This window comes from Amycolatopsis samaneae (assembly GCF_039541975.1).
Lineage (GTDB): Bacteria > Actinomycetota > Actinomycetes > Mycobacteriales > Pseudonocardiaceae > Amycolatopsis > Amycolatopsis samaneae.
The window spans coordinates 56,047-111,640 of record NZ_BAABHG010000024.1 but is presented as its reverse complement, the minus strand read 5'-3'; the positions used below and the strand labels follow the sequence as shown (position 1 = coordinate 111,640).

Sequence of the window (55,594 nt, the reverse complement as noted above, 5' to 3'; positions counted from 1 at the left end):
GCAGGGCGTCGTCGACGCGATGGCGGTGCTCGGCGCGATGGACGGGCTGTCCCCCGAACACCGCGAAGTTCTCGTCGAGCTCTACTACCGGGGCCGGACGGTGGCCGAAGCGGCGAAGGTCCTCGGGATCGCCCCCGGTACGGTCAAGTCCAGGTCCTACTACGCGTTGCGCGCCCTCCGCGCGGCGATGTCGGGCGGGGGAAGGGAGGCAGCGCGATGAACAACGCGATGGACCAGGACCACGCGCTGCTCGGCGCCTATTCCCTCGGTGTGCTGGAACCTGCCGAGGCGGCCGAGTTCGAACGGCGTCATCTGACGGTCTGCGCGCAGTGCCGTCACGAGCTCGACGAGCTGGCCGCGCTGCGCCATGACCTCGACGAGGTGCCACCCGAAGCCTTTCTCGACGGCCCGCCCGAGGGCGGTGATTTGCTGCTGCGGCGTGCTTTGCACCGGGTCCGGGACGAGGAAACCGAGGCCGTGCCGCGATTCCGGCCGCGACGGAAGCCGCGGGCCCTGGTCGCCGCCGCGGTCGTGCTGCTCGCCGTGGTCACGCTCGGCGCGGGCTGGGTGATCGGCAGGCAGACCGCGCCGACGGCTCCGGCCGCCGCCCCGACCTCCACACCGGCACCCCGTCAGCTGCCCCCGGCCACCGACCCGGCGACGGGCGCGAGCCTCGACGCGAAGGTGCTCCCGTTCGCGGGCTGGGTCAAGGTCCAGGTGCGGGTCGGCGGGATCCCCGAGGGCGAGCAGTGCCAGCTGCAGGTGGTGTCGAAGAAGGGCGCGCGGGTCGGCGCCGGGAGCTGGCGGGTGTCGGCGAAGTGGGAGCGCGAGGGCTTCACCCTCGACGGCGCCGCGCTGGTCTCGCCGGAGGACGTGGTTTCGGTCGACATCGTGACGATGGACGGGCGCAAGCTGGTGTCGGCCCCGGCGACGGCGTGACCGATGTCCGCCCGCTACCGGTTCCGCAGCACGTGGTTCTTCCCGGACGTGCCGCCGGAGCGGGTGTTCGGCGCGGTGGTCGACCTGGAGTCCTACCCGCTGTGGTGGGCCGACGTCCGCACGGTCCGGCAGGTCGACGCGGACACCGCCGAGCTGGTCTGCCGGTCCCGGCTGCCGTTCCGGCTCGTCGTCCGGATGCACCGCGATGAGCAGGACGAGCTGACCGGCCGGGTGCGCGTACTGCTCAGCGGTGATCTCGAAGGCGTCCTCGCCGGAGCCATCGGATCCGCCCGAGCGGGCGCCCGGCTCGAAATCACCCAGGACGTCCTGGCGCGGAAACCGTTGCTGCGCAAGCTGAACGCGGTGGCCCGGCCGGTTTTCCGCGTGAACCACGCGATGATGATGCGACGGGGCCACCGCGGCCTGCTGGGCTACCTGGCCTCACCCGCGGTGCACAGCTCGGGCTGAGCCGCGACCGGCCGGGGCTTCCGCGCCGCCAGGACCAGCACCGCGGCGGCGAGGAACCCGGCGCTCAGCCCGTAGGCGAGCCGGTACCCGCCCGCCAGCGCCGCGCGGACCTGCTCGCCCGCCGTGGTCAGCGTGCCGGTGCGGGCCGCGGCCGCGGTGGCCAGTACCGCCGTGCCGATGGCGGCCCCGACCTGCTGGGTCGTGTTGATCAGCCCGGAGGCGACGCCGGAATCCTCCGGCCCCACACCGGACATCGCGAGCCCCATCAGCGCTGGGATCGCCACACCGCCGCCGGTGCCCATCAGGACCAGCGCGGGCAGCACGTCGAGCACGTAGTGGCCGTCGGCGGGCACCCTGGCCAGCAGGAGCATCGCCACGATGATCACGCCGATCCCGGTGACGAGCATCGCGCGGGGGCCGAACCGGGCACTGAGCCGGTCGGCGAAGCCGAGCGAACCGATCGCGATCATCACCGGCGCGGGCAGGAACGCGAGCCCGGTGCCGAGCGCGGAGAGCCCGAGCACCTTCTGCAGGTACAGCGCGGTGATGAACTGGAACCCGAGCAGACCGGACACCATCAGCACCATCACCAGGTTGGCGCCCGTGACGGCACGGACGCGGAACAGCCGCAGCGGCAGCAGCGGAGTCGCGGCCTTCGCCTGCCGTAGCACGAATCCGGCCAGCAGGAGTGCCGCCGCGGCGAACGAACCGGAGGTGAGGACGTCGCCGGGGCCGCGTTCCCCGGCCTGGATGATCGCGAACACCAGCAGCATCACCCCGCCGGTCACCAGCACCGCGCCGAGCGCGTCGATCCCGGCGCGCAGCCCGGTGCCGCGGTCCGGTTCGATCACCCACACCGCGAGCACCAGCGCGGCGATCCCGATGGGCAGGTTGACGTAGAACGTCCAGTGCCAGTTCAGCGCCTGGGTCAGCGCGCCGCCCGCGATGAGCCCGATCGACGCCCCGGCCGCCTGCGTGAAGCTGTAGACCCCGATCGCCCTCGCCCGTTCCCGGGGTTCGGGGAACATCGTGACGATCATGCCGAGGACGACCGCCGACGCGAGTGCCCCGCCCACGCCCTGCGCGAACCGGGCGACCACGAGCACGGCCGCGTCGTCCGCGACACCCGCGGCCAGCGAGGCCACGGTGAACAGGATGAGCCCGCCGAGGAACACCCGGCGGCGGCCGACGAGGTCGCCGAGCCTGCCCGACAACAGGAGCAGGCCGCCGAAGGCGACGAGGTAGGCGTTGACCACCCAGGCCAGCCCGGCCGGGCCGAAACCCAGTTCGGCCTGGATCGCCGGGAGGGCCACCGCGACGATGCTGCTGTCGAGCACCACCATCAGCGACGCGGCGCTCAGCACGGCGAGCGCGAGCCCCCGAGAGCGGTTGGCTTCGGACATTTCTGGTCCCTCCAGTGCGTCTTCCCTGGTTGTCGCCAGGGCACTTCTTGTTACGGTGCACATCATGTGTGACCATGAGGCGTCGCGTAAGGAGGCACTTTGCCCGAGAAGTGAGGGACACATCCCTGAATCAGGAATGTCATGTTGGCGGAGCGTAGGCTGATCGACACGCCAGCGCCAATTCCTGTGAACGAGGTCTCAGTCGAAGGCTGGTGTTCCTCCGGTCGGTAGGCAGGTCACCGCCTTTGCGGGGGCGCGGGGGTGCGGTTCGCCGGTGAGCGCGGCCAGAGTTGCTGCGACTTCCTCGAGTGTGGCGCCGACGTAGGTCATTGTGTTGCCTGTCCATGCGTTGTTTTTCGCGTGGCCGGCGAAGGCTGCGGCGGTGGCGTAGCCGAAATGGCGTTCCACCCAGGTGAGGGTGGTGTAGCGGATCCAGTGCGTGGTGACGCCGAGGGTGGAGACCCATGGAAGCTGGCGGCCTATGCGAGTCCATAGCGTGGTGTAGTGCGTGCTGGTGATCGGCCTGCCGTCGTGGTGGCGCAGCAGCTGTTCGTGGGGGTGGTTGTGTGGGCTGCGTTGTTCGGTGTGCGCGATGAGCGCGGCCATGAGGGTGGGGGAGACTGGTTGGTAGCGGGTGCGGCCTTTTTCGCGTAGGCGGGCGAGGCAGTTGGTGCGGTCGAGGTCGTTGGAGCGGAGGGCCACTGCTCCGGAGATTCGGCAGGCGGTTTCGGTGTGCAGTCTGAGGATCAGGGTGTCGAGGGCGGGGTCCCTGCCGGTGGTCGCGGCGGTCTCGTTGATTTCCGCGAGTTCTCGGTCTGCTAATGCGCGGCGGGCGTTGGCGATTCTGTGGTTCTTGAGGTGTGCGGCTGGGTTGGCGAAGGCCGGGATTTTTCTGTCGAGCACGGCGTGGCGATAGAAGTGTTTCGCGGTGTCGACGAAGTTGGATTTTGCGCCGTGCCCGCCACGGGAGTTGGGGCGTGTTTGGGAGCGTTCTTGGACCTGGTTTGCGAGGGCTTCGAGTTCGGAGAGGGTGGGCTCGTTGATCCTTCGGTTGCCCCATTCCTGGGCGAGGAGTTGCCAGTGCGGCTCCCGTGTTTTTGTGGACGCGGTCGTGCTGGCTGCGCGTACGGCTGGCAGGTACTCCGCGATCGTGGGCATAGGTGTGCGACCTGTATGGGCGGCGAGGAGGTCGGCTACTGGAATCCCCAGCTGTTCGAGGAGCAGGCGGGCGGCCGCGACCACAGGATCGATGGTCTCGCTGTCCTGGAGCGTGGCTGTCTGGTGTGTCGCGGTGGTGGTCATCGCCGCCAGTTTTCTGCGAAGGCTTCGTGTTCGGGGGTCATGGTGCGGTCGAGGAGCGCCATGGGGTAGACGATCAGCGTGTTGAGGTGGGGATTGGCGGCGAGAAGGACGCTGTCGTCGTCGGCAAGTCCGCAGCGTCGGCGGAGTGGGGCGGGCAGGTGTAGCAGTGATTTGAGCGGTGCTGGGTTGACCCCGTCGGGGTCGTGACGGACGACTATGGCGTTCGGGTATGAGCGCTGCGTCAGCAGGTCGCCGGGTATCCAGCCGAGCGACCGCAGGACCGATCGGTTTTCCACGCGTCCGGAGTCGAGTCTGCTGGTCGTATACATCCACGTCGGAGCGGGTGGTGGTATCAGGGGCTGGGCCAGCGGCAGCGGCGGGTGTTCGCTGATCCTGTGGGTGGCCGCATGCTGGGTGCGCAAGCGCGGCTGACTGCCGGTGGCTGGGGATTGCGGGGAAAGGGGGAGATTGCTGGCCGGGTCGGTGAGCATGCGCAGCAGGTTGTGCGCGGCCGCTTTCTCTGCGGCAGCGGTGGATCGTGCCTCGCCCATCGCGTGAAAGAGGTGATCGTCGGTTGCCCGGCGGGCGGTGATGATGCACTGGACGGTGAGTCGCTGGCGTGCGCCGGTCACGGAGAAGTCCCAGCTCAGGTCGCGGAGGAGCCCTCGACGCTGCCATTCGCCGATCACATTGACCGGCGATCGGTCGGTTGAGCGGGAGGTCGGGGCATCCATGAGCGGTCCGCCGCGGGGTACTCGCCGCCGGTCGGATTGTGCAGGGGCGGTGACCGGGACGCTCGCGGACTCGAGCCCCGCTGTAAGCCGCGCTGCGCCAGCGGTGCCGTCGCTGAGCTGGGCAGGCGGGACGCCGGGGACAGCGCCATCGCTCATTGTTACACTCCGTCATGGAATACTACGCTTCGTACTCTACGGCTCTTCGATCCGCGAGGGTGGGGCGGGTATGAAACACGCTCTCGACCTGGTGATGCATTGACAGGACCCGCTGCGGGGTGATCTGTAGACTGGGCCCGTGGGTAGCGAGCAGCCGAAACGCGATGAGCCGACGGTGGTGACCGGTCGGACACATACTGCGATCGGCCTGCGTAAGCCGCAGCGGGTGACGTCTCGGTCGAAGGCTGTGCAACCCGTGCCTACGACGGTTCGCCGGGTGCTGAAGGCTGCGCAGGCTGGGCGGCTGGGGGTCCGCAAGCCCGTTGCAGGGCCGTCCTCGAGGGAAGCTGAGGCCGCTAAGCCCTACCCGCCGCCATCGTTCCTGGGCATGTTCGACCTGCCGGCGGACGCCGCTGGGCGGGTCAAGGACGTCGTCCGCGGCCGTGACGACGACTGAGTTCCTCGCCGAGGTCAACGAACGTCAATGGCGCGCCCGATCGTTGTCGACACCGGCCCGCTGGTGGCTATGGTCAATGCGAAAGACGACCATCACCAGGCGGTTTCGTCGTGGCTGGCCTCAGCAGCCATGCGGGACCTGCTGGTCCCGTCGCTGGTGCTGACGGAGGTGTGCCAGTACATCGGTAAACATCTCGGCGGAGTCGCCGAAGCGGCGTTCGTCGAGCAGTTGATGCAGTCTCCGCAGTTCCGGCTGTATCACCCGCTGGACGACGACTTCCGGCGCATGGCCGTCTTGATGCGCCAGTACTCGGACTGGCCATTGGGTATCGCGGACGCCGTCGTCGTCTCGACCGCGGAGCGACTGAAGACTACCGAGATCGCCACAGTGGACAGACGGCACTTCGAACACATCAAACCCGTGCACGTCTCACACTTCACGATCTATCCGGGCTACACCTAGCCTCGCAGCTGTCCACGAAGGGCAATAGCCGTGGCGGAAGAATCGTCGATGTAGCCCGGCTGTCACCTACGTGGTGTTCGGCCATAGTCCCGCATCACGGCGCCTCTGGCCTCGTCCCGGATCTGCACGGCGGCCGCGATGAGTGGTCTGTCGGCGGTGCCGATGCTGGTGTACGACTCGGTCACGATGTCCCGCTCGGGGAACAGAGAAGCAGCTCGCAGGAGGACCTGTCCGTGCCCGATCACGTACAGGTCGATCGGTCCGTCGACGCGCGGATCCTCGGGAGTGTTGAACGGGCGTTTGTAGAGGAAATGGCCGAATGGCGCGTAGCCGGGCCCGACTTCGGTTTTGACCGGGCTCGCCGCTGGTGTGGATGACGCGCTCTCGGTTACCGTCGGTGCGGATTGAACAGGCAACGCGGTAGTGGAAGGCTGGCAAGCGGCAGTAACGGCGCACAGGACGAGCAACGCTGAAGCCCTGCCCAGGCCAGTCCTGCGGCCGATTGGATCGATCTGTTGTCGCCTCTCTGCTCCCTTGATCCACATCGATCCCAGTCATCTTGCGGACTGGCCCGGCAAACTGGTGCGTCAAGAGGTCGTCAGAGCGAGCGATAGGGTTACAGCGAGGGCGAGTCTGACGAGAACGTTGCCGATTTGGACTTGAAGAACTGATCGATTCGATGTTCGTAGGCAAAGGGACGAGCCAAAAGGAGGCGACGAGCCTGTTACCGCGGTGCCGGTTCTACGGCACTCGCCGCGACGATCGAGGTGCTCCTTGATGACATCACTGCTCCTGGACATCGACACGAACTGGGAACTGCGGTCCGCAGCTCATCGCCATGCATGACATGATCGATGCGGTTGGCCCCCGGCACCGAGCACAGCGCACAGGTGAGCCCCTCCCCGACTATACGGCGCTCGTCGCAGATCAAGGTGGTCGTCAAGATGTTTCTCACCACCATACGTGTGGATCATGTTCTCCCTAGTGACACGAGAGCGCAACGCTCGGACCCGACTTCGAGCCTCTGGCGATCGTCACGCCTGCGGAGAATGGCAGCCGAAGCTTTTGCTGGACTCAGTTCCGAGCAGAGGCGTGCAGTTCGTCGAAAGTTGTTTACCCCGTACGGCACGGATAGTCTGTCCCGGCGCTGAGTGACACTGGTGGTGATGACCGCCACATCTGATGCTCCCGGCAGCTGTGCGGACCCCGGGACGCGTAGTCCCACCATGCCATTGCCTTCGAGAGGCGTCAGGCTGAGCGCATCGCATCCATGTCCGGAGGCTCCTGCGCAATGGGCGGGGCTGATCGTCTCCAGGGTGGTGTCGCACTGAGCGGTGGCGGTCCCACCCAGTCGCCGGTCACCTTGTCTCTCGGGGCGGTCGCGAGTAGGGCCCGGAAGCCGGTTTCGGTGGCGCACTCGCGCGATAGCTTAGCGATGTAGGCCTCGGTGTAGCCGTAGTCGTTGTGTGGCTCGTCGTAGAGGCAGTACTTTTCGTCTGTCCTCTCGGGATGTGGATCTCCGACCCTCGGCCGCACGCGGAGTTTCTTCCAGGCCATGGTGAATAGGCTTGTGTTGAATATGAACGGTATGTGGTCTTGAACTGCTCGCGCGGCCTGTGTTGGCCGGAGCAACCCATGGCCGACGACGGGTCGTTTGTGTTCGCGCACGACGACGTAGCCTTTTCTGCCGATCGCTTCGACGGTGGCCCGTTGTTCGTCGGTGAGGTCGTCGTAGCGGGTGAACTGGACCGCGAGCGCGTCCGGGTCTTTGGGGGCGAGTTCCTGGAGTACGCGTAGCCGGAAGTCGTACCGCGGGTCTCGGGCGACGGAAACGTCGAGGCCGGCGTCGTAGTCGGCGATGAAGGTCCTCAGTGGCGCGGGTAGCTGCGAGCGCAGCCGTCGCAGGGTGCGTTCTCCCTCGTCGGTGAAGCTTCCAACGAAGACCGGAAACCGCAGGCGGCTCGCGAGGGACGAGCCCGGTCCGAATTGATCAGTGAGCTCCTGCTCGTAGTTAAGCAGGAGCGCCTGGCTCTGGCCGCCCACGGAGACGGAGAGTGCTTGCTGGTCGCGGGCGTACCGGTGCTCGATCTTGTTGCGGAGCGCGACGAAGAATTCGAGGTTGGCCCGCACTGGGGCCGCCTTGTCGGGCCAGCGATGCCGCACACAGGTAGCCAGGTCCCAGCGTTTCGGTTCACCGTCGACCCGTTCCAGCCGCTTCGCTCGTCCCTGAGTGCGCCAGTAGCGGAAGTCGATGCTGTCCCGGGTGAGTTCGGCATGCAGGAGGTAGAGCCAGGCAAGGTGCATGTGCACGGCGAAGCCCTCGAAGGAACGGATCTCCGACGAGTCGTTGTACAAGCGCACGGCGAGCTGAGCTTCATCGCGAGAAGCGTCGACCATGTGCATGAATCGTGGTCGCGGTGCCATAAGATGAAGGTCGGGATTGCGTCACCGACTGTTACTGGCCTGCCCAGTTCGTGGCGGATTCCGAAGGTAGGTCGACACCACGAGCTCAAAGCGACATCTGGGCGGGACGACCGCGGCTGGGACGTTCGAGCAGCTCAAGCTGAGCGCCTACCGCATGAGCGTCCTGCTGAGACACCGGCATCAGGCGATCTGGCGTCCGTCAGGTCGGTTGAGCTTCCAGTCGTCGGGGTCGTGGTTGACCCAGACCGTGGTGTCCGGTCGGCTGGCGAGCAGCTTCAGTTTGCGCAGGCCGTTCTCCTTGTCGGGGTTGGAGACGTCCAGTGGCATGCCGGTGGTCTGGTCGATGTTGCTGCGCAGGTGGGCGGCGTCGCTGGTGAGGACGATGTGGTTCCCGTCGGGCAAGCGCACCTGGAGTCCGAGGGTGCCGAGGGTGTGGCCGGGCAGGGACAGGATCGTCACGCTGCCGTCGCCGAAGACGTCGTGGTCGTAGCCGCGGGGGACCTCGAGCCAGTCGATCCGGCTCGCCGCGTCGAGGTCGTGCTCCCGGAACATGGCGGCGTCGAGTGCGCGTGGGGTGCGGGCGTAGCGCAGTTCGTCGGCTCCGATGAAGCCTTGTGCGCCGGGGAACAGGTCGAGGCCGCCGGTGTGGTCGAAGTGCAGGTGCGAGATGACGATCTGCCGGACGTCCTTGGTGGTGAAGCCGATCGACTCCAGTTGGGTGTCCAGCCGGTGCTCCTCCGGGAACTGGATGTCGAAGGCTTCGGCGAGGGGGCCGTAGGCGCGGGCGGGGTCGCCGGCGGCGTTGCTGTCGAGTCCGGAGTCGAACATGAGCAGGCCGAGGCCGTGCTCGATCAGGAACGTCGGGATCGGCACGGCGAGTTGGGTTCCGCCGGTGCCGAGCTGAAACAGGCCGCAGTCGGCGGCGATGGTGGGGGCGTCAAATGCCCAGAGGTGCTTGATGGTGCCGGACACGGAGGTCTCCTTCGGGCGAGGGTCAGGCGACGACGACGGCGCGGGCGCCTTGTTCCGCGGCGCAGTAGGCGACGGCTTTGGCGATGTCGGCGAAGGCGAAGGTCTCGGTGACCAGCTGGTCGAGGTGCAGGGTGCCGCTTCGGTACAGCTCGACCAGTCGCGGGATGTCGCGTTTGACGTGTGCTGATCCGTACAGGCAGCCCTTCACCGTCTTGCCTGCCATGACGACGTTGCCGAAGACCTCGTCGATGCCGACTCCCGGTCCGGCGCCGACGAGGACCGTCGTGCCGCCGCGGCGTGACATGGCGATCGCCTGCTGCACGGTTTCGTGGCGTCCGGCCACCTCGATCACGACGTCCGCGCCACGACGTCCGGTGAGTGCCTGGACCTGCTTGACGACGTCGGATCCCGCGGTCAGGGTGTGGGTCGCGCCTAGTTCGGTGGCCAGCGCCAGGCGGTCGGCGTGTACGTCGATCGCGATGATGGTGGTGGCTCCGGCGATCCGGGCGCCTTGCACGGCGTTGAGCCCGACGCCGCCGCAGCCGACGACGACGACGGTGTCGCCCACGCGCACGTCACCGGTGTGCACGGCGGCACCGAATCCGGTGAGGACACCGCAGCCGAGCAAGGCGGCGGAGGCGATCGGGATGTCGTCGGGGATCTTGATCGCAGCTCCGGCGGGAACGACGGTCCGCTGCGAGAAGCTGCCCAGCCCGCAGAACTGGCGGACGGGGGCGCCGTCCAGGCTCATCCGGGTGCTTCCGTCGACCATGGTGTGCGCGCCGAGCATGGTCCGCGGGCGGCCGCACAGGTGCTGTTCGGCTCGCTGGCAGTAGAAACAGCTGCCGCAGCTGGCCAGCCAGGACAGCACCACCTGATCACCGGATTTCAGGTCCTCGACGCCGTCGCCGACCTCGACGACCACGCCCGCGCCCTCGTGGCCGAGGACCAGCGGCACCGGCGCGGGGAGCTTTCCGGTGAAGACGCCGACGTCGGATTGGCACACGCCGGTGGCGCGTACTTCGACGACGACCTCTCCCGGGCCGGGGTCGGCCAGCGTGATCTCGGTGATCCGGAGGGCGGAGCCCGCCTTTTCGAGCAGCGCGGCTTCAGTCATTTCGCTTGCCTCCATAGGTTTTGCGGAGAACGCTCTTGAGAACCTTCCCGCTGGCGTTACGCGGGAGGTCGCTCACGAAGTGGAAGTGTTTGGGGACCTTGTATTTGGCGAGCCGTTCCGTCAGCCATCGGCGCACTTGTTCGGGGTCGACGGTGTGGCCTTCGGCGGGCACGATGATCGCGGCGCCGGTCTCGACGTATTTGGGGTCGGGGACGCCGATCACCGCCGCGTCGGCGACGTCGTCGTGTCCTGTCAGGACCATCTCGACTTCGGCCGGATACACGTTTTCGCCGCCGCTGCGGTACATGTCCTTGGCCCGCCCGGCGATCGTCAGGAAACCGTCTTCGTCGACGCTGCCCAGGTCGCCGGAGTGACACCATCCGTCGACGAAGGTCGCCTTGGTGGCGTCGGGCAGGTTCCAGTAGCCGATGCTCATCCCGCCGCTGCGGACGCAGATCTCACCGACTTCTCCGGCGCCGGTGGGTGTTCCGTCCGGCCTGATCACCTTTACTTCGGTCATGGCCTGCGGGCGACCGATGCTGCTTTCGCGGCCGCGCGCCATCGCGAATTCCAGGCTGGTGCTGACGGCGCCGCCTTCGGTGAGGCTGTAGGACTGCACGAGTTCGACGCCGGGGAGCCGTCGTTCCAGCTCGTCGTAGATCCACGGCATGACGACGTCGCCGCCGGTGACGATCCGGCGGAGTGTGGCGGGGACGAGAGTCTCGACGGCGTCCCTTTGCAGCAGGTCGGCGAGCATGAACGGGTAGAGCAGCATGGACGTCGTGCCGTTGTGGCGCGCGACTTCGAGGAACCGTTCGCAGGTGAAGTTGCCGGAGGGGAAGGTGACCGCCGTGCCGTGTGCGAGAAGAGCGGGCAGCAGCAACACTTCGAAGCCGCCCGCGTGGAAAAGCGGCCCGCTGGTCTGGGCGACGGTGCGCTCGTCGATGCGCCACCGCTGCGCCTGGACGGCGCCGATCCACAACGCGTTGCCGTGGGAGAACAGCACGCCTTTCGGCCGTCCGGTCGTGCCGGAGGAGTACATCAGCGACACCGGGTCGTCGGCGCTCACCTCGGGGAAGCCCGTGGCGTCGGATTCCTGCGCGGCGAACACCGGCAGGGGAGTGGCCCAGTCCGGGGCCGCGCCGGTCGAGGGGCGCGAAACGTAGGTGGTGACCGCGATGCGGTCGCGGATGCCTTCGATCGTCACCGCGAACTCGGCGTCGAACAGCAGCAGGCTCGCGCCCGAGTCGCTGAGGGCGAACTGGAGTTCCGGGCCGGTCAGTCGCCAGTTGAGGCGAACGGCGATGCCGCCCACTCTGCCGACTGCCAGGTACAGCGCGACGTAGTCGACGCAGTTGCGCAGCAGGATTCCGACCCGGTCGCCTTTCCGTATGCCCGCTCGTTGCAGGGCACGCGCGTAGCGCAGTTCCCGCGCCCGCAGTTCCGTCCAGGACACCGCGGGTTCGCCGCCCAGCACGACGGCCGGGAGACTGGGGTCCACGACCGGCATCTGCCCGGCGATCGCATCGGTGACGTAGTTGAGGCTCATCCTCATTGATGACTCCCGTGTTTCAGACGATCGCTCCGGAGGCACGCAAAGCGGCCACCTCACGGTCGGACAGACCCCAGTCGGGCAGTGCGGTGGCGGTGTCGGCACCGGCCGGGACCGCCGGACCTTGGACGGCGCCGGGAGTCCGGCTGAACCGTGGCGCCGGAGCGGGCTGCAGCACGCCGTCGACGGGAACGAAGCTCGCCCTGGCCGCCGCGTGTTCGTGACGCAGTGCCTCATCGAGGTCGAGGACCGGTGTCGTGCACGCTTCCCGGCCGTCGAACAGGGCTTCCCAAGCGGCACGCGAGCGGGTGCGGAAGGTGCCGGCGATCTTCGCGTGCAGCGACGGCCACTCGGCGCGGTTCCATTGGAGCGCGGTGAGTTCCGGCGCCAGCCCGAGGACGTCGAGCAGCTCGGCGAAGAACTTTGCCTCGATCGCGGCGACGGCCATCCAGCCACCGTCGGAGGTCTCGTAAACGGTGTAGAACGGTGCGCCGCCGTCGAGGGTGTTGCTGCCTCGCCCGGGCCGGAGCATCCCGGCTTGGTGCTGTCCGTAGAAGACGCCGCCGAGCAGGGCGATTCCGTCGAGCATCGACGCGTCGACGACCTGGCCGGGTCCGCCGTTCCGGGCTTCCCACAAAGCCGCCACCAGGCCCATGGCGAGCATCAGCCCGCCACCGGCGTAGTCGCCGAGCAGGTTGAGCGGGATCGCCGGTGCCCCGCCCGCGGGCCCCATCGTCGCGAGCAGGCCGGACGTGGCGAGGTAGTTGAGGTCGTGTCCGGCGGTCTGGCTCAGGGGGCCGTCCTGGCCCCAGCCCGTGGCCCGCCCGTAGACCAGGCTGGGGTTGCGCGCGAAGCAATCTTCCGGACCCACTCCGAGCCGCTCGGCGACTCCCGGGCGATTGCCCTCGATGAGGACGTCGGCCTGTTCGACCAGCCGCAGCACCAGATCGACGCCTTCGGGGTGCTTCAGGTCGACCGCGATCGAACGCCGCCCCCGGTCGTTGACGAAAGCCGGTTGCCGCCCGTTGGTGGCACCGAGATCGGTGCGCATCGTGCCCACAGCCGATGGCCGGTCCACACGCAGCACGTCGGCGCCGAGGTCGCTGAGCAGCATGCCGCACCACGGTCCCGGCCCGATCCCGGCGAGTTCGATGACCTTCAGTCCCGCCAGCGGTCCCGCGTTCATGCGGCACCGACGAGGATCTGCTTGAGTTCGGTGAAACCGAGAATCCCTTCCGGTCCGGACTCGCGGCCCCAGCCCGACGCCCCGATCCCGCCGAAGGGTGCGCTCATCGCCGGGCCGAACGAGTTGACCGCCACCGCACCGGCGCGGATCCGGCCCGCCACCTCGATCCCCGCCTCGATGTCGGCGGTGTACACCGCGCCCGACAACCCGAACTCGGTGGCGTTGGCCAAGCGGACGGCGTCGTCGATGTCGCGGTACACCTGCACGGCGGTCACCGGTCCGAACACCTCGTGCTGGACCAGTTCGGCGTTCTCGGCGACGTCGGTGAACACCGTGGGCTGGTGGAACCACCCGGTCTCCAGCCCGATGGGCCGCCCGCCGCCGGTGACGAGCCGGGCGCCGTCATGGCGTGCACGGGCGACGAAACCTTCGGTGCGGCGCAGGGCCGTCTCGTTGATCAGCGGGCCGATGTGCGTCGCGCGATTGAGCGGATCGCCGATGACGAGGCGTTCCCAGGCGGACTTCAGCCGCTCGACGACCTCGTCGTGCCGGCGTTCGGAGACCAGGATCCGGGACAGCAGCGCGCACACCTGGCCCGCCCCGTTGGTGGCGCCGGGCACGAGCGCCCGCAGCACCTTGTCCAGCGGCGCGTCGTCCAGGATCACCGCCGGCGACTTTCCACCGAGCTCCAGCTGGGTGCGCGCGTACCGGCCGTGCGTGGCCGCGAGGACGTCTTGCGCAGCCGAGTGCCCGCCGGTCAACGAGACCAGATCCACCCGGGAATCCCGGGTCAGCGCCTGCCCGACGGCGGCCGGTCCCGACACGAAATTCACCACTCCGGCGGGGAAACCGGCCTGCCGGGCGCAGTCCGCCACCAACGCCATCGTCAGTGAGGATTCCGGCGCCGCCTTGACGATCACGGGGCACCCGGCGAGCAACGCCGGGACGACCTTGGACGCCACCGTCACCACCGGACCGTTGTAGGGCAACATCGCCGCCACGACACCGGCCGGCTCCCGGCGCAGGAGGACATCGCCGAGTTCCGAGGACCGGCGTCGTTCCCGCAACATCTCCTCTGCGCCGTCGAGCGCCGAGCGCCACGCGGCGAGAGTGCCGAACCGGTGCAGTGCCCTGCCGTGCCGCACCGGCATTCCCGCCTCGACGGCCCACACCACGTCCAGATCGGCCGCGAGCCGGTCCACGTTGTCCAGCCAGCGGGCGCAGGTCGCGGCCCGGTCGGCCAGGGGAGTGGCGGCCCACGCTCCACGGGCGGAGAAGGCGGCGTCGACCGCCGCGGTGGCGTCCGCCTCGGAGGCCTGCCGTGCCGTGCCGACCGGCTTCTCGTCCGAGGGGGACACGATGGTGTGCACGTCTCCCGTCGCCTGCCGCCACTCGCCACCGATGAAGACGTCGTCGGTGTGCGGTACCCGTACGCCTGCCGCTTCCACGATTCTCCCGACCGCTAGATTCCCTACGAATGAATAGATAATATATTGTGCGTTCAAATCGGGCAAGTGAGGAGGCCAGATGGAGAGCGCGAGCGGCATCGAGACACGCGCGACGCGCAAGCGTGCCGAGAGGATCCGGCTCATCGAGCACACCGCCGCCCGGCTCTTCGCCGAGCGCGGCTACGAGGCGACGAACTTCGAGGACATCGGCGCAGCCTTGGATCTGCGCGGTCCCAGCCTCTATCACTACTTCTCGTCGAAGGAAGAGCTGTTTCTCAGGTGCATGGAGCACGCGGCCGCGGAGGTGTTCCCCCGGCTCGTCACGATCGCGGAGTCGGAACACCCGCCACGGGAAAGGCTACGGCTGATGTTCCGCGAGGAAGCCGTGATCGCCCTTCGCGAGTATCCCGAGTTCATCCCGCTGTTCCTCAAGGTGCGGATCCCGGTCGCGGCGCTGGAAGCCCGTCGCGACGAACTCCGTCGCGAGCAGACCATGATCTTCCGTGCCGTGGTGGACGAGCTGGCCGAGGACCTGCACCTGACCTTGAATCTGGCGTTGGGAGGGCTGGCGCTCATCGGCGAATGGTTCGACCCGAGGGACCGACTCGGCGTGGACGAGTTCGCCGAGTCGGTCTCCCACATTCTCGTCGGGCTGTTCAGGAACTGAGGGTGCGGCGGGTGAGGTGCTCGTAGGCGGCCCATCCGTCGAGGCGGTCCTGGTAGTGACGGCGCACGTCGTCCAGCCCATGACCCACGTACAGCCGCAAGGGCGCGTCGGGCTGTCCGGCGATCGCGACGATGGCCTCGGCGGCGCCCTGGAGATCACCGGGAGTCCAGTCGTACAGGCCCGGCAACTGCTCAGCGGCCGGGGCATAGGCGTCGAGCGGCCGTGCGGGCTGAACCGCGGAATCACCGAGGCGAGTCGCGAAGACACCCGGTTCGACGATGGACACCTTCAGGCCGAGATGCGCGACATCACGGGACAGCGCTTCACTCAGACCCTCGACGGCGAACTTCGACGCGACGTAGGCGTCGAGCCGCGGCACACCGATGAGACCTCCACCGGAGGAGAAGTTGACGATGTGGCCGCTGCCGCGCTGCCGCATTCCCGGCAGGAGAGCTTTCGCCACGGCCACGAGACCGACGACATTGGTCTCGAGCTGCGCCCGGACTTGCTCGAGCGAGAGCTCTTCGAGCGTGCCCTGGACGACGTTGCCGGCGACGTTGAGCAGCACGTCGATCGGGCCGAAGTGCGACTCGACGGCGATGACGGCCTCGTTGATCGACGCCTCGTCGGTGACGTCGAGGGGCCGTACGAGAACGTTCGGCAGGTCGCTGAAACCGGCGGGAGCCTTGCCGGGGTCGCGCATCGTGGCCGCGACGTTCCAGCCGGACTTCGCGAACTCGGTGACGAGGGCTTCGCCGAAACCAGACGACGCTCCGGTGACGAGTACGTTCTTCGCCATGACGTCAGGCATCCTGTCCCAGGTGCTTGCGGTAGAACGGGATCAGCGCGTCGAGCGCGATCTTGACCGGTTCGGGCCGGTCGTAGAGGTCGTAGTGCGAGTAGCCCTCGGCCACGACCAGCTGCCGGTCCTTCGAAGACGCGATGCGACCGTAGAGCTCCATCCCGTCGCGGTACGAGCCGAAAGCGCCCGGCTGGTCGCCGACGACGATCAGGGCGGGCTGGGTCAGCATCGTCTCGGCGCGCAGGAACGCGTCCCAGTTCAGCGCCTGGTTCAGGGTGCCGAAGTTCATCCGGGCGACGCCGTTCGGTTTGCCGCCCCGGTCGGTCTTGTAGTACTCGGTGGCCTCGACGACGTCCCTGTCCGTGGCGCCTGCTTCCTGCGCCGCGGCCGGGGACGGCGGCAGCAGTTCGTTGACCTGGACGTCGCCGCCGCGGGCCTCCTTGGTGCGCTGCTCGGCGACCTGCTCCAGCAGGGCGATGGCGTCGTACTGGCTGAAGCCCTCCTGCATGAGGCGGCCGTAGTTCACCGGCACGACCGCGCCGAGCGCCTTGAACCGGCGTTCGAGCATCGTCGCGTTGGTCGCGTAGCCGCCGCCACCGCAGATGCCGAGGACACCGATCCGGTCGGCGTCGACGTAGCCCAGTGTCACGAGGTGGTCGACGACGTAGGAGAAGTCGGCCACCCGCCGCGCCGGGTCTTCGGTCCAGCGCGGCTCGCCGCCGCTCTCGCCCTGGAAGCTCGCGTCGAACGCGATGACGACGAAGCCTTCTTTCGCCAGCGCGGGGCCGTAGACGTTCCCGGCGGTCTGTTCCTTGCAGCTGCCGATCGGGTGGGCGCTGACGACGGCCGGGTAGGTCTTGCTGTCGTCGAAGTCCGGCGGCAGCAGCAGATTCGCCGCGATGTCCCAGTACGGGGTCTTGACCGTGACCGGCTTGATCGTGATGTCGCTCATGGAGCTTTCTCCTGGCGTCGTAAGTGTTCGTGCTCGGGAACGCGGTTCCGCTTCCCTCAGCACCGACGCTGCCAGTGCTCGCCGGGGCCGCCCAGATGCCCTTGAGAGGGGGTACTGGTGGCCCCCCTTTAAAGCAGATCGCCGTTGTGCTGGCCGACCGACGGCGCCGCGAGGGGAGCGAGACGGCCGCCGTCGACGAGGATCGGCGATTTCGGGGCAAGGTGAGGGCCGACACCGGGCTGGTCGATCTCGTCGAACAGGTCCAGGTCACGCAGGGCGTCGCGGCCGAGGTCGTCGAAACTCCGGTAGCGCTGCCAGAGGATGCGGTGGCGGTCGAGCGCGGTGGCGACGTCGGTGAACGTGGTAGCCCTGAACCAGCGGGCCAGGAGCGTCGAGATCACGTCACGGTGTTCGTAGCGGGCGGATTCCTGGGTGAAGTCGATGCCCAGCGACTCGCTCAGCGCGGTGAACGCGCCGGTGAGGCCGGTGGCGGCCAGCAGTTTCGTCCAGTGGCGTTCGGTCAGCACCACGAGCATGACGCGAACTCCGTCGGCAGTGAGGAAGTCGCGGCCGTAGGTGCCGTAGACGTCGTTGCCGGATTTGGCGCGGTCGTGGTCGGTGACCTGTGCTTCCGCCAGGTAGCCGAGATTGCCCGCGGTGGCCAGGGCGACGTCTTCGAGGGCGACGCGGATCGCGCGACCCCGTCCGGTCTCCTGACGATGGCGTTCGGCGGCGAGCAGGCCGATCGCCAGATATAGGCCGGCGGCGATGTCCCAGGCGGGCAGCACGTGATTGACCGGCGCGGGGGCCTCCGCGGTGCCGGTGATCAGAGGGAAGCCGGTGCCCGCCTGCACCGTGTAGTCCACCGCGGCGCCGCCGCCAGGGCGTCCTTCGAGAAGCACGTGGATCACGTCGGGACGGCGAGCGGACAGCTCCGTGTAACCGAGGTCGGCATGCCGTTCGGTGTTGCTGACGACGACGCACGGTCCACCGTGGACGATCAGGTCCACGACTCGCTTCCGGTCCACTTCGGACTCCAGGTCCACGGAGACCGCGCGTTTCCCTTTGTTCAGACCAGACCAGTAGAGGCTGGTGCCGGAGTCGGCCAGTGGCCATCGTGTCCGGTCCGCGGCCCCGCCGAGCGGTTCGACGCGGACGACGTCGGCGCCGAGCTGGGCCAGGGTGAGCCCGCACAATGGGGTGGCGACGTAGCTCGAGATCTCGACCACTCGCAAACCCGTGAGCAGCGCCGGGTTCGGGTCAGGCATCGCCGTCCTCCCGCCGTCGGGTGAAGTCGGGCTTGCGGCGTTCGCGATGAGATGCGAGACCTTCCCGGACCTCCGGCCCGCCGAAGCCGTAGAACTCCAACGCGAGCGAGGAATCGAAGATGGCGCCCGCGACCTGCCGATACCACGCGTTCAGGCTCTGCTTGGTCCACCGGATGGCGTTCGGAGCGCCGAGGGCCAACTCGCGCGCGACTTCTCGCGCGGTCGGCAGCAGTTCGGCGTCCTCGTCGACACAGAGGGAGACCAGGCCGATCCGTTCGGCCTCTTCGCCGGTCAGCGGGCGGCAGGTCATCAGGTAGTACTTCGCCTTGGCCATGCCGCACAGCAGCGGCCAGCACACGGCGGCGTGGTCACCGGCCGCGACGCCGAGGCGCGTGTGGCCGTCGATGATCTTCGCGGTCTTCGTGACCACCGAGACATCGGCCAGCACACCGGCGACGAGTCCGGCACCGACCGCGGGACCGTGGATCGCCGACACGATCGGCTTCGAGCAGTCGATGACGTTGTAGACCAGGTCCCTGGCCTCCCGCATCGTGCGGGTGCGGGTGTCGTAGTCGTTCGAGAGCTTCTCGATCAGGTCGAACGAGCCGCCCGCGGAGAATCCCTTGCCCTCGCCGCGCAACAGGATCGCCATGACGGCGGGATCGCGGTCGAACTCGCGCCAGATGTCGGCGAGATCGGCGTGCGCGGCCTCGCTGACCGCGTTGAGGTTCGGCGCGTCCAGGACGAGTTCGACGACGCCCGCGTCGTCCGGGCCGTCCACCCGGAGGTTCTCGAAACGTGCGTAGCGGCTCATGCGCTTCCCTTCTTGCTCTGACCGAGGAACAGGCCCTCTCGGTCGTACTTCCGGAGCCGGGCAAGGTCGTCGGCGCTCACCTCGGGCAGTTCCCTCAGATCGTCCGCCACCGCGAGCTCCCAGCCACAGCGCGAACGGGCGTACTCCACCCGATCGGCGAGCGGCCCGGGGCCGGGGGCGACATGAGTGAGCACCAGTTCCTCGTCGTGCCGGGTCAGGATCCCGACGTCGGTCACCACGGCTCGCACGCGCGCACCCGGACTGGTCACGTAGTCGCAGTGTTCGACGAACCGGCGCGGGCTCATCGTCCCGACGACCAGCGTCTCGTCCGCGTTGGTGACCACGTCATTCGCGCCACCCGAACCGACGAGGTGGGGGCCGCCGGTGATCCGGGTCGTGTTGATGTTGCCCCGGCGGTCGATCTCCGCCGCGCCGACACAGGCGATCGACCGCGTGAACGGCCCGTTGACCACGGTGCCGAGCACCTGTTCGGTGTCGAGCAGCATCGACGACGTCGGGAAATTCGCGAAGCTGAAGATGAACGGGTCACCCGGTGTCGGCGTGTAGTCCCAGAGCCCCAGCTCGGCCGCGAGCGCGACGCGGTGTCCCTCGGCCTTGGCTGTCTCGACACCCACCCACGCCGCGAGGTTCGCCAGGCCCGCGCCGGCGAGGACGGCGTCGGCGCCGGTCTCCGCGATCCGCGTCCGGACCAGGCCAGCCAGCCATGTGGCCGCACGTTCGGCCGGCGTCGCGGGGCCGCTGTGCGCACCCCGGCCGGTAGGCGGCGTCGGCTCACCGCTGGAGCGCACGAGCGCGTCGAGCCGAGTCTTGCCGAGTTTGGCCAGGTAGGCGTCGTGATCGGCAGGATCGAGGACCCAATCGCGGATCCAGTCGTCGAACTCCGGCGATCGGCTCGCCTCCCGTGCGGCGATCCAGAACGCGACGTCCTCCGCGTACCCCTCCACCGGCAATCGGGTGCCTTCCGGACCGGCGAAGACCCCGCCGGGATGCGCACCGAAAGGCGCTTCCACGACGGCGAGCACACGGTGCGCGGGGACGCGGACCAGCGACGACCACGGGCTGAGGTCGTCGACGACTTTCTCCACGGTCGCGAGCACACCGCGACGGGCGGCGAAAGCGCCGATCGAGCCTTCGAACATCGGGGGAGCGATCGCGAGGTTGCCCTGCCGGTCGGCGACCGCGGCGTGTACCAGCGCGACGTCCGGCACCAGAGGCGAGACCAGCCCCACCCGGCCGAACCGGGTGTCGACCTCCTCGTAGCCCTCGTTCCCGGCCATCGACGAATCCCGCACCGAGCCGGTCACGATCGCGGGGACCCCGGTCGCTGCGGCGCGCAGGCGCTGGATGTAGCTGAGGAACGACCAGTTCTCGACCTCGGCCGAGCCGTCGGCATAAGCCTTCTGGAAGACCGGATTCGGGGTGAACACCGGGAACGAGTCGCCCGAGTAGACGGTGACGACCTTCTCGACGCAGCCCGACCGGAACAGGACCGCGCCCAGCGACGAGAGGCTCGCCATGATCAGCGTGAACTTCGACGGCTTCCCCCAGTGCTGCCGTGCCAGTTCGCGGACCAGCGCGCTCCAGCGGCTGTGCCCCATCATGACGTGGACGGCGTCGCCCGGCCGGACGTACCGATCGATGGCCTCGTCGAGACGGCAGAAGTCGCTCATGCGGTCACCCTCTCGACGAGGTCGACCTTGACGTGGTCGGGACGTTTCAAGGTGCCCTCGGGCACGAAAGCGACCACCGTCTTGACGTTGAGCGCGGAGCGGACCCGGTGTTCGATGGTCGTCTTGAGCGTGGCCCGCCGGTCGTCGGCGACGCCGGTGTCCTCCACCACGACAGGCAGCGGACGCTGCGTCGAATGCCCCTCGAAGTCAGGACGGATCCGCATCTCGCCGGACGTGAGCTCCGCGACGAGCTGGCGGATCGCCGAGGGGAAGACGTTGATACCGCGGACGATCAGCATGTCGTCGGTCCTGCCGACGCACCGGATCCGGTACCCGGTCCGGCCGCAGGAACAGTCCGTGCCCGTGACGACCACGTGGTCACGCGTCCGGAAACGCAGCAGGGGAGAGGCCTCGCGCCTCAACGCGGTGTACACGAGTTCCCCACTCGCGCCTTCGACCGGCGCGACCTGCTCACCGGTGACCGGATCGACGAGCTCGGCGATCATCAGATCGGGGGAGAGGAAGTGCATACCGTCGGCGGCCTCGCATTCGCCCCAGTACGTGCACGCGATGTCCGTTCCGCCCAGCATCTCCCGCGACGTCGCACCCCAGAGCGATTCGAGCTTGTCGCGCACGGCGGGCAGGCCGCCACCGGGCTCACCACCGACACTGATCGCGCGGACTCCGAGGTCTTTCGCCTGCCGGCCCACGATTCCCGGCGCATGTTCGGCGAGGTGCGCGAGGAAGTACGGCGTACCGATCAGTGCGTCGGGGCGCTGATCTGCCTGGACTCGCAGGAGCCTTTCCGCGCCGGCCTCGGCGCCGACCGGGATGTCGACGATCCCCATGTACTGCAGGATCTGCACGATCGGCAGCCCGCCCACGAAGCCCTTGCTCATGCCGAAGGCGTGCAGCAGCCGGTCACCCGGCCGGAAACCGTTGGCGTACAACGCCCGCGCACCGAGTTCGCACCAGGTCGCGATGTCCTTCGCCGTCAGGCCGACGTAGGACGGGCTGCCCGTGGTGCCCGACGAGGCCTGGACCTGCACGACGTCGTCCGCGGCGACGTGCCGCCCCAACGGCGGAGCGGCCGCGAGACTGTCGCGCAATTCCTGCTTCTCGGTGAACGGGAGCCCGGCCAGATCCTCGACCGTCCGGATCGTCGTGAGATCGTCACCGATCTTCGCCTGATAGAACTCGCTGCGCGCGGCCAGGTAGGCGACCTGCTCGCGCAGACGCTCGTTCTGCACTTCGCGGGCAACTACGGGGGAGAGGGTTTCGACCGCGCTCCAGTGCCGCGTGGAAAACGGGGTGACCGCCATTTCAGTTCACCACCACGAGGGTCTCAGCGACGCAGGCGGGTTTGGCCGCGCCGTCGAGTTCGACGACGTAGCGGGTCGTCACCGTCACTCCGGCCGTTCCGGGCTTGAGTTCGGTGAAGCTCGCGGACGCGCGGAGCCGGGAGCCGACGGGAACCGGGGCGGGAAAGCGGACTTTGCTTAGGCCGTAGTTGATCCGTGCCGTGCCGAAGTCCAGCCGGTACAGCTCTTTCGCGAATCGCGGGATGAGCGACAGGGTCAGGAATCCGTGGGCGATGGTCGTGCCGAACGGGCCGGTCGCGGCGCGTTCCGGGTCGGTGTGGATCCATTGGTGGTCACCGGTGGCTTCGGCGAACGCGTCGATTCGTGCCTGGTCGACGGTGAGCCAGGCGGTCGGGCCGAACTCCTCGCCGAGGACGGCCCGCACGTCGTCCGCCGAGGCGAAGACCCGGGTCACGAGGTCACCTTTTCGAAGACGGCGGCGAGTCCTTGGCCGCCGCCGATGCACATGGTCTCCAGTGCGTAGCGGGCGTCCCGGCGGTGAAGTTCGCGGGCCAGCGTGGCGAGGATGCGGGTGCCGGTGGCGCCGACGGGGTGGCCGAGTGAGATTCCGGAGCCGTGGACGTTGAGCCGGTCGAAGTCGGACTCGCCGAAGCCCCATTCGCGGGTGCAGGCCAGGACTTGGGCGGCGAAGGCTTCGTTGAGTTCGATGAGGTCGAGGTCCGCGATCTTGAGCCTGGCTTTGGCGAGGGCCGCCGCGGTGGCGGGGACGGGGCCGATGCCCATGATCTTCGGGGCGACCCCGGCGACGCCGTGGGAGACGAGCCGGACCAGCGGGCGGAGGCCGAGTTCGGCGGCGCGGTCGGGGTGGGTGACGATACAGACGGCGGCCGCGTCGTTCTGACCGCTGGCGTTGCCAGCGGTAACGGTCGCTTCGGGGTCTTGTTTGCCTAGGACGGGGCGCAGTGTGGCGAGGGTTTCGGGGGTGGTGTCGGCGCGGGGGTGTTCGTCGGTGTCGACGACGACGGTGCCCTTCTTCGTCTCGACTGGGACGGGAATGATCTCTTCGGCGAACACCCCGGATTTCTGGGCGGCGACCGCGCGCTGGTGCGAGGTGAAGGCGAGCTGGTCTTGTTCCTCGCGGGTGATTCCGTAGTCGCGGCGGAGGTTTTCGGCGGTCTCCAGCATGCCTCCCGCGACTGGGTGGTGCTTGCCGCCGGGGGTGGCGCGGCCGCGGTTGAGGGCGTCGTGCAGCATCACGCCGCTGTTCTTGGCGCCCCAGCGCAGGTCGGTGGCGTAGAAGATCACGTTGCTCATGCTCTCGGCGCCGCCCGCGATGATCACGTCGCTGTCCCCGGCCTGCACCTGAAGCGCGGCCTGGACCACGGACTGAAGGCCGGAACCGCAGCGGCGGTCGACCTGCATGCCCGGCACGGTCACGGGCAGACCGGCGTCGAGTGCGGCCACGCGGCCGATCGCGGGTGCTTCGGCGCTGGGGTAGCAGTGGCCGAGGATCACGTCGTCGATGGCTTCGGGGTCGAGTCCGGTGCGTTCGAGGAGGCCGGTGACGGCGATGGTGGCGAGGTCGGCGGCCGGGACGCTCTTGAGCGAGCCGCCGAAGCGGCCGATCGGGGTCCGGACGGGCTCACAGATGACGGCGTCACGCATGGACAGTGCCTTCCTCGTGCAGATCGACTTCCAAGCTGGTTCGTGGCGTTCCACCGGGCCCGAGCAACTCCAGCACTGAGCCGTCCGCGCGCAGGAGCGCGGGCTCGCCGCAGAACAGCGGTGCCTTGTTGCGATGACTCAACCGCTTCACCTGAGCGCTGGGGCGGTTGAGGCGGAGGGTTTCGGCGAGCGCGAGGGACATCAACGGGCCGTGCACGACCAGACCGGGGTAACCCTCCGTGCGGGTGGCGTACGGCCAGTCGTAATGGATGCGGTGCGGGTTCGCCGTCGCCGCGGAGAACCGCATCAGCAGCGTCGGATCGGTGGCGAAATCCCAGGTTCCCGCCTCGGCGCGGCGGAACGGCGCACCGACAGGGGTGAATTCGGCAGGTTTGGGCTCGGCGGGGGCGCCGCGGTCGCGGTAGATCAGGTCCTGCCGTTCCTCCAGACACAACCTTCCGTCCTCGGTGGACAGACGGGTGCGCACGACGACGATCACCATTTTCCCGGACCGGCCGGACTTCTCCGTCACTGAGTCCACTGTGGACTCACGGACGATGGTGTCACCGATCTTCAGTGGGACGTGGAAGGCGACCTCGCCGCCCGCGAACATCCGCCGAGGCAGGTCCACCGCCGGCAGGAAGGTGCCGCGAGCCGGATGCCCGTCGGTGCCGAGCTCCGAGGAGACAGGCCAACGGGGGAGAGCGACCCAGTGCCACAACGGCGGCAATTCGTCACCGGGTTGCGGGGCAGGGAGTCCGTCGTCGAACAACGCGGCAAGGGCGGCTACCGGCGCCGGGTCAACCAGCTCCCGAGTGGTCACGTGGGTCATCACATGAACCTTCCGCCGGTCACTTCCAGCACGGTGCCGGTCATGTAGGACGACAGGTCCGAGGCCAGGAACAGGGCCACCGAGGCGATTTCGCCGACTTCTCCGGCGCGGCGCATCGGGATCTCGGCCATCTTCTGGTCCCACACCTTGGCGGGCATGGCCTCGGTCATAGCGGTGCGGATCAGGCCGGGCTGGATGGCGTTGACGCGGACGCCGTGGTGGGCGAGTTCCTTGGCTGCGGCCTTGGTGAGCCCGACGATGCCGGCCTTGGCGGCGGAGTAGTTGGTCTGCCCGACCATGCCGACCTTGCCCGAAAGCGACGAGATGTTCACGATCGAGCCGCGGCTGCGTTCACGCATGATCGCCGCCGCGGTGCGGACACCGTTCCAGCTGCCCTTGAGATGCACGTTGATCACCTGGTCGAACTGGTCCTCGGTCATCGTGCGCAGCGTCGCGTCGCGGGTGATCCCGGCGTTGTTGACCAGGACGTCCACGGGAGAGAACGTGTCCTCGGCCGCCGCGAGCAGCGCGTCCACATCGGACGCTTTCGTGACGTCGCAGCGGACGCCGATTCCGCCCAGCTTCTCGGCGGCCCGTGCGGCGGCGTCGCCGTCGAGGTCGCCGAGGACGACGTGGGCGCCTTCGGCGGCGAACAGTTCGGCGATGGCGTAGCCGATGCCCTGGGCGCCGCCGGTGACGACCGCGGTTCGATCGGTCAGCAAAGACATGTGGGGTTCCTCAGATCTTGTGGCGGGCGATGAGCTGGGCGGCGATGACGTTGCGCTGGATCTCGTTGGTGCCCTCACCGACGATCATCAGCGGCGCGTCCCGGAAGTAGCGTTCGACGTCGTATTCCTTGGAATAGCCGTAACCGCCGTGCACACGGATCGCGTCCAGGGCGACCTGCATCGCCGACTCCGACGCGAACAGCTTCGCCATCCCAGCCTCCATATCGGCGCGTTCACCGGCGTCGAGCTTCTCGGCCGCGTCCAGGGTGAGCAGGCGCGCGGCACGCATCTTGGTGGCCATGTCGGCCAGCAGATTCCCGACCGACTGGTGCTTCCAGATCGGCTTGCCGAACGACTCCCGCTCCTGCGCATACCGGACGGCGGCGTTCAACGCGGCCTGCCCGACACCCAGCGCCCGCGACGCGACCTGCACACGGCCCATCTCCAGACCGCGCATCATCTGGCCCCAGCCCTGATTCGGTGTCCCGCCGAGCACCGCGTCCGCGCCGACCCGGCGTCCGTCGAACACGATCTCGCAGGCCTCGACACCGCGATACCCCAGCTTCGGCAGCTTCTTCGAGATCGTCAGCCCGTCGCCTGGCTCTACCAGCAGGACGCTCATGCCGCGATGGCTGGGGGAGGCGTCACGATCGGTGATGCACAGCAGCCCGATGAGCCCGGAATGGGCGGCGTTGGAGATCCAGGTCTTGGAACCGGTGATCGAGTACCCGTCGCCGTCGGGCGCGGCGAAGGTGCGCATCGCCTGCAGGTCGCTGCCGCCCGCGGGCTCGGTCAGCGCCATCGTCGCCCGGATGGTGCCTTCGGCCATGGCGGGCAGGTACTTCTCCCGCTGCTCCGGGGTGCCGAACGTCTTGATCAGATACGTGATGACCGAATGACCGCCGATCGCCCCCGCCAGGCTCATCCAGCCACGGGCGAGTTCCTCGGTGACCCGCGCGAAACACGCCGTGCTGACGTCCACACCGCCGTACTCGGCCGGAGCCAACAGGCCGAAGAACCCGAGATTCTTCATCTCGTCGATGAACTCGGCCGGATAAACATCGTCCTCTTCGAACTCACGGACACGCGGACGGACCCGCTCGTCCACGAACTCCGCCACCAAAGCGACCATCTGCTTCTCGTCATCGGACAGCGTCATCGCCGCAACCCTTCCCTTTCCTGCCGCAGGACGCGGCGCGCACGCTCCAGCACCGGCTTGTCGACCAACTGCCCCTCCACCGCGACCGCGCCGTCCCCGGCCGCGGCGGCCACCGAATGCGCCCAGCGGATCTCTTCCCGGGACGGGCGCAGCGCCGCCGCGGCCGCCGAAACCTGCAGGGGATGGACACACAACTTCCCCGTGAACCCCAGCTGACGCGCATAGCGGACGTCACCGGTTAGCCGCTCGGTGTTGCGCAGGTCGCCGGTCACACCGTCCACCGGACCGGGAAGACCACCCGCCGCCGACGCGAGCACGAGCGCCCCGCGCGCCGGGGCAAGCGCGTCGATGTCCGTGGGGTCGATCCCTAGCTCCGCGGCCAGGTCGAACGTGCCCAGCGCCAGCCGGTGCACGTTCGGCACCGACGCGATCTCCCGCGCGTCGAGTACCCCGCGTGCGGTTTCGATCAAGGCGATCAGGGCGGGCAGCACACCCAGCTCGCCGGCCGCCGCACGGGCGCTGACTGGATCGGCTTTCGGCAGCATGACCACGCACCGGAACCGGGCCAGGGCGGCGAGGTCTTCGTCGTGCCACGGGGTCCCCGCCGCGTTGACCCGCACCGCGCAGTTCGGATGCTCGCCCAGCCAGGCGACGACCTGCTCGCGCGCGTGAACCTTGCGCTCGGGTGCGACGGCGTCTTCGAGATCCAGCACGACGAGATCGGCTTCGGCGCTCTCCGCCTTGGCGAACCGCTCCGGACGGTCGCCGGGAACGAACAGCAGTGTGGCCGCGTCCCGCACCCGGTTCACCAGGCATTCGGCCCGCGTGGTCATCGCCGCGCTCCGCGCACCAGACCGCCGCCGATGATCAGCCGCTGGATCTCGCTGGTGCCCTCGTAAAGCCGCAGCAACCGGACGTCGCGATAGATCCTTTCGACGGGCATCTCGCGCATGTACCCGCTGCCGCCGTGGATCTGCACGGCCAGGTCGGCGATCCTGCCCGCCATTTCCGTGCAGTACAGCTTCGCCGCCGACGGTCCGATCCGCCGGTCCTCCCCGGACACGTACCGCTTCGCCGTCTCGCGCACCAGCGCCCGCCCTGCCAGCACGCCCGTCTGCTGATCGGCGAGCATCGCCTGCACCAGCTGGAAATCACCGATCGGGGTGCCGCCTTGGGTGGCCGTCGTGGCGTGGGCGATCGACTCGTCCAGCGCGCGCTGCGCGGTGCCGACCGCCAGCGCGGCGATGTGGACCCGGCCGCGGGCCAGCGACGTCATCGCGGCGCGGTAACCGGTGTCCTCGTCACCCCCGACCAGGCTCGACGACGGCACCCGGACTTCGGTGAACGAGACGTTCGCCGTCCAGGCACCTTCCTGGCCCATCTTCTTGTCCTTGGCGGCGACTTCGACCCCGGGCGTGTCCGCCGGGACGAGGAAGACCGCGATGCCCGTGCCGGACGCGTCGGCGGGTCGGGTGCGGGCGAACACCACGAACAGACCGGCGATGGGCGCGTTGGTGATGAAGCACTTCTCGCCGTCGATCACCCAGTCGTCGCCGTCGCGGACCGCCTTGGTGCGCAGCCCGGCAGGGTTCGAACCGGCGCCCGGTTCGGTCAGCGCGAAGGAGGCGATCACCTCGCCGGACGCGATGCGCTCCAGCCACGCGGCCTTCTGTTCGTCGGTGCCGAAGTTCACCAGCACCTGCCCGGCGATGCCGTTGTTGGTGCCGAACATCGACCGTAGCGCCAGCGCGGTGTAGCCGAATTCCATGGCCAGCTCGACGTCTTGGGTCAGGTCGAGGCCGAGTCCGCCCCATTCTTCGGGGATCGCGTAGCCGAACAGGCCCATCTCGGCCGCTTGCCCGCGCAGGTCGTCGGGGATGGCGTCGGTGTCCATGATCTCCCGCTCACGCGGCACGACCTTCGCGCGGACGAAGTCGCGCACGAGGGACAGGATCGGCTGGAAGTCCTCGGGGGTCACGGCTGACATGCCTCACACTATGCCTCATCCTGACAACGAGTACAAAATATATTTTATCAAGTTCTGGTGTCGAGGGGTGCTCGCGAGCTATGTTCGCAGCGTGAGCCGAGGCAACCTGAACGCCCTCGCCGCCCAGGAGATCAGGCGGCGGATCTTCGCCGGGGAATTGCGTCCTGGCGCCAAAATCGACCAGGATGAGCTCGCCGAAGCTCTGGGAATCAGCAAGCTCCCGGTCCGCGAGGCGCTGATCGTGCTCGGCCACGAAGGCATCGTCGAGCACGTCGCCCGGCGCGGCGCGTTCGTCGCCGAGCTGACCCGTGACGACGTCCGGGACCAGTACCGTGTCTTCGGGCTCGTGTCCGGCTTGGCGGCGGAGCGGGCCGCGGTGAATCTCCCTCCGGAGAGCCTTCGGTCGCTGGCGGACCTCGTCGAGCGAGCCGGGGCGGGTGCTGATCCGGTCGAGCAGGAGCGGCTCAATTTCGAGTTCCATCGGCTGATCAACCATGGTTCGGGCTCGCGCAGGCTCACTTCGATACTTGGCCTCCTGGTCAGGACTGTCTCGCACGGGTTCTACGAGGCTCATGAGGACTGGCCGGGAAAGGCTGGGGAGGATCACCGTCGCATCCTCGATGCCTTGGCCGCGCGCTCGGGGCCGCAGGCGCGGGCGGCGGTGGAAGACCACTTCGCCGATGGCGCCGAGAGAGCTGTCGCCTTGCTGGAAGCGCAGGGATTCTGGGACCGCGTTTAGTCCTCTGCTTGCGAGCCGTGGGCGAGGCGATGACCGGACGGGCCTTGCGTCCCCCGACTAAGCATTTTATATTTTGCTGCCTTCTGGCCGCCGAGATCACCCGAGTCCGGGATGAGGAAGACATGAGCGTACAAGGACGTACCGCGCCCGCCGAAGTCAAGACGAAACGACGAGGCAAGGTGCTCACCGCCGCCATCGCGGCGCAATCGATCGAGTACTACGACTTCTTGATCTACGGCACCGCCGCCTCGCTGGTGTTCAACCGGGAGTTCTTCCCGTCGACGACTCCTGCTGCGGGGGTGCTGGCCGCGTTCGCCACGTTCGCCGTCGGGTTCGCAGGCCGCCCGGTGGGCGCGGCACTCTTCGGGCACATCGGGGACCGGTTCGGGCGTAAACCCGCGCTTCTCGGGTCGACCGTGGCGATGGCCGTGGCCACCACGCTGGTCGGGTTGCTGCCCACCTTCGCGTCGATCGGCGTGATCGCGCCGGTGCTGCTGGTACTTCTCCGTGTCGTCCAGGGGATCGCGGTGGGTGGCGTCTGGGGCGGCGCCACACTCCTTGCCGTGGAGCACGCCCCTGCGAACCGGCGAGGACTGCATGGCGCGCTTCCCCAGTTGGGCATCTTCACCGGGATGGTGCTGGGCAGCCTGGTCTACGTGGTGCTCACCGGGGTGCTGACGCACGACGAGTTCATCGCCTGGGGCTGGCGGGTGCCCTTCCTGCTCGGGGTCTTCACCTTCCCGGTCGTGCTGTTCATCCACCGCTACATCGAGGATTCCCCGGATTTCCGTTCGGTGGAGGAGAAGCTGGCGGCCAAGCCCAGGAGGTCTTCGGTGGTGGAGGTGCTGCGCCGGCCGAAGCGGCTGGTGCTCGTGGTCATCGTCTTCCTGCCCGCGACCATCATGTTCTAGGCGACCGCGACCGGCTTGCTCGACTACGGGGTGCGGGACCTCGGGATTGCCAAGGGGACGATGCTCACCGCGGTGATGTTCTCGATGATCGCGACGGGTGTGAGCACCGTCCTGTGCGGACGGCTGTCCGACGCCGTCGGCAGGCGTCCGGTCTACGCGGGCGGCGTGATTCTCGCGGGAGTCTGGTCGTTCGCGCTCTTCCCTTTGGCGGACACGAACAACTTCTGGTTCATCCTGCTGGCCATCGTGATCGGGCAGATCTCCGTGGGCGCCATGTTCGGCCCGGGGGTCACGATGTTCGCCGAGATGTTCCCGTCGGCTGTCCGGTTCTCCGGCGCGTCGCTGGGTGTCCAGTTCGCGAACATCCTGGGCGGGGGACTGGCCCCGTTCATCATGGTCGCGTTGATCGAGTCGACCGGGGCGACCGTGTCCGTTTCGCTGTACGTGCTGGCGGCCTGCCTGCTCAGCCTGGTCTCGCTGACCCGGCTCTCCTTGACCGTGAAGCAAGACCATGCATAATATAAAATATTAATTAGCTGTCACGGGAGGCCGCCATGACTCCGGATCACGAACCGAGCTTCCGCGAGCTGGCGATCCTCCGAGCCGTCGCCGCCGGGAGGGTGGAGATCACTTGCAGCAGCGAGCCGGATCTGTTCATCGACGGATTGCCGTGCTGTGACCAGTACACCGCGCACGCGCTCGCCCGTCGGGCGCTGGTCGTCCAGGCGAGGCCGGGGTCGATCGGACAGCGAGTCCCGGCCCGCTTGACCGGCGCGGGTGGCCTTGCCGCCGGGATCGCGGGCGAAGCGGCGTGAACGCCGGGGAAGACGGCGAGCGGGGCGGCGGCCGGATAGGTCGTCGTCCCGCTCGTGACCAGCGAGAGTTACTCCTCGTCGGACCAGAGGCCCCGGTCCTCGAGCATCTTGATGACGCTGTCGGCGCCCTCGAGGATGTGCTGCTCGGCGATGGTCCTTGCCTTGCGGGCGTGGCGGCCGCGCAGCGCTTGGACGAGTTCCGCGTGGTCGTTGCGAGTCGCGGTGACGTGCTCTTCGATCGAGGCGTAGAAGCGGTTCGGCAGGTGCTTGACCACAGAGCTGAGCAGCAGGGTGAGCCGGTGCGAGTCCGCCGCGAGGTTGATCTGCCGGTGGAAGTCGTGACCGAGATGGGCGACGGTCTCCTGGTCTCCGGCCTCGACGGCCTTCTCGAAGTCTTCGTTGATCGCTTCCAGCCGGGCGATCTGCTCGGGAGTGATCTTCTTCGCCGCGCGGGCGGCCAGTTCCGAAGAGAACTGAGCCTGTGCCCAGAAGAGATCCCGGATGTCCTGGCGCGAGACCGGTGCGACGACGAAACCGCGGCGCGGCACCAGATCGACGAAGCCCTCGCTGCGCAGGGAGAGCAGGCCTTCGCGGACGGGCGTGTTGCTGACGCCCACGGCCTCGGCGATCGGCTCCGTACGCAGGAATTCGCCGGGCTTCACCTGGCCCGACATGATGAGCTCGCGCACGTAGGTGGCGACTTCTTCGGGCAGCTGCTGCCGTGCTTCGCCGCCTCGCAGCCTGATCGAGTGGTCGGCCACCCGGCACCTCCCCAAATCGGTTGCGAACATCATATACAACGTTCTGTCGATTATGGCACGGCATCGGCGCCTGATCGCGCAGGATCAAACATAATATGTCAAGGGAGTGCGATGACGACCGAGGTGAACGGACCGTTGAGCGGGGTGCGGGTGGTCGCGCTCGCCGGAATGGGACCGACGCCGTTCGCGAGCATGCTGCTGGCGGACATGGGGGCCGAGGTCGTGCGAGTGGCGCGTCCGGCGAATCGCCAGGGACGCGCACTCGGGCAGACCGAAGGAATGGCGCCCGAACACGACCTCGCCAACCGTGGTGTCGGAACGGTCGAGGCCGACCTCAAGAGCGCCGCCGGTGTCGAATCGGTGCTGCGCCTGGTCGAGTCCGCTGACGTCTTCGTCGAGGGGTACCGGCCGGGAGTGGCCGAGCGTCTCGGCCTCGGACCGGAGGAGCTTCTCCGGTGCAATCCGGCGCTTGTGTACGCCCGCCTGACCGGATATGGCCAAACCGGCCCGCTGGCGCAGCAGGCCGGCCACGACATCAACTATGTTGCGCAGTCCGGCGCCCTGCACGCGATGGCCAGGGCGGGTGAGGCCCCGCGGCCACCGATCAACTTGCTCGGCGACTACGCGGGTGGTGCGCTGGCGGCGGCCTTCGGCGTCGTGTGCGCCGTTCTGGAAGCCCGGTGTTCGGGCCGTGGCCAGGTGATCGACGCGGCGATGCTCGACGGTGTCGCGTTGCTGACGGCCAAGTTGCAGGGGCTGCGGGCCGCGGGCCGCTACGACGACGAACCCGGCACCAATTACCTGGACTCCGGCGCGCCCTTCTACGACACTTACGAATGCGCCGACGGGCGCTACGTGGCGGTGGGTGCCTTGGAGCCCGACTTCTACCGCGAGTTCGTCACGCGGCTCGGCACCGACCTGACGGAATGGCCCGAGCAGGACGACCGGACCGAGTGGCCGCGCCTGCGAAAGCTGATCGCCGAGGCGTTCGCGGCGAAGGACCGTGACGAGTGGGCGCGGATCTATGAAGGTACCGATGCCTGTGTCACACCGGTGCTCACGTTCGACGAAGCCGCGGAGCATCCGCACAACGCCGAGCGTGAGGTCTTCCGCCGTGTCGGCGGCGTGTTGCATCCGAGCCCCGCACCCCGGATGGGGCGGACACCCGCCCGCGAGCCGCAGGCGCCGGTGCCGGACCTTCTCGACGTCGACCAGGTGATCAGCGCCTGGTCAGGCGCGCCGTCTCCGAGGGAAGCATCCCGAACCGCTCGCGGTACTGGTGAGCGAACCGTCCAGGATGGAAGAAACCCCAGCGTGCCGCGATCTCGGTGACCGACCAGCGCGTGTCCGAGACCAGTTCGAGGTGGACCCGGTCGAGCCGGACGCCGCGCAGGTACGCCGTGGGGGACATGCCCACCACCTCCTGGAACCCCGCTTGGAGGGCGCGTGCGCCGATCCCGGCCCTGGCCGCGAGATCGGCGGTCGTGAGCTCTTCCTCGGGGTGGCCGTCGATGTGGTCGATGATCTCCCGGATCTTGGAGTGCTTGCTGTGCGCCGGCTTGCTGTGCAGATCGGCGCTCAGCTGACTGGGCACCGTCATGAGCAGCTGGCTCATCAGCGCCGACTCCAGTTCGTGGCAGGCGGCCGGAATCGTGGCGACCCCGCCTTCCCTGCTCAGTTCGGTGTACAGGAAACCGACGGTGGCGAGCAGTGCCTGTGCCGAGCTGGACTTCAAGGGAAACGTCAGGTCGAAGGCGATTTCCTCGTCGACCGGCCGTCCGATCAGCTTGGCGGCGTGTGCCTCCAGGAGGTCCTTGGGCAGTTTGACGTGGTACTGCCAGGAGTCTGCGCTCCACTGCACCATGACCGGGGCTTCGGGAACGAACGCGACACCGGCCTCGCCCGCCGCGAACCTGCGGCCCACGCCGTTCTGCTCGACCGTGCTGTGCCCGGTGACCGGCAGGTTGACGTGATAGCAGAGCCGCATCGCCGGACCGTGGATGGTCGTGTCCGCGCCGTAGGACATCCGGGCGATCGTCAGCCGCAACGACGGGGCCAGATCGAGCCGGAATTTCAGATCGCGGCTTTCGGCCACGTGTACCTCGTGGCTGGCGAAGGTCTTCGTGACCTGCTCGTGGGCGACGTCGAGGTCGCCGGTACGGAAGTTGAGCGGGCGCATGACGGCCTCCTCACGCTTCATTGCGATCCCTAAAATATATCATATTTATGTGCGCGGGCCCCGGACCTGCGAAAAGTGGATGGCCGCACTTCGCTCACGGGATGGTGACCGCCGCCACTCGGGCATACGTTCTCCACACCCGACGCACCGAGCGCACCAGTGGAGTTGTGCGACATGAGTGAACAGAGCAAGACGCCGGTCCTCGAACGGACCCCAGTGGACGGCCCCTGCCCCCGTTGCGGGGCTGCCGAACTCCGCCGCTACCCCGTGGTTTCCGAGGGTGGCTGGTTCCAAGTCGTCAAATGCCAGAACTGCCTGCTGTCGGTCGAACGCACGCCGTGGTCACGGCTCGGCCCGATCCAGCTCCTGTCCGACCTGCTGTAGCGGAGGAATCAACGATGATCGCAGTCGATGTCGGCGGCACGTTCACCGATGTGGTGGCACTGCAGGACGGTGAGATCCGCACCGCGAAGGTGTCCACGTCCTACACCGAGGTCTACGGACCGGTCCTGGAAGGAGCCGCTACCCTCGGCGTCGAGAACGCCGAGGTGTTCAACCACGCCAGCACGCACGGCCTCAACGCCGTGATCACCCGGCGGCTGCCCAAGATCGGGTTCCTGACCACCGAGGGGCACCGCGACATCCTCGACATGGGACGGGTCTGGCGGCCCGCGTCGGCCATTCTGGACCCGCGCTGGCGGCGCAGTTTCGGCGACGCGGCCCGCCCGCTGGTCGAGCGCTACCTCCGCCGGGGTATCGGCGAACGGATCACGGCCGACGGTGGCGTGCTGTTCGAACTGGACGAAGCGCAGGCGCGAGCCGAACTGGAAGTACTCCGCCGCTGCGGGGTCACCGGGGTCGCGATCTGCCTGATCAACGCCTACGTCAACCCCGTGCACGAGGTACGGCTGCGTGAGCTGGTCCGCGAGGTCCTCGGTGATGTCCCCTGTTCGATCTCCAGCGAGGTCTCCCCGCTGGCCAAGGAGTACGCGCGGGCGTCCACCACGGTGGTCGACACCTTGATGAAGATCATCTATTCGGACTACACCGCGAAGCTGGAGAAGGGGCTCGCCGACCTGGGCTTCACCGGGCAGCTCAACTTCGCCGACTGCGCGGCCACCCTCGTCCCGTCCGACCGGGCGATGGAGCAGCCGTTCCGCATCGTGTTCTCCGGCCCGGCCGCCGGCACGGTCGCCTGTGCCCACTTCGGCGCGCTGATCGAGGAGCGGGATCTGCTGTGCGCCGACGTCGGCGGCACCTCGTGCGACATCAGCGTCGTCACGGCGGGCGAACCGTTCGTCAACACGACCTTCGAGCTGGAACACGATCTCGTCGTCAACGCGCTGGCCAACGACATCTCCAGTATCGGCGCGGGCGGCGGCAGTATCGTCGCGATCGGTTCCGCGGGCGAGGTCAAGGTGGGCCCGGACAGTGCGGGCGCGGACCCCGGACCTGCCTGCTACGGCCGGGGCGGCACACAGCCGACCACCACCGATACCTGCCTGATGATCGGCATCATCGACCCCGAGCGCTTCGCCGGCGGCAAGGTCGGGCTCGATCCAGCGCTGGCGAGGCGGGCGTTCGAGGGCCTCGACTCGGAGTTCACGCTCGCCCAGCGGGTCCGCTACGCCTACGAGATGGCCGTGAACAACATGGCCGAGGGCGTGTTCAACATCGCCATCAAGAACGGCGTCGACCCACGCGACTACAGCCTCGTCGCCTATGGCGCGGCCGGCCCGATGCTGCTGCCCGCGGTGCTCGACACCGTGCACTGCAAGCAGGTGATCGTGCCGCCGAATCCCGGCCTGTTCTCCGCGCTGGGCCTGCTGTCCGCCGACCAGGTCTTCACCGTCAACCGCAGCGCCTACCTCGTGCTCACCCCGGAGGCGGCGCCGAAGATCGACACGTTGTTCACCGAGATGGAGGCGCGGCTGCGGGAAGGCCTCGACGGCGGGACCCGCGTGACCTTCCACCGCAGCATGGACGCCCACCTCGTCGGGCAGAGCTGGGAGACGCCGTTCGTCCCGGTGCCCGACGGCACGATCGACGACGCCGCGATCGCCACCATGATCGGCGCCTTCCACGACACCTACGAGGGCCGGTCGGGCAACCGCTTCGAGATGCTTCCCGTCGAGGGCGTGACCTTCCGCGTGCGGGCCGTCCTGGACACCCCGAAGGTGACCTACCCGGAACTCCCGGCTCGCGGTGACGAACCGCTCGAACCGGTCCGTACCACCGTCCTGCGGTACCTCGGCGACGGCGAAGCCGGTCAGGAAGCGGCCGTCTACGACCGTGCCGCGCTGCGATCCGGCGATGTGCTCGAAGGACCGGCCATCGTGGACGAAGGGCTGTCGACAACGCACATCGGTGCGGGGCAGCGCGCGAGCGTCGGCCGCTACGGCGAACTGATCATCCGGAGGAAGTGACCACAGTGGACACACGTTTGCGCGACATCCCCGACGACGAGTTCGGCGCCGCCTACGGCAGTGACCGGTTCACCACCGCGGTGATCCTGAACCGGCTGCGGTACGCGGTGGAGCACATGTCCACCGGCTTCATGCGGGAGGCGTTCTCGCCGATCATCCGCGACTGGTACGACTTCGCCTGCACCATCAGCGGCCCGCCCGAGCGCGGCTACCCGATGGCGGTGGTCAGCAACAGTCTCGTGGTCTTCCTCGGCACCCTCGGCGACGCCGTGCGCAACACGGTCGAGGAGTACGGACCGGAGAACCTCTCGCCGGGCGACGTGCTGATCTGCAACGACCCGTACCGCGGCGGCACGCACGTCAACGACGTCTGCTTCATCCGGCCGGTCTTCGTCGACGGCGAGATCGTCTCCTTCGTCAACATGCGCGCCCATCAGCTCGACATGGGCGGGACCGTGCCCGGAGGGTTCTCCGCCACGAAGTCGAATGTGTACGAGAATGGGCTCGTCATCCCGCCGGTCCTGTTGTGGTCCAAGGACGAACCGGTGCGGTCGACGTTCAGCCTGATCTTCGACAACACCCGCTGGGGCGGGATGCTGCTGCCGGACTTCAAGAGCATCCACCAGCAGCTCAAGCTAGGCGAGCGGCTCGTGCTGGAGAACATCGAGCGCTACGGCCTCGACGCCTATCTCGGCACGCTCACCTACGCCTGTGACACCTCCGCCGAGCGCATGCGCGAGGCGATCGCGCTGGTCCCCGATGGTGATTACACCGGCTCTTCGCTCATCGACGCCGACGGCCTGGACGACAGCGTCGACTACACCGTGAAGGTGACGCTGCGCAAACGCGGGCAGGACATCGAGGTCGACCTCGACGGCACCTCGCCGCAGGCTCGCACCTGCGTCAACTGCGGGGTGCTGGACACGAAGACCGCGGTCGGCGTCGCGCTGACGATGCTGCTGGATCCCGAAGTGCCGTTCACGTCGGGCACCTGGCGCACCATCGACCTCGCCACCCCACCCGGCACGGTGGTGTCGTCCCTGCCGCCGGACGGCGGGATCATGATGTTCTGGGAGGCGTCCGGTGCCGTCGTGTCGGCCATCTTCGCCGCTCTCAACCCCGTCCTGGGAGAGAAGGGCGTAGCGGGCGACTACGGCTCCACCAACACGCACAACGCGTCCGGGCTGACCGCCGACGGGACTCCCTGGACGAGTGCCACCCAATGCGGTGGCGAGCACGGTCCGTGGGGTGCCACCAAGGACGGTGACGGCGACAGTTACACGGTGCTGTTCTTCCTGAACAACCTCGATCCGGCGACGGAGACGATCGAGCACGACTCGCCGGTCGTGATGCTGCGCAAGGAACACGCGATCGACACCGGCGGCGCGGGCACCTTCCGCGGCGGGGCGGCGAACCTCAAGGACACGCTCTGGCTGTCCGATGCGAGCCACTACCTCTCGCCTTTCCGGACGAAGGTGCCGAGTGGTGTCGGCGCCAACGGCGGTCAGGCCGGTCCTACCGGCGCGATGTGGTTCTTCCCGCCCGGAGCGAACGGAGGCGGGCTGCTCGGGACCGGTCAGGATGCCTACGCCGGCAGCGTCCCGGTCGCGGGCGTGCTCGACCCGGAGACCAAAGCGCTCGATCCCGAGACCGGCGTCTACCACTACTTCGCCAGCGAACCGGTGTGGAAGACCGAACCCGGTGCCGTCCTGCGCTGCGTGACCAACGGTGGTGGCGGCTGGGGCGACCCTTTCGCCCGCGACGCCGAACGCGTGCTCGCCGACGTGCGCAACGAGTACGTCAGCGTCGAGGGCGCGGCCAGGGACTACGGCGTCGTGATCGCCGGCGACGCGCACCACGACCCCGAAGGCCTGCGCGTCGACGAGCAGGCCACCACGAAACTCCGTACGAACAGGATTGAGGAATGATTCCCGCTTTCGACGACCGCACGCTGTTCTTCGCCTTCTCCACGTTCACGGGTGAACGATCCGCCTTCGACCAGTGGTACGACGAGGAGCACATCCCGCAGGTGATGGACACGACCGGCATGGTCGGCGCCCAGCGGTTCGTGGTCGCGGACACCAAACCGCTGTCGGGCACCGAGCCGGTCGACTACGGGCACGCGGCGCTGTACGAGCTGGACGGCAGCCCGGCGGGCTTCCGCGACGAGGTCAAGCGGATGCTGAGGTCCGGCGACATGGTGCTGCCGGACTTCATGGTCCAGCCGTTCACGGCCCTGTTCCTCGAACCGGTCAGCGAACCGCACCACTCGGAACGCTTCGACAAGCTCGAAGACCTCGACGATCGTCACCTCTGGCTCGTCTTCAGCGAACGTCCGGCGGACAGCGCCGAGTACGACAAGTGGTACGACGACGAGCACATCCCGCAGGTGCTGTCGGCACCCGGATTCGTCCGGGCGCAGCGGTTCGTCACGTCGGGCGTCAAGCCGTTGCCCGGCGTCGTGACACCCGAAGTGAGCCACTTGGCGATCTACGAGACCAGCGGTGACCTGGGCCCGATGCGCGAAGATGTCAAACGGCAGCTGGTCTCCGGTGACATGGTCTTGCCGGACTTCATGAAGCTGCCCTTCGGCTCGATGTTCCTGCGGCCGGTGAGCCCGTTCTTCCCGGCGAAGGGGGCGAAGTGACCACCGGTGGGGTGGCAGTGCCGCACCTGGACGACGTGTTCCTGGCGGGGGAGTGGGTGCCCGCCGACGGTGATACCCGCGAAATCGTCTCGCCGAGTACCGGTGAGCCGGTCGCGACGGTCGGGCTGCCATCGGAAAAGCACGCTCTCGCCGCGATCCAGGCCGCTCGCGAAGCACTGTCCACGTGGGCCGAACTCCCGGTGACGGAACGCGTCGAGATCTGCGGCCGGTTCTGCGCTGAGCTGGAGGCGCGGCTTGAGGACATGGGCGCGGTCTGGGCGGTCGAGTCCGGGATGCCGGTCCGCTACAGCCGCACCCTGCACCGGTTCGCCGCGGTGGCGGCCTGGCGGACACTGCTGGACAGCGCGGGCAACGTCCTCTGCGACGACTCCCGCGAGTCCGCGCTCGGCGACCTCATGCTGCGGCGGGAAGCGGCGGGTGTCGTCGCGGCGGTCATCGCCTACAACGGACCGCTGGTGACGATCGCGAGCAAGGTCCTGCCCGCCCTGCTCGCGGGCTGCCCGGTGATCGTCAAGGCGGCGATCGAGTCGCAGCTGATCATGCGGATCATCGCCGAATGCGCGGCGGGCGCGGGATTCCCAGCGGGCGCGCTGAGCATTCTTTGCGGTGACGCGGAAATCGGCCGCACCCTGACCGCGAGCCCCTTCGTCGACATGGTGTCGCTCACCGGCGGCCGGGTGGCCGCGCAGCAGATCATCGAGGCCACCCGGCACCGGTTCGCCCGCACCCATCTCGAACTGGGTGGGAAGTCCCCGGCGCTGATCCTCGACGACGCGGACCTGACCGTGGTGCTCAAGACGCTCGTGCCGGGGGCGACCAGCGGCGGCGGTCAGGTCTGCGCCGCGCTGTCCCGGATCCTCGTGCCCGAGCGACGGCACGACGAGATCGTCGACGTGCTGCGGCAGGCGTGGGAAGGGCTCACGATCGGCGATCCGCTCGACCCGCGGACCCAGCTCGGGCCGCTCGCTTCGCCGTCGGTCGTCGAACGCACCGAAGGATTCCTGACGCGGGCTGTCGGCGACGGCGCCCGGATCGTCACCGGCGGGAAGAGGCCCGAAGGGTTCGACGGCGGCTGGTACTTCGAGCCCACGCTCGTCACCGACGTCGCCCGTGATTCGGAACTGGCGCGGGAGGAGGTCTTCGGTCCGGTCACGGCCGTGCTGACCTACGCCGATCCCGAGGACGGGCTCCGGCTGGCGAACGACACCAGCTACGGGCTGTCGGCGAGTGTCTATACCGCTGATCACGAGAAGGGCATGGAGTACGCCCGCCGGATCAGGGCGGGTTCGGTCGCCGTCAACGCGTTCGGCCCGGCGGTCACGGCGCCGTTCGGCGGGATGAAGGGTTCGGGCTGGGGCAGGGAGGCCGGCCCCGAAGGAATCCTGGAATTCACCGAGCTCAAGCAGATCCTGCGGGGCAGGGGAGGTCCGAGATGACGTTCAACTGGATCCTCGACGCCGCACCCGGCAAGGACAGGGTCGCGTTCAGCTTCGACGCCCGAGTGCGGATGACCTACGGAGAACTGGACGTACGGACAAGGCAGTACGCGCGTGCGCTCCGCGAACTGGGGCTGGGCAAGGGCGACCGGCTCGGGCTGATGTTGTTCAACGACGCCGAGTACGTGCCGCTGTACCTGGCGGCCGCGAGGCTCGGCGTGATCACCGTCCGGCTGAACTTCCGCCTCGCCCCGGCGGAACTGGCCTTCATCCTGGCCGACTCCGGGACCTCGGTCGTCGTCGTGCACGGCAGCCTGACCGAGCGCGTCGAGCCCATTCGGCACGAGACCGGTGTGGGCACCTATGTGGTGCTGCCTGACACGGACGAGCCGGTGCCTTCGTGGGCGTCTCCCTTCGCTGTGTTGCAGGGCAAGGAACCCCTCGACGACCTGCCGGAACTGGGGGAACAGGACGCGATGAGCCTGCTCTACACCTCGGGCACCACCGGGTCACCGAAGGGCGCGGTGTGGACACATCGCAACACCGTCGCGGTGGCGACCGGTCAGGCCCTGCGATGGCAGTTCACCGAGGACACCGTCGCGCTCGTTCCCGGTCCGATCTATCACGCCGGCGGGTTCGAGGCTGTCGTCGCGCCCGCGCTGCTCATGCACGGCCGGGCGGTGTTCCTGCCGTCGGGAAACTTCACCGTCGACAGGTTGCTGGAGGTCCTGCGCGTGGAGCGGGTGACCGACTGCCTGCTGTTCCCGTTCATGCTCAACGAACTCCTGCACCGGCCCGACCTCGAAGACCGGCTGCCGTCGTCGCTGCGACGGTTCATCCTCGGCGGGGACACGCTCATGCCGTCGACCGCCGAGGAGGTCAAGCGGCGGCTGCCGGAGGTGAAGCTCACCCAGGTCTACGGGCTCACCGAAGGCGGTGCGATCGCGACGACCCTCGAAGACGCGGACTTCCTCGCGCAGCCGAAGAGCATCGGACGACCGCTGCCGCTCGCCGAAGCGCGGGTAGTCACGCCGTTCGGTGAGCAGGCCGCGGCCGGTGAGGTCGGCGAGATCGAGGTCCGCAGCGCGGCGGTGAGCCAGGGCTACTGGAACCGTCCTGACGCGACGGCCGCGACCTTCCACGACGGCTGGTGCCGGACGGGTGACCTCGGGTACGTCAACGCCGACGGCTTCCTGCATCTGGCCGGCCGGGCCAAGGACATGATCCGCAGCGGCGGGGAGAACATCTACCCCGCCGAGGTCGAGAAGGTGCTGGCGGCCCATCCACGGGTGCTGGAGGCCGCGGTCGTCGCCGTTCCGGACACGCGCTACGCCGAAGTCGGTTGCGCGGTCGTCGTCGCCGAGCCGGGCCCGTCCATCGAGACCGAGGCGCTCCGGGCGTTCTGCCGGGAACGGCTCGCCGGGTACAAGGTGCCCAAGTATTTCGTGTTCGCGGACGAACTTCCGCGCAACGCCTCGGGAAAGATCCTCAAGTTCCGGCTGCGGGAGACCCACGCCGCCATCGAGTCCGAAGTGGACGGAGAACGGGCATGAACGTCTTGATCAGCGGAGCCGCGGGTGGTGTGGGCTCGGCGACGGCACGCCGGTTCGCCGCGGACGGCGCCAAGGTCGCGGTCACCGACATCAACGCCGAACGGCTCAAGGAGGTCGCCGACGAGATCGGCGGAATCGCCCTGCCCGCCGACGGCACGCGACGCGAAGCCCTGTCTGAAGTAGTGCGACAGGCCGTCGCCGACCTCGGCGGCCTGGACACGGTGATCGCCACGCAGGGCGCCGCTGTCGCCGGCACCGCGAGCCCCAAGGCCGACGACGCGTGGTTCCGCGCCTTCGACGTGAACCTGCACGGCTCGTACTTCCTGGCCGGTGAGGTACTGCCGCATCTGGTGGAGAGCCGCGGGTCGCTGGTGCTGTTCGCCTCGACCGCGGGATTGCTTTCCGGTCCTCCGGGCACGGTGGGGTACAGCGCGGCGAAGGCCGGTGTGATCGGCCTGGTGCGCTGGCTCGCGCGGGACTACGGCCCGCGCGGCGTCCGGGTGAACGGGGTCTGCCCCGGCTGGGTCCGCACGCCGCTGGGGGAGGGCGCGATGAGCTACCTCGCCGAGCGTGAGGGCATCACCGTCGACGAGGCGTATCGGGTGGTGGCCGAGCACACGCCGTTGCGCCGGGTCGCCGAACCCGAGGAGATCGCGTCGGTGTGCGCGTTCCTGGCGTCGCGGGACGCCTCGATCGTCACCGGGCACGTGCTGGTGGCCGACGGCGGTGGTGCGGCGGTGGACCCGGCGACCACGGTCTTCGACGCGCCTTGAGACCTGTCCGGTCTGGGCTTGGCGTGAGTCATGAGGGTGTCGCGAAAGCCACTTTCGGGACGTCTGGTGTCCCGAAAGTGGCTTTCGCGACACGCGCTTACGTGGGTGCGGGAGTCAGCGCAGATCGCGGGTGAGGAACTCCCGCAGGTGAGCGGTGAAGACGTCGTTGTCGTCGCCGGTGATCATGTGGCCGGTGGGGACGACGACCTGTCGCGCGGTCGGGACCAGGCCGAGGAATTCCGCCGCGGACTCGGCCGTCACGATGTCCGAGTGCAGGCCGCGCACCAGCAGGGTCGGCGCCGCGATGCTGCGAGCGGCGCGGTCGAGCCGTTCGGGGGAGTAGTACCCCGCGTCGGCGGTCGGGCCGAGGAAGCGCGGATCCCAGTGCCAGTACCAGCGCCCGTCCTCGCGACGGCGCAGGTTGCGTTTGAGCCCGTCGAGACTGCGCGGCCGAGGTCGTCCCGGCCGGTAGGCGGCTATGGCGTCGGCGGCTTCCGCGAGACTGGCGAACCCGTGCGGGGCGCCGGTCATGAACCGCTTGACTCGGGACTGCCCGGAGTGGTCGGTGCGGTGGGTGATGTCGACCAGCACGAGCCCGGCCAGAGTGCCAGGACGTTCGCCCTCGGCGGCGAGCGCGGTGCGTCCGCCCAGCGACGCGCCGACCACCACGGGCTTCGTGTCCAGTTGCGAGATGACCGCGTAGAGGTCGGCGGTGAAGTCGTCGAGGGTGTAGCGGCCGTCCGGGGACCATTCGCTGTCGCCGTGGCCCCGGGTGTCGAGCGTCCAAGCCTGCCAGCCGTCTTCGGCGAGTGAGTGCGCGGTGCGGTTCCAGGAGTGCCGGGTCTGGCCGCCGCCGTGCAGCAACAGCACTGCGCCGCGTCGTGAGCCGGGTCGTTCCCATCGGTCGGCGCTGAGCCGGAGTCCGTGGGCGCCGCGGAAAGTGGTCGCCTCGTGGTGGAGCATGCCGGTCACCTCTCGCCTCGGGACGGGTTCGTAGTATATATTTTATATTTAACGACGGGAGACCACGATGAAACCGTATCGCTCGATGCTCTTCGTTCCCGGCCACAAGGCGGCCTGGGCGGACAAGGGCATCGCCTCGGGGGCGGACGCCTTGATCCTCGACCTCGAGGACTCGGTCCCTGCCGCGGAGAAGGAGCAGGCTCGCAAGACCGTCACCGACACGATCGACCGGCTGACCGCCGACGGGGTGCGCCCCGACCTGTGGGTGCGGGCCAACCCCGAGGTGAGCGGACTGCTGAGCGCGGACCTCGAAGCGGTGGTCCGCCCCGGCCTCGCGGGACTCTTCCTCGCGAAGGTGTTCACCGCGCGGGAGATCGTCCGCCTCGACGGCGTCCTGACCCACCTGGAACAGCGGGACGGGCTCGAACCCGGTTCGGTGAAGCTGATCCTGAGCTTCGAGACGGCCACGTCGATGGCGCACTGCGAGGAGATCGCCGCCGCCAGCCCGCGCGTCGCCTCTTTGCTGGGTGCCACGGGGCCGAACGCCGACGTCGGACGTGAGCTCGGCTTCGAATTCACCCCGGCCGGGCTGGAGACGCTCTACCTGCGCAGCCGCCTGGTGCTCGCGGCCCGGTCGAACGGTCTGCACCACCCGGTGGCGGGCGTGTGGCAGGACATCAAGGACCTCGACGGCTGCCGCCGGTTCTGCCTGGACAACCGCGGCCTCGGGTACCGGGGCCTGGTCGCGATCCACCCGTCGCACGTCGCGGTGGCGAACGAGGTGTTCGCGCCGCCGCCCGAGCAGGTCGATCAGGCCCGCCGGATGATCGCCGCGTTCCGCGAGGCGGAGGCCGCCGGAAGCGCGGCGGTCGACTTCGAGGGGCAGCACATCGACATCGCGCACGTGAAGACCGCCGAGGGCGTCATCGAGCTGGCGGACGCCTTGTCGATCCACGCGTGACAGCGGACATATATAATATTTTTGAAAGGATCATCCGATGGCAGGCCTGTACTTCGAGGAGTTCGAACCCGGGATGGTCATCGACCACCCCACCCGCCGCACCGTCACGGAGGCGGACAACACGCTGTTCAGCGTGATGACGCTGAATCTCGCGCCGCTGCACCTGGACGCCGAGTACAGCAAGAACTCGATCTACGGTCAGCGGCTGGTCAACAGCCTGTTCATCCTGGGGCTGGTGTCCGGGGTGACCGTGCCGGAGACGACGCAGGGGACCACGCTCGGCAACCTCGGGTTCGAGCAGATCAAGTTCCCCAAGCCGGTGTTCCACGGCGACACCATCCACGTGCGCACCGAGATCGTCAGCAAGCGCGAGTCCAAGAGCCGCGACGACTCCGGCATCGTGATGTTCCGGCACTTCGGGATCAACCAGCGCGATGAGATCGTCTGTGACGCGCTGCGCGCCGGGCTCATGATGAAGCGTCCCGTGAAGCAGGACTGACCATGCCTGACATCGCTTGGGTTCCGGACGACGCGGTCCGGGAACGCAGCCGTCTGCTGGCCGCGCTGCGCCGATGGGGTTTCGCCGGGGTGGAGGACCTGAACCGCCGGGCCATCGCGGACCCGGAGTGGTTCTGGCGTGAGGTGGTCGACGACCTTGGTGTCGAGTTCGCGGAGCCGTTCACCCGGGTGCTGGACGAGTCCGAGGGCAAGCCGTTCCCGCGATGGTTCTCCGGCGGCCGGATCAACGTCGCTCAGTTGGCCGCTCATCGCCACGCGCGGTCCGAGAAGCTCGCCGTGGTGTACGAAGGCGACTCGGGACAGCGCCGGACCTTGACCTTCGCCGAACTGGACGAGCAGGTACGCCGGTTCGCCGCGAACCTGGCCACGCTCGGAGTGTCCCGGGGTGATCGGGTCGTGTTGTTCATGCCCGTGGTCCCGGAGGCTGTCGTGGCTTTCCTGGCGATCGCGATGCTCGGCGCGGTGTCGGTCCCGGCCTTCAGCGGCTACGCGTCCGACGCGCTGGCCACCCGGCTGCAGGACTCCGAAGCCGTCGCGCTGATCACCGCGGACGGCACCACCCGGCGCGGCAAAGAGATCCCGCTCAAGGCCACGGCTGACCAGGCGGTCGCCGACGCGCCGTCCGTGCGCACGGTCGTCGTCCTTCGGCACCTGGGCACCGAGGTGCCGATGAGCCCCGGCCGCGACGTCTACTACGACGAACTGGACACCGAGCCCGCGCCGGTCGAGACCGTGGCCACGGAGTCGAACGACCCGCTCACCATCGTCTACACCTCCGGAACGACCGGGAGGCCGAAGGGCATCGTGCACTCGCACGGCGGCTTCGCCGTCAAGACCGCCACCGACTTCGCCTATGGCTTCGACGTGCACGCCGATGACGTCGTCTGCTGGATCACCGATCTCGGCTGGCTGGTCGGCCCCATGCTGATCGCCGGACCGCTACAGCTCGGCGCGACGATCGTGATGATCGAGGGGCTGCCCACCCATCCGACGGCGGACCGGCTGTGGGACGTCGTCGAGCGCAACGGCGTGACCGTGCAAGGCATCGCCCCGACGGCCGCGCGTGCTCTGCGTTCCGCACAGGAGCGGCCGGCGCACGCCCTTGCGACGCTGAGGTCGTTCGTCTCCACCGGTGAAGCGTGGGACGAACCAACCTGGTGGTGGCTGTTCGACCAGGTCGGGAAGCGGCGTGTCCCGATCGTCAACTACAGCGGCGGCACCGAGGTCGGTGGCGGGATCCTGGTCGGCTACCCGTTCCTGCCCGCCGCGCCGGCGGCGTTCACGGGCCCTTTGCCGGGCGTCGACGCGGTCGTGCTCGACGACGACGGGAAGCCGGTCGTGGACGCGATCGGCGAACTGGCTGTGCGCAACACGTTCCCGGGGATGACGCACGCGTTCTGGCAGGACCGGGAGCGGTATCTCGACGCCTACTGGGCCCGGTTCGACGGTGTATGGGTCCACGGCGATCTGGCGAGTGTGGACGATGACGGTTCGTGGGTGATCCACGGCCGCTCGGACGACACGCTGAAGCTGGCGGGCCGCCGGGTCGGCCCGGCCGAGATCGAGGCCGCGCTGCTCAAGGACGGGCGGATCGCGGAGGTCGCGGTCATCGGCGCCCCCGACGAACGCCGCGGCCAGCGCGCGGTGGCCTTCGTGGTGCTCCGGCACCAGGACGTCGACCTCGACGACCTGCGTGCGACGGCGCTGGCGAACGCGGGCAGGTCGTTCGCCCCGGCCGTGTACGTCGTGAAGACCTTGCCCAAGACCAAGAACGGCAAGATCATGCGCCGCGCGATCCGATCGCGATTCACCGGCACGCCGGTCGGCGATCTGTCCTCTTTGGACCCGGCGACACCGTTGGAAGACATCCCCGTCCTCGCGGACGAAGACTAGGAGAGCGGCAATGACGGAAACCGAGAACACCGTCGAGATCGTCCGGAAGGCCACCCGGGAGCTGGCGCGGAAGTTCGACAACGACTACTGGCTGGACAAGGACCGCAAGCACGAATACCCGTGGGACTTCATCAAGGCGTTCGCCGCGGGCGGCTGGCTCGGCGCGATGATCCCGGAGGAGTACGGCGGTATCGGCCTCGGCCTCAAGGAAGCGGCCGTGATGATGGCCGAGATCTCGTCGTCGGGCGCCGGGATGAGCGGCGGGTCGGCGATCCACTTCTACGTCTTTCCGCCGGCGCCGGTGGTCAAGTACGGCTCGGAGGAGATGAAGCGCGAGTTCCTGCCGCAGCTGGCGTCCGGCGACCTGCTGATGGCGTTCGGCGTCACCGAACCCGACGCCGGGGTGGACACCTCGCGGATCAAGACCAAGGCCGTCAAGGTGGACGGCGGCTGGAAGGTCAACGGCCAGAAGGTCTTCATCACCAACGCCCAGAACGCGCAGAAGATCCTCCTGCTGGCACGGACGTCACCGCGTCGCGACGACAAACCCTTGTGGGGGATGTCGCTGTTCCTCGCGGACATGGACCGCGAGCACATCGCGGTGCGGGAGATCGACAAGCTGGGCCGCGCGGCCATCGACACCAACGAGCTGTTCATCGACGACCTGTTCGTGCCCGAGGCCCGGCTGGTCGGCGAGGTCGACAAGGGTTTCTACTACCTGCTCGACGGTCTCAACCCCGAGCGCATCGTGGTGGGCATGGAGGGCATCGGCCTCGGCCGGGCCGCGCTGGAGATCGCCTCCGAGTATGCGAAGAACCGAGTGGTGTTCGACCGGCCGATCGGCCAGAACCAGGCCGTCGCCCACCCGCTGGCCGACTCCTGGATCCGGCTGGAGGCTGCCGAGGGCATGGCGATGCGGGCCGCCGAGCTGTTCGACGAGGGGAAGCCGTGCGGTCCGGAGGCCGCCGCCGCGAAGTACCTGGGCGCGGAGGCCGGTTTCGAGGCGTGCGACCGCGCGTTCTCGACGCTCGGCGGCTACGCGTACGCGAAGGAGTACCACGTCGAACGGCTGTGGCGTGAGGTGCGGCTGCTGCGCAACGCCCCGTTCTCGCAGGAGATGGTGCGCAACTACGTCTCGCAGCAGGTGCTTGGCCTGCCGCGGTCGTACTGACTGGTCACCTGGGTCGTGAGTGGCGATTCGGGTACTAACCCGAATCGCCACTCACGACCAACCCGGCCGACCCGGTCTGGCCAGATGCGCCGTGAGCAGCACGAGGATGATCACCAGCACCGCGATCACTGTGTAGGGCGGAAGCCAGAAGGCGAAGGCCGCGGCGACGGCGAGCGCCACGACCCCGACGGCACGGGCGAGGCCGCCTCGCCCGGTCTCCAGCCGGAAGTAGACGGCCTGCGACAGCAGGTAGAGAGCGGGCCCGGCGAGTACGAGAACGCCGCCGGCGCCGGCACGGTCGTCGTGGACATGGGCGAGGACCAGATCGATGCCCGCCGCGAAGACGACCAAGCCGGTGAGGACCCCGTAGATCACGTTCATCCCGCGGTGCACCGAGCGCAGCGGGTCCGCCGTGGTCGCGATATGGCTCATGACCGCCTGCTCGGCCCGCCCGAAGTAGATCGCCCACAGACAGACCAGCGCGAGGAAGGCGCCGACGGCCACCAGCAGCGTCAGGGTGTCCGGCGTGTGCTCCGCGAGGACACCGCCCAATGTCAGCACGGTTTCACCCAGCAGGATGATGAGGAACAACCGCATCCGTTCGAGCATGTGGTCGACGTCGAAGGTGAGCCGTTCGGTCCGGGTGGTGCGTCCCGGCGTGGGATGCGCCGTCCACGTGCCGATCAGGTCGATCACCGCGGCGGCGCCCCACCACCAGATCCGAGTCCCCGGGGAGACCGCCGCGCCGATCACCCACAGCGGCGTGGACACCGCGAACCACACCAGGACGCGGACGAAATGCCCGCGCAGGGCGGGATTCGGCGCGGCCACGGCGGCGTAACACCCCGGACCCACGAGCGCGAGCAGCATCGGTACGACGAAAAGCCACGGATTCTCGGCGAACGCGTGGGTGATGCCCGCGTTCATGAAGAGCCCGAGGCCCATCACGGCGATCGCGATGACCCGCGTGGCACCACGGTCGATGTCGAGCAGGGTGAGCTCGAACGACGTGAAGGTCCAGACGCCGCACACGGCGATCACCGCGATCAGTGTCTCGGCGGCGCCGAGCCAGCTCAGATGGTCGACCAGATGATGCGTCAGCCGCCCGATGGCCAGGACGAACACCAGGTCGAAGAACAGTTCCAGCGGTGAGACGTCCCGGTGGGTCCGTCGTGTTCCTTCGGACATCGGCGCTCAGTCGGTGCGGAGCGCGCTCAGGTCCGCGCGGACGTCCACGGGTTCGTCTGCCAAAGGCATGTTGTCGGTGTCCTTGACGCCGTCCGCGGCGCTGGCGGAGTCGCGCGCGGCCTGGCCGAACAGGGCGGTCCAGTCGCCGGTGGGCGAGCCCGGTCCGGAGTAGACCTCGAAGGTCTTGCCCAGGCTGGCCTCGTTCCGCACCGTCTCGGCCAGCAGCGCGCCGAGAACCGCCCGGTCGATGCCGCCTTCCCCGGCGTCACCCTGCTCCAGCGTGACGTGCCGTCCCGCGTCGCCGCCGTCGAGCCAGCCAGGCCGCACGACGGTGTAGGGGAGACCGCTCAGCCGCACGACCCGCTCCGAACGCCGCTTCCAGTCCAGCGCGTGAGCGCCGTCGTTGAAGTAGTGGTCGCGGCGGGTGACGAAGATCGACGTCTGGAGCACGAGCCGGGCTTTCGCGCCGTCGAGCGCGCGCAGGACGTTGACGACGCCGCCGTAGTCGACGCGCCGCACGGAGTCGGCCCGGCTGTCGGCGTCGGAGCCGTGCACGAAGACGATGTCGTCGATTCCCCGGAGTGCGGCTCGCAAGCTCGCGATGTCCTCCAGATCACCGACGACGATTTCGGTGCCGGGGAGCAGCGACGCGGCACGCTGTTCGTCACGGGCCAGTGCCACGGGGGTGAGGCCGCGTTCGGAGAGGGCCGGTACGACGTGGCGCCCGGTGCGGCCGGTCGCGCCGACGACGAGGACGCGGTCACTCGCTTCGGACATGGGATTCTCCTTCTCGGGTGGCTTCGGTCGCTGCCCAGCTGGCGAGCAGTTGCAGAGCCTGTTGCGACGGTGAGCCCGGTTCGGCGGTGTAGCCGGTCAGGGTGAGGCCCGCGCTGCTGAGGACGTCCAGGCCTTCGAACCTCAGCGCCAGGTCGCCGACCGCGTGGTGGTGGAACTGTTTCGTGCCGCGCCGGTGCGCGACGACGTCGTGCTCGGCCCAGCGGGTGCGGAACGGCTCGCTGCGGGTGGCGAGATCGCCGACGAGGCCGGTCACGGCCTTCGAATACGGCGCGCGGGCGGCTTCGACGTGCAGGAGGGCCACGGAGTCGTCGGCGGCTTTCTCCCAGTCGGGGAAGGTCTCCTCGGCGCGGTCGTCGAGGAAGATGAATCTCGCCAGGTTGGGTGTCCCGGTGGACCGGTCGAAGACGTCGGAGTAGAGGGCGCGGCCGAGGGCGTTCGCGGCGACGATGTCGAGGTGGCCGTTCTGCACGATCGCGGGCGCGGTGACCATGGTGTCGATCAGTGCCTGGAGTCCTTCCGGGACGGACTGGCGCATAGTTCGTCCCCGTCCGGGACCTTTGCCCGCGTGTTTGGTGGTCGCCCTCGCCAGGTCGAACAGGTGTGCGGTCTCGACGTCGTCGAGCTGGAGCGCGGTGGCGATCGCGTGCAGGATCTCGTCCGAGACGCCGGCGACCTGCCCGCGTTCGATCTGGACGTAGTACTCGGTGCTGACCCCGGCCAGGATCGCCACTTCTTCGCGGCGCAGGCCGGGTACCCGCCGCCGCCTGCCGGACACGAGCCCGACCTGGTCGGGCGTGATTTTCGCGCGGCGTGTCATCAGGAAGTCCCTGAGGTCCTTGGCGATCTCCATGACCTGAGCGTAAGCCCGCTCCCGGCCCTGATGCAGGGGCTGCCAGTACCCCCGATAGGCGGCATCTGCCACGCGCGCCCACGACGACGCAGAGTTGGTCTCGTAGCCCGGACCGGCCGGGCATCACGACTCTAGGAGCTCCGCAGTGGAAGCCATCACCTTCCCCAACGGCCCGATCACCATGGCGGGCAACCTGTACCTGCCGGCCGACTTCGACCCGAAGGGCAGCTACGCCGCGATCGTCACCGTGCATCCCGGCGGCGGTGTGAAGGAGCAGACCGCCGGCCTGTACGCCTCCAAGCTCGCCGAGCAGGGCTTCGTGGCGCTGGCCTACGACGCCTCGTATCAGGGTGAGTCCGGCGGCGAGCCGCACTTCCTCGAAGACCCCGCCGCCCGCGTCGAGGACGTCCGCGCCGCCGTCGACCACCTGCAGTCCCTCGAGTACGTCGACGCGGAGCGTATCGGCGTGTTCGGGATCTGCGCGGGTGGCGGCTACGCCGTCAACGCCACGATGACCGACCACCGGATCAAGGCCATCGGCACCGTCAGCGCGGTCAACATCGGCAGCGCCTACCGCAAGGGCTGGTTCGGCACGGACGCCGACTCCGCCGCCGTCCCGACCCTCGACGCCGCCGCGCAGCAGCGCACCGCCGAATCACAGGGCGCCGACGCCGCCTACATCCCTTACGTCCCGGTGGAAACCGACGAGAACACCCCGCGTGACATGGTCGAGGCGCACGACTACTACCTGACTCCGCGCGCCCAGCACCCCAACGCGCAGAACAAGAAGCTCTTCACCAAGAGCATCACCCGCATCTTCGCCTTCGACGCCTTCCACCTCGTCGAGGACCTGCTGACCCAGCCGCTGCTGGCGATCGCGGGCAGCGACGCGGGTTCGCTGTGGCACACCACCGAACTGCACGCCCGCGCCCGGAGCCCGAAGAAGCTCGTCGTCGTCGAAGGCGGCGCCCACATGGACTTCTACGACGTCCCGCAGTACGTGAAGCGCGCCGTCGACGAGGCCGTGCCGTTCTTCGAGGAGAACCTGCCCAAGGCGAAGTGACCCGTCTCGCAAGATGTTTTCTATAAAATATTTTCTCGGTAGCATGAGGTGAGCTCGCCGGGTTCCGGTGGGCAGCCGGAACCCGGCCGTGGAGGAACTGTGGACTTCAGGAAGCTGGTCTCGGAGCGCTGGAGCTGCCGGGCGTACTTGCCCGACCAGGTGCCCGACGACGTCATGCGGGACATGTTCGAGATCGCTCAGCAGACCGCTTCCTGGTGCAACACCCAGCCCTGGCAGGTCCACGTCCTGAAGGGCGACGCGACGCGGCGGTTCGCGAAGAGCCTGACCGAGCACGCCAAGACACACGAACAAGCTTCGGACCTTGGTATGCCGGACGGCTATCACGGCGTCTACAAGGACCGCCGTCGTGCCGCCGGCTACGCGCTCTACGCCAGTTTGGACATCCGGAAAGAGGACTGGGACGCCCGCGTGGCGCAGCGGCTGAAGAACTTCGACTTCTTCGGCGCTCCTCACGTCGCGATCGTGACCACCGATCGCGAGCAGGGCACATACGGCGCGATCGACTGTGGCGGCTACGTGGCGAACCTGCTGCTGGCGGCCCGGTCCCTCGGGGTGGCGACGATTCCCCAGGCGGCGATCGCCATGCACGCCGACCACGTCCGCGAATACCTGGATCTCCCCGAAGACCGCTTGGTCGTCTGCGCCGTCTCGTTCGGCTACGCGGACACCGAGCATCCGGTGAACGGGTTCCGCACGGAACGCGCCTCGGTGGACGACACCGTCTTCGTGGTAGGGGACTGACACAGGTAAGGAAAAGGCCGGAAGGAACCAGGTTCCCTCCGGCCTTTTCCTTGTACGGCGTGACCTCAGAACTCGATGACCGCCTTGCCGCGCACCTGCTTGTCGAACTCGACGTAGGCGGCGGCCGCGTCCTCGACCCCCCACCGGTCGGTGAAGAGCGCGTCCACGTCGATCCCGTGCTGCGCGACGAAGCGAGCGCACTCGCCCATCCCCACGTTGGAGAACGTGTAGGACCCGATGATCGAGATCTGCTTGATCACGATGTCCGGTGACACATCGAGGTCGATGTTGCCGCCGAGCCCGACGAGCGCGATCCGGCCCCAGGGGCCGAGACAGCGAGTGCCGGCGACCCTGGCCGCGGGAGCTCCGGAGCTCTCGATCGACACTGTCGCGCCCCGGCCTCCGGTGATCTCGCGGATTGCCGCCACGACGTCGGTGTCGCTGAAGTCGATGACGTGATGCGCGCCCAGTTCACTCGCCCGCGCGAGCCGGTCGGCCGCGATGTCGACCGCGATCACCTCCGCACCCATGGCGGAGGCGAACTGGATCGCGGACTGGCCGATCGGGCCGAGCCCGAACACCGCCACCGTGTCGCGGCCGGTGACGTCGGCGCGTTTGAGGGCGCCGAACGCGGTTCCGGTGCCGCAGGCGATCGCGGCACCCGCCGAGAAGGTGATCTCGTCGGGCAGGCGGACGAGCGTTTCCGCGGGCACGGCCATGTAGGTGCCGTGCCCACCGTGGGCGGTGGCCCCGTAGATCGTGGCACCGTGCACGCACATCTGGGTCCAGCCGGTGCGGCACAGGTCGCAGAAGCCGCAGCCCTTGTAATGGAACACCATGACCCGGTCACCCACTTGCCAGGCCCGCTGGTCGACGTTCGGCCCGATCGCGGCCACGACGCCGCACGGTTCGTGGCCCGCGATGATCGCCGGGGCCTCTTCCAGGCCGCGGGACGCGAAGTCCTTGAACCCCAGTGCCTTGAGCGCGGCGTCCGGAGGGTCCCGGTAGAATTTCAGATCGCTGCCGCACAGCCCGGAGGCCTTGATCTCGATGATCACCTCACCGGGACCCGGGGTGGGATCGGGGAAGTCGAGGACTTCCAGTTCGCGATTACCGCGGAAGACGACGCCTCGCATCATCCCTCTCCTTTCCGCCGCCCGCCGTGTCCGGTGCTCATCGGGTGCCGGCCATCATCGTGGCGATGATCAGCACCGGCTTGTCGGTGCGGTTGCTCCAGATGTGCTTGATCCCGCGGTTCACGATCGTGTCGCCCGGCTTCAGCAGCGTCTCGCCGGTCTCGGTCACGGCCCACAGTTCTCCGTTGAGGACGGTGACCACGTCGATCGTGTCGGTCAGATGCCAGACGCCGCCGTCGTCGCTGGCGTCGCCGTCGTGCGAGTCGCTTCCGTGGAAGGCGTCGAGGGATGCCTTGTAGCCCTCGGCGTCGAACTCCGCGTCCGGCGGGAAACTGGCCAGGCGCACGACGAGCCCGTTGGCGGGCGGGTCGATGACCGGGTCCGCGCCGAGTGTCGAGGGCGCCAGAACAGGAGCCGGCAGGGCGTCGAACTGCCAGACGTCCATGACGGTGAAGCCCGGCTGGGCGGTGCGGGTGGCGGTGTTGCCGTCGGAGATGATCGTCGACTTGCCGCTGTCGTCCAGGCCAGTGAGGACGACGCGGGCCTCGGCGTTGAGGTGCTCGCTGGTCATTGCGTTTCTCCTTGAATCAGGTGGTGCCGTTCTGCTTCGGGCCGGGCGTGGGGATGTCCGCCCGGCCGGCTTTCCCTCGTGAGGTTCCGGGGCGTCAGACCTTCAGCAGGGCCGCGAATTCGGCGGCCGTCAGGTCTGTCTCGCCGGTGGTGATGGCGTGGAGAAGGGCGTCACTGCGGTCACGTCCCATCGCGCCGACCGTGAGGTCGCGGAACTTCGCGTCCAGGTCGTCCTGGGACAGGGGGTTCTCCGCGGTGCCGGCCGGGTTGTCCACGAACACGTGTTCCGTGGTGCCGTCCCGGTAGGTGACGGTGATGTCGCCGACCCAGCGTCCCGGGTAGGCCTTGTCCAGCTCCGGCTTGATCTCGATCTTGACCTTTCGGGCCAGCGCGGCGGGAGCACTGCCTTCGCCGATGTCCAGCTGCCCGGACAGGTACGCGTGGTGGGTCGTGAAGCCGTTGCCCTGCCCCAGGGCCGAGAGCGCGAACTGGAAGGGCAGGCTGTATTGGAGGTGTTCGATGATCTTCGGGTCGTACGCGTTCGCGTTCTGGTTTCCGATGACGACGTCGCCGCCGGTCTGGATGCCCAGCAGGACGGAGTCGATCTCATCGGCTCGTGCGGAAAGACGGCGTGCGCCGTCGATGTAGGCGTGGTTGATGCCGCAGCAGCAGTACGGCTTGATCCACACGCGGGTGATCTCGAACGACTTGTCCGGGCCGAAGGTCGCGGCGGCATCGTCGGCGACCGGACGGCCGACGAACGTCCGGTAGAACCCTTTGCCGCCGGTGAGGAACGTCGTCGGACCGGTGATTCCGGCGGCGGCCAGTTCCGCGGCCCTGATCCCGTTGCGGGTCCCGATGCCCGAGTGCGCGCGTTTGATCGATCCGCCGGCCGAGGTGTACTCGGTGGTACCCGAGGCATGACTCAGCGCGATCGCGAGCGCGTGCACCG

Annotated in this window: 55 protein-coding genes (2 of these 55 running past the window's edge); 23 read left to right on the top strand and 32 right to left on the bottom strand. The window is 68.4% G+C overall.

The window, feature by feature from the left end:
- The 3 genes in view from ABD987_RS41725 to ABD987_RS41715 are tightly spaced (at most 3 nt apart) and all read left to right on the top strand, a layout consistent with a single transcriptional unit that may run on beyond the window.
- On the top strand, positions 1–220 hold the 3' end of the coding sequence (locus ABD987_RS41725; RefSeq protein ID WP_345408013.1) for a sigma-70 family RNA polymerase sigma factor. It extends 332 nt beyond the left edge of the window; the window shows 220 of its 552 coding nt (coding positions 333–552); its start codon lies off the left edge, out of view; its stop codon occupies positions 218–220.
- Positions 217–939 carry a zf-HC2 domain-containing protein gene (locus tag ABD987_RS41720; RefSeq protein ID WP_345408011.1) on the top strand — a complete coding sequence of 241 codons (723 nt, stop codon included), beginning with the start codon at positions 217–219 and terminating at the stop codon, positions 937–939. The genes ABD987_RS41725 and ABD987_RS41720 overlap by 4 nt, the downstream gene beginning before the upstream one ends.
- A gap of 3 nt (positions 940–942) precedes the next feature.
- Complete coding sequence (locus tag ABD987_RS41715; protein WP_345408009.1) at positions 943–1,407, top strand: SRPBCC family protein; 465 nt, start codon at positions 943–945, stop codon at positions 1,405–1,407.
- On the opposite strand, the gene ABD987_RS41710 is transcribed toward ABD987_RS41715, so the two are convergent.
- The 3 genes from ABD987_RS41710 to ABD987_RS41700 form a co-directional block, all read right to left on the bottom strand.
- Positions 1,371–2,810, bottom strand: coding sequence for a DHA2 family efflux MFS transporter permease subunit (locus tag ABD987_RS41710; protein WP_345408007.1), 1,440 nt, complete (start codon positions 2,808–2,810; stop codon positions 1,371–1,373). The two genes, ABD987_RS41715 and ABD987_RS41710, sit on opposite strands and share 37 nt — an antisense overlap.
- Positions 2,811–3,008: 198 nt before the next feature.
- Positions 3,009–4,112: a tyrosine-type recombinase/integrase gene (locus ABD987_RS41705; protein WP_345408005.1), complete on the bottom strand. Its 1,104-nt coding sequence runs from the start codon at positions 4,110–4,112 to the stop codon at positions 3,009–3,011.
- A complete protein-coding gene (locus ABD987_RS41700; RefSeq protein ID WP_345408003.1) occupies positions 4,109–4,846 on the bottom strand; it encodes a hypothetical protein in 738 nt (245 codons plus the stop codon). The genes ABD987_RS41705 and ABD987_RS41700 overlap by 4 nt, the downstream gene beginning before the upstream one ends.
- A 640-nt stretch (positions 4,847–5,486) precedes the next feature.
- On the opposite strand from ABD987_RS41700, the gene ABD987_RS41695 reads away from it, so the two are divergent.
- Complete coding sequence (locus ABD987_RS41695; RefSeq protein WP_345408001.1) at positions 5,487–5,921, top strand: type II toxin-antitoxin system VapC family toxin; 435 nt, start codon at positions 5,487–5,489, stop codon at positions 5,919–5,921.
- 62 nt (positions 5,922–5,983) lie between these two features.
- On the opposite strand, the gene ABD987_RS41690 is transcribed toward ABD987_RS41695, so the two are convergent.
- From ABD987_RS41690 to ABD987_RS41660, 7 genes are all read right to left on the bottom strand, one after another.
- Complete coding sequence (locus tag ABD987_RS41690) at positions 5,984–6,337, bottom strand: hypothetical protein (protein WP_345407999.1); 354 nt, start codon at positions 6,335–6,337, stop codon at positions 5,984–5,986.
- A gap of 832 nt (positions 6,338–7,169) precedes the next feature.
- Entirely contained in the window at positions 7,170–8,318 is a 1,149-nt protein-coding gene (locus tag ABD987_RS41685) for a DUF3644 domain-containing protein (RefSeq protein WP_345407997.1), read from the bottom strand.
- 207 nt (positions 8,319–8,525) lie between these two features.
- The gene (locus tag ABD987_RS41680; RefSeq protein WP_345407995.1) at positions 8,526–9,317 is read right to left on the bottom strand and encodes an N-acyl homoserine lactonase family protein; all 792 of its coding nucleotides are present in this window, start codon (positions 9,315–9,317) and stop codon (positions 8,526–8,528) included.
- A gap of 22 nt (positions 9,318–9,339) precedes the next feature.
- Positions 9,340–10,434 (bottom strand): zinc-binding dehydrogenase, encoded by a 1,095-nt coding sequence (locus ABD987_RS41675; RefSeq protein WP_345407993.1) that lies wholly within the window; start codon positions 10,432–10,434, stop codon positions 9,340–9,342.
- A complete protein-coding gene (locus ABD987_RS41670; protein ID WP_345407991.1) occupies positions 10,427–11,989 on the bottom strand; it encodes a class I adenylate-forming enzyme family protein in 1,563 nt (520 codons plus the stop codon). Before ABD987_RS41670 ends, ABD987_RS41675 begins: the two co-directional genes overlap by 8 nt.
- A gap of 16 nt (positions 11,990–12,005) precedes the next feature.
- A complete protein-coding gene (locus ABD987_RS41665) occupies positions 12,006–13,172 on the bottom strand; it encodes a CaiB/BaiF CoA transferase family protein (protein WP_345407989.1) in 1,167 nt (388 codons plus the stop codon).
- Positions 13,169–14,620, bottom strand: coding sequence for an aldehyde dehydrogenase family protein (locus ABD987_RS41660; protein WP_345407987.1), 1,452 nt, complete (start codon positions 14,618–14,620; stop codon positions 13,169–13,171). The genes ABD987_RS41665 and ABD987_RS41660 overlap by 4 nt, the downstream gene beginning before the upstream one ends.
- 79 nt (positions 14,621–14,699) lie before the next feature.
- On the opposite strand from ABD987_RS41660, the gene ABD987_RS41655 reads away from it, so the two are divergent.
- Positions 14,700–15,287: a TetR/AcrR family transcriptional regulator gene (locus ABD987_RS41655; protein WP_345407985.1), complete on the top strand. Its 588-nt coding sequence runs from the start codon at positions 14,700–14,702 to the stop codon at positions 15,285–15,287.
- Here ABD987_RS41655 and ABD987_RS41650 read toward each other — a convergent pair.
- The 13 genes from ABD987_RS41650 to ABD987_RS41590 form a co-directional block, all read right to left on the bottom strand.
- On the bottom strand, positions 15,277–16,086 hold the full coding sequence (locus ABD987_RS41650; RefSeq protein WP_345407983.1) for an SDR family NAD(P)-dependent oxidoreductase: 810 nt from the start codon (positions 16,084–16,086) through the stop codon (positions 15,277–15,279). The two genes, ABD987_RS41655 and ABD987_RS41650, sit on opposite strands and share 11 nt — an antisense overlap.
- A 4-nt stretch (positions 16,087–16,090) precedes the next feature.
- On the bottom strand, positions 16,091–17,041 hold the full coding sequence (locus ABD987_RS41645; protein ID WP_345407981.1) for an alpha/beta hydrolase: 951 nt from the start codon (positions 17,039–17,041) through the stop codon (positions 16,091–16,093).
- 128 nt (positions 17,042–17,169) lie between these two features.
- On the bottom strand, positions 17,170–18,309 hold the full coding sequence (locus ABD987_RS41640; protein WP_345407979.1) for a CoA transferase: 1,140 nt from the start codon (positions 18,307–18,309) through the stop codon (positions 17,170–17,172).
- A complete protein-coding gene (locus ABD987_RS41635) occupies positions 18,302–19,123 on the bottom strand; it encodes an enoyl-CoA hydratase/isomerase family protein (protein ID WP_345407977.1) in 822 nt (273 codons plus the stop codon). Before ABD987_RS41635 ends, ABD987_RS41640 begins: the two co-directional genes overlap by 8 nt.
- The gene (locus ABD987_RS41630; protein ID WP_345407975.1) at positions 19,120–20,814 is read right to left on the bottom strand and encodes a CoA-transferase; all 1,695 of its coding nucleotides are present in this window, start codon (positions 20,812–20,814) and stop codon (positions 19,120–19,122) included. Before ABD987_RS41630 ends, ABD987_RS41635 begins: the two co-directional genes overlap by 4 nt.
- Entirely contained in the window at positions 20,811–22,136 is a 1,326-nt protein-coding gene (locus ABD987_RS41625) for a phenylacetate--CoA ligase family protein (protein ID WP_345407973.1), read from the bottom strand. The genes ABD987_RS41630 and ABD987_RS41625 overlap by 4 nt, the downstream gene beginning before the upstream one ends.
- Position 22,137: 1 nt before the next feature.
- On the bottom strand, positions 22,138–22,590 hold the full coding sequence (locus ABD987_RS41620; protein ID WP_345407971.1) for a MaoC family dehydratase: 453 nt from the start codon (positions 22,588–22,590) through the stop codon (positions 22,138–22,140).
- Positions 22,587–23,801 carry an acetyl-CoA C-acetyltransferase gene (locus ABD987_RS41615; RefSeq protein WP_345407969.1) on the bottom strand — a complete coding sequence of 405 codons (1,215 nt, stop codon included), beginning with the start codon at positions 23,799–23,801 and terminating at the stop codon, positions 22,587–22,589. Before ABD987_RS41615 ends, ABD987_RS41620 begins: the two co-directional genes overlap by 4 nt.
- Positions 23,794–24,633 carry an HTD2 family dehydratase gene (locus ABD987_RS41610; RefSeq protein ID WP_345407967.1) on the bottom strand — a complete coding sequence of 280 codons (840 nt, stop codon included), beginning with the start codon at positions 24,631–24,633 and terminating at the stop codon, positions 23,794–23,796. The genes ABD987_RS41615 and ABD987_RS41610 overlap by 8 nt, the downstream gene beginning before the upstream one ends.
- Positions 24,633–25,361 (bottom strand): 3-oxoacyl-ACP reductase FabG, encoded by a 729-nt coding sequence (fabG, locus tag ABD987_RS41605; RefSeq protein ID WP_345407965.1) that lies wholly within the window; start codon positions 25,359–25,361, stop codon positions 24,633–24,635. Before fabG ends, ABD987_RS41610 begins: the two co-directional genes overlap by 1 nt.
- A gap of 10 nt (positions 25,362–25,371) precedes the next feature.
- Complete coding sequence (locus ABD987_RS41600; RefSeq protein ID WP_345407963.1) at positions 25,372–26,520, bottom strand: acyl-CoA dehydrogenase family protein; 1,149 nt, start codon at positions 26,518–26,520, stop codon at positions 25,372–25,374.
- Positions 26,517–27,353: an HpcH/HpaI aldolase/citrate lyase family protein gene (locus ABD987_RS41595; RefSeq protein WP_345407961.1), complete on the bottom strand. Its 837-nt coding sequence runs from the start codon at positions 27,351–27,353 to the stop codon at positions 26,517–26,519. Before ABD987_RS41595 ends, ABD987_RS41600 begins: the two co-directional genes overlap by 4 nt.
- Positions 27,350–28,507 carry an acyl-CoA dehydrogenase family protein gene (locus tag ABD987_RS41590; protein ID WP_345407959.1) on the bottom strand — a complete coding sequence of 386 codons (1,158 nt, stop codon included), beginning with the start codon at positions 28,505–28,507 and terminating at the stop codon, positions 27,350–27,352. The genes ABD987_RS41595 and ABD987_RS41590 overlap by 4 nt, the downstream gene beginning before the upstream one ends.
- A 91-nt stretch (positions 28,508–28,598) precedes the next feature.
- Between ABD987_RS41590 and ABD987_RS41585 the strand changes: the two genes are divergently transcribed.
- From ABD987_RS41585 to ABD987_RS41570, 4 genes are all read left to right on the top strand, one after another.
- A complete protein-coding gene (locus ABD987_RS41585; protein WP_345407957.1) occupies positions 28,599–29,246 on the top strand; it encodes a GntR family transcriptional regulator in 648 nt (215 codons plus the stop codon).
- Positions 29,247–29,368: 122 nt separating this feature from the next.
- The gene (locus ABD987_RS41580) at positions 29,369–30,157 is read left to right on the top strand and encodes an MFS transporter (RefSeq protein WP_345407955.1); all 789 of its coding nucleotides are present in this window, start codon (positions 29,369–29,371) and stop codon (positions 30,155–30,157) included.
- Positions 30,158–30,172: 15 nt separating this feature from the next.
- Complete coding sequence (locus ABD987_RS41575; protein WP_345407953.1) at positions 30,173–30,676, top strand: MFS transporter; 504 nt, start codon at positions 30,173–30,175, stop codon at positions 30,674–30,676.
- Between the two features lie 35 nt (positions 30,677–30,711).
- Positions 30,712–30,972, top strand: a complete 261-nt coding sequence (locus ABD987_RS41570; RefSeq protein ID WP_345407951.1) for a hypothetical protein — start codon at positions 30,712–30,714, stop codon at positions 30,970–30,972.
- 68 nt (positions 30,973–31,040) lie between these two features.
- Here the strand turns inward: ABD987_RS41570 and ABD987_RS41565 are convergent, their stop codons facing one another.
- Entirely contained in the window at positions 31,041–31,733 is a 693-nt protein-coding gene (locus ABD987_RS41565) for a GntR family transcriptional regulator (protein WP_345407949.1), read from the bottom strand.
- A 111-nt stretch (positions 31,734–31,844) separates the two neighbouring features.
- Here ABD987_RS41565 and ABD987_RS41560 point away from each other — a divergent pair, with 111 nt between their 5' ends.
- Complete coding sequence (locus ABD987_RS41560) at positions 31,845–33,065, top strand: CaiB/BaiF CoA transferase family protein (protein WP_345407947.1); 1,221 nt, start codon at positions 31,845–31,847, stop codon at positions 33,063–33,065.
- Here ABD987_RS41560 and ABD987_RS41555 read toward each other — a convergent pair.
- The gene (locus ABD987_RS41555; RefSeq protein WP_345407945.1) at positions 32,953–33,912 is read right to left on the bottom strand and encodes an AraC family transcriptional regulator; all 960 of its coding nucleotides are present in this window, start codon (positions 33,910–33,912) and stop codon (positions 32,953–32,955) included. The genes ABD987_RS41560 and ABD987_RS41555 overlap by 113 nt on opposite strands.
- Before the next feature lie 174 nt (positions 33,913–34,086).
- Between ABD987_RS41555 and ABD987_RS41550 the strand changes: the two genes are divergently transcribed.
- Genes ABD987_RS41550 through ABD987_RS41520 form a run of 7 tightly spaced genes read left to right on the top strand, consistent with a single transcriptional unit; the run spans position 34,087 to position 42,768 of the window.
- Positions 34,087–34,296 carry a hypothetical protein gene (locus ABD987_RS41550; RefSeq protein WP_345407943.1) on the top strand — a complete coding sequence of 70 codons (210 nt, stop codon included), beginning with the start codon at positions 34,087–34,089 and terminating at the stop codon, positions 34,294–34,296.
- Between the two features lie 14 nt (positions 34,297–34,310).
- Positions 34,311–36,338 carry a hydantoinase/oxoprolinase family protein gene (locus ABD987_RS41545; RefSeq protein ID WP_345407941.1) on the top strand — a complete coding sequence of 676 codons (2,028 nt, stop codon included), beginning with the start codon at positions 34,311–34,313 and terminating at the stop codon, positions 36,336–36,338.
- A 5-nt stretch (positions 36,339–36,343) separates the two neighbouring features.
- Positions 36,344–38,266 carry a hydantoinase B/oxoprolinase family protein gene (locus ABD987_RS41540; protein ID WP_345407939.1) on the top strand — a complete coding sequence of 641 codons (1,923 nt, stop codon included), beginning with the start codon at positions 36,344–36,346 and terminating at the stop codon, positions 38,264–38,266.
- Positions 38,263–38,985, top strand: coding sequence for a hypothetical protein (locus ABD987_RS41535; RefSeq protein WP_345407937.1), 723 nt, complete (start codon positions 38,263–38,265; stop codon positions 38,983–38,985). Before ABD987_RS41540 ends, ABD987_RS41535 begins: the two co-directional genes overlap by 4 nt.
- The gene (locus ABD987_RS41530; protein WP_345407935.1) at positions 38,982–40,442 is read left to right on the top strand and encodes an aldehyde dehydrogenase family protein; all 1,461 of its coding nucleotides are present in this window, start codon (positions 38,982–38,984) and stop codon (positions 40,440–40,442) included. Before ABD987_RS41535 ends, ABD987_RS41530 begins: the two co-directional genes overlap by 4 nt.
- Positions 40,439–41,995: a class I adenylate-forming enzyme family protein gene (locus tag ABD987_RS41525; RefSeq protein ID WP_345407933.1), complete on the top strand. Its 1,557-nt coding sequence runs from the start codon at positions 40,439–40,441 to the stop codon at positions 41,993–41,995. Before ABD987_RS41530 ends, ABD987_RS41525 begins: the two co-directional genes overlap by 4 nt.
- Positions 41,992–42,768 (top strand): SDR family NAD(P)-dependent oxidoreductase, encoded by a 777-nt coding sequence (locus ABD987_RS41520; RefSeq protein WP_345407931.1) that lies wholly within the window; start codon positions 41,992–41,994, stop codon positions 42,766–42,768. The genes ABD987_RS41525 and ABD987_RS41520 overlap by 4 nt, the downstream gene beginning before the upstream one ends.
- Positions 42,769–42,882: 114 nt before the next feature.
- Here the strand turns inward: ABD987_RS41520 and ABD987_RS41515 are convergent, their stop codons facing one another.
- Entirely contained in the window at positions 42,883–43,731 is an 849-nt protein-coding gene (locus ABD987_RS41515) for an alpha/beta fold hydrolase (RefSeq protein WP_345407929.1), read from the bottom strand.
- Positions 43,732–43,798: 67 nt separating this feature from the next.
- On the opposite strand from ABD987_RS41515, the gene ABD987_RS41510 reads away from it, so the two are divergent.
- Genes ABD987_RS41510 through ABD987_RS41495 form a run of 4 tightly spaced genes read left to right on the top strand, consistent with a single transcriptional unit; the run spans position 43,799 to position 48,275 of the window.
- Positions 43,799–44,692: an HpcH/HpaI aldolase/citrate lyase family protein gene (locus ABD987_RS41510; RefSeq protein WP_345407927.1), complete on the top strand. Its 894-nt coding sequence runs from the start codon at positions 43,799–43,801 to the stop codon at positions 44,690–44,692.
- Positions 44,693–44,729: 37 nt separating this feature from the next.
- Positions 44,730–45,191: a MaoC family dehydratase gene (locus ABD987_RS41505; protein ID WP_037347224.1), complete on the top strand. Its 462-nt coding sequence runs from the start codon at positions 44,730–44,732 to the stop codon at positions 45,189–45,191.
- Positions 45,192–45,193: 2 nt separating this feature from the next.
- Positions 45,194–47,104, top strand: coding sequence for an AMP-binding protein (locus ABD987_RS41500; RefSeq protein ID WP_345407922.1), 1,911 nt, complete (start codon positions 45,194–45,196; stop codon positions 47,102–47,104).
- Positions 47,105–47,114: 10 nt separating this feature from the next.
- A complete protein-coding gene (locus ABD987_RS41495) occupies positions 47,115–48,275 on the top strand; it encodes an acyl-CoA dehydrogenase family protein (RefSeq protein WP_345407920.1) in 1,161 nt (386 codons plus the stop codon).
- A gap of 51 nt (positions 48,276–48,326) precedes the next feature.
- On the opposite strand, the gene ABD987_RS41490 is transcribed toward ABD987_RS41495, so the two are convergent.
- From ABD987_RS41490 to ABD987_RS41480, 3 genes are read right to left on the bottom strand one after another with little or no spacing between them, the layout of a single operon-like run.
- Positions 48,327–49,463 carry a low temperature requirement protein A gene (locus tag ABD987_RS41490; protein WP_345407917.1) on the bottom strand — a complete coding sequence of 379 codons (1,137 nt, stop codon included), beginning with the start codon at positions 49,461–49,463 and terminating at the stop codon, positions 48,327–48,329.
- 6 nt (positions 49,464–49,469) lie between these two features.
- Positions 49,470–50,240, bottom strand: a complete 771-nt coding sequence (locus ABD987_RS41485) for an SDR family oxidoreductase (protein ID WP_345407915.1) — start codon at positions 50,238–50,240, stop codon at positions 49,470–49,472.
- Positions 50,224–51,111 (bottom strand): helix-turn-helix domain-containing protein, encoded by an 888-nt coding sequence (locus tag ABD987_RS41480; protein ID WP_345407913.1) that lies wholly within the window; start codon positions 51,109–51,111, stop codon positions 50,224–50,226. Before ABD987_RS41480 ends, ABD987_RS41485 begins: the two co-directional genes overlap by 17 nt.
- Before the next feature lie 145 nt (positions 51,112–51,256).
- Here ABD987_RS41480 and ABD987_RS41475 point away from each other — a divergent pair, with 145 nt between their 5' ends.
- Both ABD987_RS41475 and ABD987_RS41470 read left to right on the top strand, forming a co-directional pair.
- On the top strand, positions 51,257–52,174 hold the full coding sequence (locus tag ABD987_RS41475) for an alpha/beta hydrolase (protein WP_345407912.1): 918 nt from the start codon (positions 51,257–51,259) through the stop codon (positions 52,172–52,174).
- Between the two features lie 99 nt (positions 52,175–52,273).
- Positions 52,274–52,936: a nitroreductase gene (locus ABD987_RS41470; protein WP_345407910.1), complete on the top strand. Its 663-nt coding sequence runs from the start codon at positions 52,274–52,276 to the stop codon at positions 52,934–52,936.
- 65 nt (positions 52,937–53,001) lie between these two features.
- Here the strand turns inward: ABD987_RS41470 and ABD987_RS41465 are convergent, their stop codons facing one another.
- From ABD987_RS41465 to ABD987_RS41455, 3 genes are all read right to left on the bottom strand, one after another.
- Complete coding sequence (locus tag ABD987_RS41465) at positions 53,002–54,072, bottom strand: zinc-dependent alcohol dehydrogenase family protein (RefSeq protein ID WP_345407908.1); 1,071 nt, start codon at positions 54,070–54,072, stop codon at positions 53,002–53,004.
- Between the two features lie 37 nt (positions 54,073–54,109).
- Complete coding sequence (locus tag ABD987_RS41460; protein WP_345407906.1) at positions 54,110–54,643, bottom strand: hypothetical protein; 534 nt, start codon at positions 54,641–54,643, stop codon at positions 54,110–54,112.
- A 94-nt stretch (positions 54,644–54,737) separates the two neighbouring features.
- On the bottom strand, positions 54,738–55,594 hold the 3' portion of the coding sequence (locus ABD987_RS41455) for an MmgE/PrpD family protein (protein WP_345407904.1). The gene runs 529 nt beyond the window's last position; the window shows 857 of its 1,386 coding nt (coding positions 530–1,386); its start codon lies beyond the right edge, outside the window; it ends in the stop codon at positions 54,738–54,740.

Bases quoted from the DNA above. Each gene is read 5' to 3' on its own strand.
- ABD987_RS41720 (WP_345408011.1), top strand. From the start codon at position 217: ATGAACAACGCGATGGACCAGGACCACGCGCTGCTCGGCGCCTATTCC.
- ABD987_RS41715 (WP_345408009.1), top strand. From the start codon at position 943: ATGTCCGCCCGCTACCGGTTCCGCAGCACGTGGTTCTTCCCGGACGTG.
- ABD987_RS41710 (WP_345408007.1), bottom strand. From the start codon at position 2,810: ATGTCCGAAGCCAACCGCTCTCGGGGGCTCGCGCTCGCCGTGCTGAGC.
- ABD987_RS41705 (WP_345408005.1), bottom strand. From the start codon at position 4,112: ATGACCACCACCGCGACACACCAGACAGCCACGCTCCAGGACAGCGAG.
- ABD987_RS41700 (WP_345408003.1), bottom strand. From the start codon at position 4,846: ATGGATGCCCCGACCTCCCGCTCAACCGACCGATCGCCGGTCAATGTG.
- ABD987_RS41695 (WP_345408001.1), top strand. From the start codon at position 5,487: ATGGCGCGCCCGATCGTTGTCGACACCGGCCCGCTGGTGGCTATGGTC.
- ABD987_RS41685 (WP_345407997.1), bottom strand. From the start codon at position 8,318: ATGGTCGACGCTTCTCGCGATGAAGCTCAGCTCGCCGTGCGCTTGTAC.
- ABD987_RS41675 (WP_345407993.1), bottom strand. From the start codon at position 10,434: ATGACTGAAGCCGCGCTGCTCGAAAAGGCGGGCTCCGCCCTCCGGATC.
- ABD987_RS41670 (WP_345407991.1), bottom strand. From the start codon at position 11,989: ATGAGGATGAGCCTCAACTACGTCACCGATGCGATCGCCGGGCAGATG.
- ABD987_RS41665 (WP_345407989.1), bottom strand. From the start codon at position 13,172: ATGAACGCGGGACCGCTGGCGGGACTGAAGGTCATCGAACTCGCCGGG.
- ABD987_RS41655 (WP_345407985.1), top strand. From the start codon at position 14,700: ATGGAGAGCGCGAGCGGCATCGAGACACGCGCGACGCGCAAGCGTGCC.
- ABD987_RS41650 (WP_345407983.1), bottom strand. From the start codon at position 16,086: ATGGCGAAGAACGTACTCGTCACCGGAGCGTCGTCTGGTTTCGGCGAA.
- ABD987_RS41645 (WP_345407981.1), bottom strand. From the start codon at position 17,041: ATGAGCGACATCACGATCAAGCCGGTCACGGTCAAGACCCCGTACTGG.
- ABD987_RS41640 (WP_345407979.1), bottom strand. From the start codon at position 18,309: ATGCCTGACCCGAACCCGGCGCTGCTCACGGGTTTGCGAGTGGTCGAG.
- ABD987_RS41635 (WP_345407977.1), bottom strand. From the start codon at position 19,123: ATGAGCCGCTACGCACGTTTCGAGAACCTCCGGGTGGACGGCCCGGAC.
- ABD987_RS41630 (WP_345407975.1), bottom strand. From the start codon at position 20,814: ATGAGCGACTTCTGCCGTCTCGACGAGGCCATCGATCGGTACGTCCGG.
- ABD987_RS41625 (WP_345407973.1), bottom strand. From the start codon at position 22,136: ATGGCGGTCACCCCGTTTTCCACGCGGCACTGGAGCGCGGTCGAAACC.
- ABD987_RS41615 (WP_345407969.1), bottom strand. From the start codon at position 23,801: ATGCGTGACGCCGTCATCTGTGAGCCCGTCCGGACCCCGATCGGCCGC.
- ABD987_RS41610 (WP_345407967.1), bottom strand. From the start codon at position 24,633: ATGACCCACGTGACCACTCGGGAGCTGGTTGACCCGGCGCCGGTAGCC.
- fabG (WP_345407965.1), bottom strand. From the start codon at position 25,361: ATGTCTTTGCTGACCGATCGAACCGCGGTCGTCACCGGCGGCGCCCAG.
- ABD987_RS41600 (WP_345407963.1), bottom strand. From the start codon at position 26,520: ATGACGCTGTCCGATGACGAGAAGCAGATGGTCGCTTTGGTGGCGGAG.
- ABD987_RS41595 (WP_345407961.1), bottom strand. From the start codon at position 27,353: ATGACCACGCGGGCCGAATGCCTGGTGAACCGGGTGCGGGACGCGGCC.
- ABD987_RS41590 (WP_345407959.1), bottom strand. From the start codon at position 28,507: ATGTCAGCCGTGACCCCCGAGGACTTCCAGCCGATCCTGTCCCTCGTG.
- ABD987_RS41580 (WP_345407955.1), top strand. From the start codon at position 29,369: ATGAGCGTACAAGGACGTACCGCGCCCGCCGAAGTCAAGACGAAACGA.
- ABD987_RS41570 (WP_345407951.1), top strand. From the start codon at position 30,712: ATGACTCCGGATCACGAACCGAGCTTCCGCGAGCTGGCGATCCTCCGA.
- ABD987_RS41560 (WP_345407947.1), top strand. From the start codon at position 31,845: ATGACGACCGAGGTGAACGGACCGTTGAGCGGGGTGCGGGTGGTCGCG.
- ABD987_RS41555 (WP_345407945.1), bottom strand. From the start codon at position 33,912: ATGCGCCCGCTCAACTTCCGTACCGGCGACCTCGACGTCGCCCACGAG.
- ABD987_RS41550 (WP_345407943.1), top strand. From the start codon at position 34,087: ATGAGTGAACAGAGCAAGACGCCGGTCCTCGAACGGACCCCAGTGGAC.
- ABD987_RS41545 (WP_345407941.1), top strand. From the start codon at position 34,311: ATGATCGCAGTCGATGTCGGCGGCACGTTCACCGATGTGGTGGCACTG.
- ABD987_RS41535 (WP_345407937.1), top strand. From the start codon at position 38,263: ATGATTCCCGCTTTCGACGACCGCACGCTGTTCTTCGCCTTCTCCACG.
- ABD987_RS41525 (WP_345407933.1), top strand. From the start codon at position 40,439: ATGACGTTCAACTGGATCCTCGACGCCGCACCCGGCAAGGACAGGGTC.
- ABD987_RS41520 (WP_345407931.1), top strand. From the start codon at position 41,992: ATGAACGTCTTGATCAGCGGAGCCGCGGGTGGTGTGGGCTCGGCGACG.
- ABD987_RS41515 (WP_345407929.1), bottom strand. From the start codon at position 43,731: ATGCTCCACCACGAGGCGACCACTTTCCGCGGCGCCCACGGACTCCGG.
- ABD987_RS41510 (WP_345407927.1), top strand. From the start codon at position 43,799: ATGAAACCGTATCGCTCGATGCTCTTCGTTCCCGGCCACAAGGCGGCC.
- ABD987_RS41505 (WP_037347224.1), top strand. From the start codon at position 44,730: ATGGCAGGCCTGTACTTCGAGGAGTTCGAACCCGGGATGGTCATCGAC.
- ABD987_RS41500 (WP_345407922.1), top strand. From the start codon at position 45,194: ATGCCTGACATCGCTTGGGTTCCGGACGACGCGGTCCGGGAACGCAGC.
- ABD987_RS41495 (WP_345407920.1), top strand. From the start codon at position 47,115: ATGACGGAAACCGAGAACACCGTCGAGATCGTCCGGAAGGCCACCCGG.
- ABD987_RS41490 (WP_345407917.1), bottom strand. From the start codon at position 49,463: ATGTCCGAAGGAACACGACGGACCCACCGGGACGTCTCACCGCTGGAA.
- ABD987_RS41485 (WP_345407915.1), bottom strand. From the start codon at position 50,240: ATGTCCGAAGCGAGTGACCGCGTCCTCGTCGTCGGCGCGACCGGCCGC.
- ABD987_RS41480 (WP_345407913.1), bottom strand. From the start codon at position 51,111: ATGGAGATCGCCAAGGACCTCAGGGACTTCCTGATGACACGCCGCGCG.
- ABD987_RS41465 (WP_345407908.1), bottom strand. From the start codon at position 54,072: ATGCGAGGCGTCGTCTTCCGCGGTAATCGCGAACTGGAAGTCCTCGAC.
- ABD987_RS41460 (WP_345407906.1), bottom strand. From the start codon at position 54,643: ATGACCAGCGAGCACCTCAACGCCGAGGCCCGCGTCGTCCTCACTGGC.